Annotated in this window: 56 protein-coding genes, 1 pseudogene and 1 other annotated feature (1 of these 58 only partly in view); of the genes and pseudogenes, 28 read left to right on the forward strand and 29 right to left on the reverse strand. The window is 70.6% G+C overall.

The window, feature by feature from the left end:
• Window positions 1-110: 110 nt before the first annotated feature.
• Window positions 111-2,702, reverse strand: coding sequence for an MMPL family transporter (locus SJY06_RS00005; RefSeq protein ID WP_380163348.1), 2,592 nt, complete (start codon window positions 2,700-2,702; stop codon window positions 111-113).
• A 75-nt stretch (window positions 2,703-2,777) separates the two neighbouring features.
• Between SJY06_RS00005 and SJY06_RS00010 the strand changes: the two genes are divergently transcribed.
• The gene (locus SJY06_RS00010) at window positions 2,778-3,383 is read left to right on the forward strand and encodes a TetR/AcrR family transcriptional regulator (RefSeq protein WP_380163349.1); all 606 of its coding nucleotides are present in this window, start codon (window positions 2,778-2,780) and stop codon (window positions 3,381-3,383) included.
• 319 nt (window positions 3,384-3,702) lie between these two features.
• Here SJY06_RS00010 and SJY06_RS00015 read toward each other — a convergent pair whose 3' ends face one another.
• Entirely contained in the window at window positions 3,703-5,049 is a 1,347-nt protein-coding gene (locus tag SJY06_RS00015; protein WP_380163350.1) for a diguanylate cyclase, read from the reverse strand.
• 58 nt (window positions 5,050-5,107) lie between these two features.
• On the opposite strand from SJY06_RS00015, the gene SJY06_RS00020 reads away from it, so the two are divergent.
• Window positions 5,108-6,417, forward strand: a protein-coding gene (locus SJY06_RS00020) for an IS3 family transposase (protein ID WP_380163351.1) whose coding sequence is annotated in 2 segments (ribosomal slippage) — window positions 5,108-5,387 and window positions 5,387-6,417 — 1,311 coding nt in all. Because the reading frame shifts where the segments join, the coding sequence is not laid out codon by codon here.
• Window positions 5,386-5,514: a sequence feature (AL1L pseudoknot), on the forward strand. It overlaps the preceding gene by 129 nt.
• Before the next feature lie 93 nt (window positions 6,418-6,510).
• On the forward strand, window positions 6,511-7,746 hold the full coding sequence (locus SJY06_RS00025; RefSeq protein ID WP_380163352.1) for an MFS transporter: 1,236 nt from the start codon (window positions 6,511-6,513) through the stop codon (window positions 7,744-7,746).
• A 245-nt stretch (window positions 7,747-7,991) separates the two neighbouring features.
• On the opposite strand, the gene SJY06_RS00030 is transcribed toward SJY06_RS00025, so the two are convergent.
• From SJY06_RS00030 to SJY06_RS00040, 3 genes are all read right to left on the reverse strand, one after another.
• Window positions 7,992-8,678, reverse strand: a complete 687-nt coding sequence (locus SJY06_RS00030; RefSeq protein ID WP_380163354.1) for a hypothetical protein — start codon at window positions 8,676-8,678, stop codon at window positions 7,992-7,994.
• 94 nt (window positions 8,679-8,772) lie between these two features.
• Window positions 8,773-10,443: a relaxase/mobilization nuclease domain-containing protein gene (locus SJY06_RS00035; RefSeq protein ID WP_380163356.1), complete on the reverse strand. Its 1,671-nt coding sequence runs from the start codon at window positions 10,441-10,443 to the stop codon at window positions 8,773-8,775.
• Window positions 10,443-10,841: a MobC family plasmid mobilization relaxosome protein gene (locus SJY06_RS00040; protein WP_380163358.1), complete on the reverse strand. Its 399-nt coding sequence runs from the start codon at window positions 10,839-10,841 to the stop codon at window positions 10,443-10,445. The genes SJY06_RS00035 and SJY06_RS00040 overlap by 1 nt, the downstream gene beginning before the upstream one ends.
• A gap of 234 nt (window positions 10,842-11,075) precedes the next feature.
• On the opposite strand from SJY06_RS00040, the gene SJY06_RS00045 reads away from it, so the two are divergent.
• The 5 genes from SJY06_RS00045 (at window position 11,076) to SJY06_RS00065 (ending at window position 17,409) form a co-directional block, all read left to right on the forward strand.
• A complete protein-coding gene (locus tag SJY06_RS00045; RefSeq protein WP_380163360.1) occupies window positions 11,076-11,399 on the forward strand; it encodes a hypothetical protein in 324 nt (107 codons plus the stop codon).
• 408 nt (window positions 11,400-11,807) lie between these two features.
• Window positions 11,808-12,179 (forward strand): hypothetical protein, encoded by a 372-nt coding sequence (locus tag SJY06_RS00050; RefSeq protein WP_380163362.1) that lies wholly within the window; start codon window positions 11,808-11,810, stop codon window positions 12,177-12,179.
• Entirely contained in the window at window positions 12,176-13,588 is a 1,413-nt protein-coding gene (locus tag SJY06_RS00055; RefSeq protein WP_380163364.1) for a hypothetical protein, read from the forward strand. The genes SJY06_RS00050 and SJY06_RS00055 overlap by 4 nt, the downstream gene beginning before the upstream one ends.
• A gap of 719 nt (window positions 13,589-14,307) precedes the next feature.
• A complete protein-coding gene (locus tag SJY06_RS00060; protein WP_380163366.1) occupies window positions 14,308-15,126 on the forward strand; it encodes a SigB/SigF/SigG family RNA polymerase sigma factor in 819 nt (272 codons plus the stop codon).
• Between the two features lie 288 nt (window positions 15,127-15,414).
• Window positions 15,415-17,409, forward strand: a complete 1,995-nt coding sequence (locus SJY06_RS00065; RefSeq protein WP_380163368.1) for a putative bifunctional diguanylate cyclase/phosphodiesterase — start codon at window positions 15,415-15,417, stop codon at window positions 17,407-17,409.
• Between the two features lie 238 nt (window positions 17,410-17,647).
• Here SJY06_RS00065 and SJY06_RS00070 read toward each other — a convergent pair whose 3' ends face one another.
• Entirely contained in the window at window positions 17,648-17,950 is a 303-nt protein-coding gene (locus tag SJY06_RS00070) for an STAS domain-containing protein (RefSeq protein WP_380163370.1), read from the reverse strand.
• A gap of 429 nt (window positions 17,951-18,379) precedes the next feature.
• Here SJY06_RS00070 and SJY06_RS00075 point away from each other — a divergent pair, with 429 nt between their 5' ends.
• Window positions 18,380-19,174 carry a GAF and ANTAR domain-containing protein gene (locus tag SJY06_RS00075; RefSeq protein ID WP_380163372.1) on the forward strand — a complete coding sequence of 265 codons (795 nt, stop codon included), beginning with the start codon at window positions 18,380-18,382 and terminating at the stop codon, window positions 19,172-19,174.
• 174 nt (window positions 19,175-19,348) lie between these two features.
• Here SJY06_RS00075 and SJY06_RS00080 read toward each other — a convergent pair whose 3' ends face one another.
• A complete protein-coding gene (locus SJY06_RS00080) occupies window positions 19,349-19,612 on the reverse strand; it encodes a SpoIIE family protein phosphatase (protein WP_380169655.1) in 264 nt (87 codons plus the stop codon).
• Between the two features lie 495 nt (window positions 19,613-20,107).
• Between SJY06_RS00080 and SJY06_RS00085 the strand changes: the two genes are divergently transcribed.
• Window positions 20,108-20,548, forward strand: a complete 441-nt coding sequence (locus tag SJY06_RS00085) for an ATP-binding protein (protein WP_380163374.1) — start codon at window positions 20,108-20,110, stop codon at window positions 20,546-20,548.
• Window positions 20,549-20,782: 234 nt separating this feature from the next.
• Here the strand turns inward: SJY06_RS00085 and SJY06_RS00090 are convergent, their stop codons facing one another.
• From SJY06_RS00090 to SJY06_RS00110, 5 genes are all read right to left on the reverse strand, one after another.
• Window positions 20,783-21,940 (reverse strand): PP2C family protein-serine/threonine phosphatase, encoded by a 1,158-nt coding sequence (locus SJY06_RS00090; protein ID WP_380163376.1) that lies wholly within the window; start codon window positions 21,938-21,940, stop codon window positions 20,783-20,785.
• A 379-nt stretch (window positions 21,941-22,319) separates the two neighbouring features.
• Window positions 22,320-22,802 (reverse strand): SRPBCC family protein, encoded by a 483-nt coding sequence (locus tag SJY06_RS00095; RefSeq protein WP_380163378.1) that lies wholly within the window; start codon window positions 22,800-22,802, stop codon window positions 22,320-22,322.
• Entirely contained in the window at window positions 22,799-23,863 is a 1,065-nt protein-coding gene (locus SJY06_RS00100) for a maleylacetate reductase (protein WP_380163380.1), read from the reverse strand. The genes SJY06_RS00095 and SJY06_RS00100 overlap by 4 nt, the downstream gene beginning before the upstream one ends.
• A gap of 13 nt (window positions 23,864-23,876) precedes the next feature.
• Window positions 23,877-24,830 carry a dioxygenase gene (locus tag SJY06_RS00105; protein ID WP_380163382.1) on the reverse strand — a complete coding sequence of 318 codons (954 nt, stop codon included), beginning with the start codon at window positions 24,828-24,830 and terminating at the stop codon, window positions 23,877-23,879.
• The gene (locus SJY06_RS00110; RefSeq protein ID WP_380163384.1) at window positions 24,827-25,180 is read right to left on the reverse strand and encodes a DUF1330 domain-containing protein; all 354 of its coding nucleotides are present in this window, start codon (window positions 25,178-25,180) and stop codon (window positions 24,827-24,829) included. The genes SJY06_RS00105 and SJY06_RS00110 overlap by 4 nt, the downstream gene beginning before the upstream one ends.
• A gap of 340 nt (window positions 25,181-25,520) precedes the next feature.
• Between SJY06_RS00110 and SJY06_RS00115 the strand changes: the two genes are divergently transcribed.
• The 7 genes from SJY06_RS00115 (at window position 25,521) to SJY06_RS00145 (ending at window position 30,848) form a co-directional block, all read left to right on the forward strand.
• On the forward strand, window positions 25,521-26,123 hold the full coding sequence (locus tag SJY06_RS00115) for an NADPH-dependent FMN reductase (RefSeq protein WP_380163386.1): 603 nt from the start codon (window positions 25,521-25,523) through the stop codon (window positions 26,121-26,123).
• Complete coding sequence (locus SJY06_RS00120; protein WP_380163388.1) at window positions 26,120-26,890, forward strand: oxidoreductase; 771 nt, start codon at window positions 26,120-26,122, stop codon at window positions 26,888-26,890. Before SJY06_RS00115 ends, SJY06_RS00120 begins: the two co-directional genes overlap by 4 nt.
• Window positions 26,891-26,892: 2 nt before the next feature.
• Window positions 26,893-27,321, forward strand: coding sequence for a nuclear transport factor 2 family protein (locus SJY06_RS00125; RefSeq protein WP_380163390.1), 429 nt, complete (start codon window positions 26,893-26,895; stop codon window positions 27,319-27,321).
• A gap of 131 nt (window positions 27,322-27,452) precedes the next feature.
• Window positions 27,453-28,661 carry a thiolase family protein gene (locus SJY06_RS00130; RefSeq protein ID WP_380163392.1) on the forward strand — a complete coding sequence of 403 codons (1,209 nt, stop codon included), beginning with the start codon at window positions 27,453-27,455 and terminating at the stop codon, window positions 28,659-28,661.
• Between the two features lies 1 nt (window position 28,662).
• Window positions 28,663-29,469: a CoA transferase subunit A gene (locus SJY06_RS00135; RefSeq protein WP_380163394.1), complete on the forward strand. Its 807-nt coding sequence runs from the start codon at window positions 28,663-28,665 to the stop codon at window positions 29,467-29,469.
• A complete protein-coding gene (locus tag SJY06_RS00140) occupies window positions 29,466-30,227 on the forward strand; it encodes a CoA-transferase subunit beta (protein ID WP_380163396.1) in 762 nt (253 codons plus the stop codon). The genes SJY06_RS00135 and SJY06_RS00140 overlap by 4 nt, the downstream gene beginning before the upstream one ends.
• 39 nt (window positions 30,228-30,266) lie before the next feature.
• Window positions 30,267-30,848 carry a TetR/AcrR family transcriptional regulator gene (locus tag SJY06_RS00145; RefSeq protein WP_380163398.1) on the forward strand — a complete coding sequence of 194 codons (582 nt, stop codon included), beginning with the start codon at window positions 30,267-30,269 and terminating at the stop codon, window positions 30,846-30,848.
• Window positions 30,849-31,228: 380 nt separating this feature from the next.
• On the opposite strand, the gene SJY06_RS00150 is transcribed toward SJY06_RS00145, so the two are convergent.
• Both SJY06_RS00150 and SJY06_RS00155 read right to left on the reverse strand, forming a co-directional pair.
• Window positions 31,229-32,326: an alpha/beta fold hydrolase gene (locus SJY06_RS00150; protein WP_380163400.1), complete on the reverse strand. Its 1,098-nt coding sequence runs from the start codon at window positions 32,324-32,326 to the stop codon at window positions 31,229-31,231.
• 201 nt (window positions 32,327-32,527) lie between these two features.
• On the reverse strand, window positions 32,528-33,103 hold the full coding sequence (locus tag SJY06_RS00155; protein WP_380163402.1) for a TetR/AcrR family transcriptional regulator: 576 nt from the start codon (window positions 33,101-33,103) through the stop codon (window positions 32,528-32,530).
• Between the two features lie 612 nt (window positions 33,104-33,715).
• Between SJY06_RS00155 and SJY06_RS00160 the strand changes: the two genes are divergently transcribed.
• Window positions 33,716-33,994 (forward strand): HU family DNA-binding protein, encoded by a 279-nt coding sequence (locus SJY06_RS00160; protein ID WP_380163404.1) that lies wholly within the window; start codon window positions 33,716-33,718, stop codon window positions 33,992-33,994.
• A gap of 85 nt (window positions 33,995-34,079) precedes the next feature.
• Window positions 34,080-35,486, forward strand: a complete 1,407-nt coding sequence (locus tag SJY06_RS00165; protein WP_380163406.1) for a DUF2254 domain-containing protein — start codon at window positions 34,080-34,082, stop codon at window positions 35,484-35,486.
• 77 nt (window positions 35,487-35,563) lie between these two features.
• Here the strand turns inward: SJY06_RS00165 and SJY06_RS00170 are convergent, their stop codons facing one another.
• Entirely contained in the window at window positions 35,564-36,475 is a 912-nt protein-coding gene (locus tag SJY06_RS00170; RefSeq protein ID WP_380163408.1) for a mechanosensitive ion channel family protein, read from the reverse strand.
• Window positions 36,476-36,731: 256 nt separating this feature from the next.
• Between SJY06_RS00170 and SJY06_RS00175 the strand changes: the two genes are divergently transcribed.
• The gene (locus SJY06_RS00175; protein ID WP_380163410.1) at window positions 36,732-37,157 is read left to right on the forward strand and encodes a YkvA family protein; all 426 of its coding nucleotides are present in this window, start codon (window positions 36,732-36,734) and stop codon (window positions 37,155-37,157) included.
• Between the two features lie 94 nt (window positions 37,158-37,251).
• On the opposite strand, the gene SJY06_RS00180 is transcribed toward SJY06_RS00175, so the two are convergent.
• The 5 genes and pseudogenes from SJY06_RS00180 to SJY06_RS00200 form a co-directional block, all read right to left on the reverse strand.
• Window positions 37,252-38,316 carry a YhcG family protein gene (locus SJY06_RS00180; protein ID WP_380163412.1) on the reverse strand — a complete coding sequence of 355 codons (1,065 nt, stop codon included), beginning with the start codon at window positions 38,314-38,316 and terminating at the stop codon, window positions 37,252-37,254.
• Between the two features lie 158 nt (window positions 38,317-38,474).
• Window positions 38,475-39,014: pseudogene (locus SJY06_RS00185) on the reverse strand (recombinase family protein); the annotation flags it as partial.
• A 384-nt stretch (window positions 39,015-39,398) separates the two neighbouring features.
• Window positions 39,399-39,635: a hypothetical protein gene (locus SJY06_RS00190; protein ID WP_380163414.1), complete on the reverse strand. Its 237-nt coding sequence runs from the start codon at window positions 39,633-39,635 to the stop codon at window positions 39,399-39,401.
• Between the two features lie 462 nt (window positions 39,636-40,097).
• Complete coding sequence (locus SJY06_RS00195) at window positions 40,098-40,775, reverse strand: DNA alkylation repair protein (protein ID WP_380163416.1); 678 nt, start codon at window positions 40,773-40,775, stop codon at window positions 40,098-40,100.
• A 38-nt stretch (window positions 40,776-40,813) separates the two neighbouring features.
• Window positions 40,814-41,185 carry a VOC family protein gene (locus SJY06_RS00200; protein ID WP_380163418.1) on the reverse strand — a complete coding sequence of 124 codons (372 nt, stop codon included), beginning with the start codon at window positions 41,183-41,185 and terminating at the stop codon, window positions 40,814-40,816.
• Between the two features lie 220 nt (window positions 41,186-41,405).
• Here SJY06_RS00200 and SJY06_RS00205 point away from each other — a divergent pair, with 220 nt between their 5' ends.
• Entirely contained in the window at window positions 41,406-42,671 is a 1,266-nt protein-coding gene (locus SJY06_RS00205; RefSeq protein WP_380163420.1) for an IS256 family transposase, read from the forward strand.
• A 179-nt stretch (window positions 42,672-42,850) separates the two neighbouring features.
• Here SJY06_RS00205 and SJY06_RS00210 read toward each other — a convergent pair whose 3' ends face one another.
• Entirely contained in the window at window positions 42,851-43,294 is a 444-nt protein-coding gene (locus SJY06_RS00210) for a cytidine deaminase family protein (protein ID WP_380163422.1), read from the reverse strand.
• Window positions 43,295-43,451: 157 nt separating this feature from the next.
• Entirely contained in the window at window positions 43,452-44,342 is an 891-nt protein-coding gene (locus SJY06_RS00215; protein WP_380163424.1) for a phosphotransferase, read from the reverse strand.
• An 82-nt stretch (window positions 44,343-44,424) separates the two neighbouring features.
• Between SJY06_RS00215 and SJY06_RS00220 the strand changes: the two genes are divergently transcribed.
• A complete protein-coding gene (locus SJY06_RS00220) occupies window positions 44,425-44,994 on the forward strand; it encodes a hypothetical protein (RefSeq protein WP_380163426.1) in 570 nt (189 codons plus the stop codon).
• Between the two features lie 76 nt (window positions 44,995-45,070).
• Here SJY06_RS00220 and SJY06_RS00225 read toward each other — a convergent pair whose 3' ends face one another.
• Complete coding sequence (locus SJY06_RS00225; protein ID WP_380163428.1) at window positions 45,071-45,643, reverse strand: NAD-dependent epimerase/dehydratase family protein; 573 nt, start codon at window positions 45,641-45,643, stop codon at window positions 45,071-45,073.
• Window positions 45,644-45,743: 100 nt separating this feature from the next.
• On the opposite strand from SJY06_RS00225, the gene SJY06_RS00230 reads away from it, so the two are divergent.
• From SJY06_RS00230 to SJY06_RS00245, 4 genes are all read left to right on the forward strand, one after another.
• Window positions 45,744-46,499, forward strand: a complete 756-nt coding sequence (locus tag SJY06_RS00230; RefSeq protein WP_380163430.1) for a TIGR02569 family protein — start codon at window positions 45,744-45,746, stop codon at window positions 46,497-46,499.
• Window positions 46,500-46,565: 66 nt separating this feature from the next.
• Window positions 46,566-47,090 carry a hypothetical protein gene (locus tag SJY06_RS00235; RefSeq protein WP_380163432.1) on the forward strand — a complete coding sequence of 175 codons (525 nt, stop codon included), beginning with the start codon at window positions 46,566-46,568 and terminating at the stop codon, window positions 47,088-47,090.
• Between the two features lie 243 nt (window positions 47,091-47,333).
• Entirely contained in the window at window positions 47,334-48,740 is a 1,407-nt protein-coding gene (locus tag SJY06_RS00240; protein WP_380163434.1) for a diguanylate cyclase, read from the forward strand.
• A 26-nt stretch (window positions 48,741-48,766) separates the two neighbouring features.
• Complete coding sequence (locus SJY06_RS00245) at window positions 48,767-49,192, forward strand: diguanylate cyclase domain-containing protein (protein ID WP_380163436.1); 426 nt, start codon at window positions 48,767-48,769, stop codon at window positions 49,190-49,192.
• Between the two features lie 87 nt (window positions 49,193-49,279).
• Here the strand turns inward: SJY06_RS00245 and SJY06_RS00250 are convergent, their stop codons facing one another.
• Window positions 49,280-49,696 (reverse strand): ATP-binding protein, encoded by a 417-nt coding sequence (locus SJY06_RS00250; protein WP_380163438.1) that lies wholly within the window; start codon window positions 49,694-49,696, stop codon window positions 49,280-49,282.
• A gap of 347 nt (window positions 49,697-50,043) precedes the next feature.
• Window positions 50,044-50,364, reverse strand: coding sequence for an STAS domain-containing protein (locus tag SJY06_RS00255; RefSeq protein WP_380163440.1), 321 nt, complete (start codon window positions 50,362-50,364; stop codon window positions 50,044-50,046).
• A 263-nt stretch (window positions 50,365-50,627) separates the two neighbouring features.
• On the opposite strand from SJY06_RS00255, the gene SJY06_RS00260 reads away from it, so the two are divergent.
• Entirely contained in the window at window positions 50,628-51,320 is a 693-nt protein-coding gene (locus SJY06_RS00260) for a hypothetical protein (RefSeq protein WP_380163442.1), read from the forward strand.
• 915 nt (window positions 51,321-52,235) lie between these two features.
• Here the strand turns inward: SJY06_RS00260 and SJY06_RS00265 are convergent.
• The 4 genes from SJY06_RS00265 to SJY06_RS00280 all read right to left on the reverse strand — a co-directional run bounded on the left by SJY06_RS00265 (window position 52,236) and on the right by SJY06_RS00280 (window position 56,520).
• Window positions 52,236-52,976, reverse strand: a complete 741-nt coding sequence (locus SJY06_RS00265; protein WP_380163444.1) for an SDR family NAD(P)-dependent oxidoreductase — start codon at window positions 52,974-52,976, stop codon at window positions 52,236-52,238.
• 39 nt (window positions 52,977-53,015) lie between these two features.
• Window positions 53,016-54,161 (reverse strand): epoxide hydrolase family protein, encoded by a 1,146-nt coding sequence (locus SJY06_RS00270; RefSeq protein ID WP_380163446.1) that lies wholly within the window; start codon window positions 54,159-54,161, stop codon window positions 53,016-53,018.
• A gap of 57 nt (window positions 54,162-54,218) precedes the next feature.
• A complete protein-coding gene (locus tag SJY06_RS00275) occupies window positions 54,219-55,688 on the reverse strand; it encodes an MFS transporter (protein WP_380163448.1) in 1,470 nt (489 codons plus the stop codon).
• A 91-nt stretch (window positions 55,689-55,779) separates the two neighbouring features.
• Window positions 55,780-56,520 carry a type 1 glutamine amidotransferase domain-containing protein gene (locus SJY06_RS00280; RefSeq protein WP_380163450.1) on the reverse strand — a complete coding sequence of 247 codons (741 nt, stop codon included), beginning with the start codon at window positions 56,518-56,520 and terminating at the stop codon, window positions 55,780-55,782.
• 136 nt (window positions 56,521-56,656) lie between these two features.
• Here SJY06_RS00280 and SJY06_RS00285 point away from each other — a divergent pair, with 136 nt between their 5' ends.
• Window positions 56,657-57,303: the 5' portion of a LysR substrate-binding domain-containing protein gene (locus SJY06_RS00285; RefSeq protein ID WP_380163452.1), read on the forward strand. The gene runs 340 nt beyond the window's last position; only the first 647 of its 987 coding nucleotides appear in the window; it begins with the start codon at window positions 56,657-56,659; the stop codon falls past the right edge of the window.

A 57,303-nucleotide genomic window follows, 5' to 3' on the forward strand; every position in this document is an offset into this window, starting at 1 on the left:
GAGGATCGTCTGTGGGACGGTCGGCGCCGTGGCGGGCCTTGAGGCTACGGGCCGCTCACGGCCTCAGCAGGGGTTTCCTGCGCGACCCGTGCCTCTCACGTGCTCGGGGATCAGGTCGTGCCAGTCTTGCCGATCGTGGCGTCCTGGGCCCGGGTAGCAGCTGGCGAGGAGTGGGGTGGGGTGGCGTCGTCACTGAGGGCCTGCTGGTAGCCCTTCTCGTAGCCGGCGCGGTGTCGTTGGTCACCGTCCAGCCTGGCCGCGGTCTCGTAGCCGGTCTTGTATCCGTCGTCGTGACGCTGCTGCATCGCATCGGCGTAGCCCTCCGTGTAGCCGTCGTCCCATCGACTGCGCCCGCGCGGCGCGTTGACGCCGTTGTCGGGGGTGGCGCCGGCGACGTGTTTGCCGGGGGCCTCGATCTCTGCTGTTGGTGCGGGCGCGGTGGCGTCGGCCTCGGCCTCAGGTTGGTGAGTGCCTTCGATGGACAGTTGGGGCAGGATCCGGTCGAGCCAGCGGGGCAGCCACCAGTTGCTGCGTCCGAGCAGGTGCATGAGGGCCGGGACGACCGTGAGGCGGATGACGAGCGCGTCAAGCAGGACCGCGGCGGCGAGCCCGAGTCCGATGAGCTTGATGGTCCGTGAGTCACCGAAGATGAATGCGCCGAAGACGAACACCATGATCGAGGCGGCGGCGAGGATGACCTTGCTCACCTCGCCGTGGCCGATGCGGACTGCCTGTCGGTTGTCTCTCCGGGCTTGCCACTCCTCGGCGATCCGGCTGACGAGGAAGACCTGGTAGTCCATGGACAGCCCGAACAGCAGCGCGAACAGCACGATGGGGATGAACGGCTCGATCGGTCCGCCTTCTCCGACGCCGACGATGTCGGCGAGGTAGCCCCACTGGAAGACCGCGACGATCACCCCGAACGCTGCTGCGGCCGAGACCAGGTTCATCACCGCGCCCAGGAGCGGGATCATGAGGCTTCGGAAGGCGATGACGAGCAGCAGGACGGAGGCTCCGATGACGAGGCCGAAGAAGAGCGGCAGGTCGTCGGTGATCTCCTGGGCGAAGTCGTCGAAGGTCGCGGTGGCGCCGCCGACGTGGACCTCGACGCCTTGCGTCGACGCCTCCTCCGCGTAGGGGCCCCGGATCCGGTCGATGAGCTCGGACGTCGCCTCGTCCTGGGGGCTGGACTCGGGCACGACCTGCAGCAGGACCACGGGGGAGTCTGGGGCGGGCAAGGGCCCGATGACCTGCTGCACGGACTCGTCGGCCTGGAGGTCGCTGATCAGCCCGGCCACCGAAGGCGGCATCGGCGCGCTGCCAGGACCGCCTTCTGGAGGCTGGGTCGAGGCGTCACCGTCTCCGTCGGCCGTCGTGGTGGCCCCGGAGTAGTCGGCGGTGACGATGAGGGGGCCGTTGAAACCGGGTCCGAAGCCATCGGCGAGCAGGTCGTAAGCAACCTTCGTCGTCGTCCCGTCGGGATCGTTGCCCTGGTCGGCCACACCCAGACGAAGGTCCGCGACCGGGACGGCGAGGACTCCGAGGAACAGCACGCCCGCCGCGGCGGCCAGGACCGGCCGCCGGGCGACCCCTCTGGCCCAAGCCGCGAACCCCGCAGATGCGTGCTGGTCGATGCGATGTCCCTCGGCGAGCTTCCGACGCGCCCCGCGAGACAGCGTCCTCGCCCCCAGCAGACCAAGCAGCGCAGGCAGGAGGGTCACCGCGGCGAGCATGGTCGCCAGGACCGCGATACCTGCGCCGATCGCCAGTCCGTTGAGGAAGGTGATACCCGGCACGAGCACGCCGGCCAGGGCGATGACCACGGTCACGCCCGCGAAGACGACCGCCCGTCCCGAGGTCGTCATGGCGCGCATCACCGCATCCTGGACCGTGCTGCCGCTCAGCAGCTGTCCACGGAACCGGTTGACGATGAACAGTGCGTAGTCGATCCCGACCCCGAGCCCGAGCAGGACCCCCAGCACGGGCGCGACATCCGACACGGTCCACACGTTGCTCACCAGCGCGATGACGCCGAGCGCGAGGCCCAGGGCGGCGATCGCGGACGCGATGGGCAGCGACACCGCCACGAGGGACCCGAACGCGACGAACAGGACGACCGCGGCGAAGGCGATCCCCACGATCTCCGTGGCGCCGATCTCCGGGGCGCTCAGGCGTGCCACGCCTTGGCCGCCTATGGCCACGCTGACGTCCTCACCGACCGCCTCGTCGGCCTCGGCGACGAGGTCGGCGACCTCTTGGAGGTCTTCGCGCGGCAGCTCGGCGGCGATCCCGTCGTACTGAACGGTCGCGTAGGCGATGGTGCCGTCCTCGCTGATCTGCGTCTGAAGCTGAGCCGGCGGCAGCTGGTCGCTGCCGGGGGCCAGCGGGCCCCTCACGCCGCCGACTGTCTCGACCTCGCTGACCGCCGACAGCAGGGTCCGGATCTGCGCCGCAGTAGCGTCGTCAGCGAGGGCACCGTCCGGGACCTGCCACACGATGCGGTCGCTGTCTCCCGCGGCGTCGGGGAACTGCGACTCCAGTACGTCCAGCGCCGCCTGGGAGTCCGTGCCCTCCAGGGTGAACTCGTTGCGGTAGTCGCTGCCGACCTGCAGCGCCGCAACCTGTGCCCCCAAGATGCCCAGCACCCACACGACGATCACGAACCATGGTCGAGCGACGGCGAAGCGAGCCAGTACGGACATGCGAGACCATCCCAAGGAGAGAACCAGCGGTAGAGTCACCATGACTCACTTACTTGTCGGTCGTCAAGGAGGTAGATGATGGCCAGTCCGTCCCAGGACCACGATCAGGGCGGGACCCGCGGTCGGATCCTCGAGATCGCTCTGCGCAGGTTCACCGACCATGGCTACTCGGCCACCTCGATCCGGGACATCGCGGTGGAGCTCGGCGTGAGCAAGGCGGCCGTGTACTACCACTTCAAGGAGAAGGGGGAAATCCTCGAGAGCCTCGTCCAACCGGTGCTCAGCGGGGCCGACAGCCTGCTTTCCGCTGAACCGGAGCTGAGCACCCCCGCGGGCCGGCGCGACTTCGTGACCCAGCTGGTCGCACTCCTGTCGACGGTCGCTCCTCGAGTGGGAGTGATCAACGATCCCAGCGTGCTGGAGCATCTGTCCGAGCACGTTCAAGGATCCGGACTACCCGCCACCCTGGCTCACCGTTTCGCCGAGGGCCTGATCGCCGGTGGACAGTACAGCGATCCTTCCCATGCCCTGGTCCGGGCCGCCTGCGCCGTTGGGTGCCTGCCCACGGGAATGCGGACCTGGGTAGTGGCCCACGCACCCGTTGACACCATCGATGCCGACGGCCAACGCCTGCTCGTCGCCTGCGTGCTCGGTGCCCTGGGCGACCCCATCAGCAACTGAGCAGCCCCTACCAACCACGGGTCTGAGCAGTCGACCCCTCACTGACACCGCTGCCCTCCCGGCGGTCCGCCGACGCAAACACCCGGCTATGGAAGCCCCGAGCGCGCCGCCCGGTGGGGGATCGCTGACCGGCGACGCACGACCGTGGAGCTCGCGACGGAACGCCGGGACCGGATGCTGCGTCTCACGTGCACGCGTGTGCCGACGGCTACAAGCGGTTGTTGACCCCCAACTGAAGGGCGAGAGACCCACGCCAAGCGCTGGCACTGGGTGCCGACGGGGGCGCAGCTGGTCGGTCGATCAGCGGTGGCTGACTTGATCAGCTGGGAGAGCCCGATGCTGTTGTTGATAGCAGGGGTGTTGTGGCCATGGTGAGCCGGTCTCGTCCGGAGCGTTTGGACACGTACAGCGCGTCGTCGGAGCGGGCGAGGAGGGTATCCGAGCTGTCGATGCTGGTGTCGGTGGTCGACGCGCCGCCGAGGCTGGCCGTGACGGTGATGCAGGTGTCGGCGTGGGGGATGCGGATTGCTGCAACGGACTGTCTCATCCGCTCGCCGATGCGGTGGACGTCGTCGGTGCCGGCGCCGGGCATGAGGACGAGGAACTCCTCGCCGCCGGTCCTGATCAGGACGTCCCCTTCGCGCAGGACGGCTCGGACGGCTGTCGCGGTCTCGTGCAGCACGCGGTCGCCGGCAAGGTGGCCGTAGTCGTCGTTGATCGCCTTGAAGTGGTCGAGGTCGAGGGACAGCACTCCGACGTGGCTGTCGCCCCGTGCGGCGCGCGCCCATTCCTCGGCGAGGCGTTCGGAGCCGAAGCGCCGGTTGTATGCACCAGTGAGAGGGTCGACAACGGCGAGACGCTGGAACCGTTCGTGCGTCAGCACGTTGTTCAGGGCGACTGCGACGGGCGTGGCGAACGATCGCAGCAGTCGCGTCGCTTCAGCGGACGGCGGGACCTGGAAGGCCAGGACGATCACCCCGACCGGGTTGTTGTGGAAACGCAACGGCTGGACGACGACTCGAGCGGGTCGGAAGTCCACCAGCGTGGCCGTGATCTGGACGTCGGCAGCGATGTCCAGGAATACCAACTCCTCGGTCGCCATCGCCGCCATGACGGCCATGTCCTGGTTGAGCGCGAGCCCCGCAAGACAGTGGGTGGCGGCGAGGTCGAGCTGGCCGTCGCGGACGACGCCGAAGACGCCGGCCGCAGCCTTCACGTGAGTGAGCACGGCCTTTAGGGTCGAGGGAGCGAACTCCTCGAGCTCCAAGTGCCGGGACAAGGTCTGGCCCATGTCGGTGCTCGCCTGCTGGATCTGGCGAGATGCGGCCAGCGAGGACACCAGCTCGTTGAACGACCTGGCTGCGGTCCCCAGCTCGTCGTCGGAGTCCACGGGAAGGTTGCACTCCTCGGGGGTGCAACGGCCCCAGTCCCCGCTCCACGCGGCGTCGCGGATCACGGCGCTGACGTACTGCATCTGTTGGGAGAGGCCCGTCAGGCGACGGCCAACCACACGTCGGGCGAGAACATGATTCAACAAGGCCAGCAGCACCCCGGCGATCACGCAGGCCAGCACGAACGCTGGGCGAAGCGTCAACGGGGCAGGGACCCCGATCAGGATCAGGACCAGCGGGAATGCCGAACCGACCACGAGGCCCAGTCCGAGCATCCACAAGTGTCTCGCCCCGGGATTGATGGAGGCTCTCAATCCACGGAGGATGAGAGCCATGGCAGCACCACGGAAGTACCCCGACGAGCTGCGGGAGCGGGCCATCAGGCTGACCGTCGACGCCCGGAAGGACCCGGCGAGCAGGCCGGGTGCGTGCAGGCGGATCGGCGAGCAGCTGGGCATCAACCCGGAGACGCTGCGGGGCTGGGTCACCCAGGTCGAGGTCGACGAGGGCGCCCGCGCGGGCACGACGACGACCGACGCGCAACGGCTGAGCGAGCTGGAGCGTGAGGTCAAGGAGCTGCGCCGGACGAACGCGATCCTGCGCAGCGCGTCGGCTTTCTTCGCGGCGGAGCTCGACCGCCCACAGCGGTGATCGTCGACTACATCGACGCCCACAAGACCGAGCACGGGGTCGAGCCGATCTGCACCGCCCTGACCGAGGCCGGCGTCACGATCGCCCCGAGCACCTACTACGCCGCCAAGGTCCGGCCACCCTCGCAGCGCAGCCGTCAGGACGCGGTCACGACCGAGGCCATCCGCACGCTGCACGCGCTCAACTACGGCGTCTACGGAGCGAAGAAGGTGCATGCGGAGCTGCGTCGGGAAGGTCACGTCGTCGACCGCGGCGACGGGCCCCGACCGGTCGCCCGCTGCACCGTCGAACGGCTCATGCGCGCCGCTGGGCTGCGCGGGATCACGCGCGCCAAGGGTCCGCGCACGACCGTCCCCGGCGACGGCCCGGACACCCGACCAGACCTCGTGCAGCGGGCGTTCACCGCGACGGCCCCGAACCAGCTCTGGGTCGCCGACATCACGTACTGCCGCACCTTCACCGGCTGGGTCTACGCAGCGTTCGTCATCGATGTCTTCAGTCGCCGGGTCGTGGGCTGGCAGCTGTCGAAGAACCTTCGCACCGACCTCGCCCTGGACGCCTTGGAGATGGGGATCTGGACACGCCAGCACGCCGGCCAGGACGTCACCGGCCTGACCCACCACAGCGACAAGGGCGTCCAGTACGTCGCTGTTCGCTACACCCAGCGCCTCGCCGAGGCCGGCGCCGTCGCCTCGGTCGGGTCCACTGGGGACTCGTATGACAATGCCCTGGCCGAGGCGTTCAACTCCCTCTTCAAGGCCGAGCTGGTCCGGAACAAGGGCCCCTGGAAGTCCATCGACGACCTCGAGATCGCCGTCGCGGAGTACATCGACTGGTTCAACCACCGGCGCCTGCACGGCGAGATCGGCCTCGTCCCACCCGCCGAGCTCGAGGCACAGCACGAGGCCGCCCATGGGTCTCAGATCGACACGCAGGACCGTCCCAACCTCGCCCCGACTACCGTCGAGGCGTCAGTTCCGAGCCTCCACTGAACCCGGGGCGAGACAGTAGACCGTTCAAGCTCCAAGTGACCTCGGCGTCCCGCTACACCATGTTCGACCGGCTTGGTCTGATTCACTGACGCCGTGTCGAACCGGGGGGTGCTGGCCTATCCGTCGTTCGTACGCTTGTGGCTCGCTGGCACCGTGTCCTGGCTGGGCACCTTCAGTTTCGGCCTGACCCTGCAGCTGCTTCTGATCCAGACCCTGTCTGCCAACCAGGCGGAGATCGGGTTCGTACGCTCGGCGCAGTGGGCGCCGGCCCTGGCGATGGGTCTACTGGCGGGGGTGCTGACAGACCGGATGCGCCGTCGACCGGTGCTGATCGCGTCCGACACCGTCACGGCACTGGCGACCGGGGCGATCGGGGCCTTGGCAGTGACCGGGTTGCTGACGGTTCCCGTGCTGGGCGTTCTGGTGGCCCTCGTCGGGGCCGCATCGATGTTCTTCCATGCCGCCCACCAGTCCTACTTGCCGCGACTCGTGCCTATGGAGTCGCTCCCGTTAGCCAACTCGCGCATCGAGCAGAGCATGACGGCGGCCGAGGCGGTCGGCCCTCTGTTGGGTGGTGCCCTCGTCAGGTTCTTCTCCGCCCCCGTGGCCATCCTGTTCAACGCGGGCAGCAAGGCCGTCTCGGCTGTCCTCATGGCCACGATCCGGGTGGAGGAGCCTGTTCCGCGGCGGCAGCCCGACCGTCACCTCTGGCGTGAGATGAGAGAGGGCGGGTCGTGGGTGTACCGCCATCGGGTGCTCGCCCCGTACGCGGTGTCGCTGCACCTGTGGTTCTTCTTCAACTCAGCGATCATGACGATCTTCGTCTTCCACGCGACGGAGGAGCTCGGCCTGGACGCGCTCACGGTCGGCCTCGTCCTCTCCTGCGCCGGGGTGAGCGGCGTGGTCGGTGCTGGGCTCGCGCCACGAGCGGCCGAGCGCTTCGGCCTCGGCCGCGTGTGCGTGCTCGCGGACTGGCTGCATCCTCTGGCGTTCCTGTTCCTGCTGACTGCCCCGCCGGGCCCCATCGGCGCCGTCCTGCTGGTGATCGGACAGCTGATCTATGGGCTGGGGGCCGGGCTCGAGGGTCCTCTCGACATGAGCTACCGCAACGCAGTCACCCCCGACCGGCTGCGGGCCCGGATGAACGGCACCATCCGTTCCCTCAACTGGGGCTCCATCGCCGTGGCCGCGCCTCTGGCCGGCCTGTTGGCGACCGCGTACGGCAACCGCCCCGTCATCGCCGTCGGCATCCTCGGGCTCGTGGCCGCGGCCCTGATCCTCACCTTCTCGCCCTTCCGGACCGCCGCCATGCCGAGCGCCTACGCATAGCTCCTGCGACCTGCCCAGGCGGGTCGAACGACACAGCCATCACGCCGCTGACGAACCCGACCAGGCTCATCGAACGAGTCGTGCCGATAGACGACCCTCTACCGGACGCCCCCGGGCTGGCCTCCGAGGTGCCGTCGCCTCGTCAAAGGCCGTCCCGATAGGCCCGTCCGGTCTGCAGTTCCGCTCAACCGCGTCATCCGGAGCCCGGCCAGCAGCACAGCCGGAGAACGCGCATCGCTCTGGACCTAGCGGCCGAGCTCCACCTGCTGCTCACGGACGGCTGGCGCGGCGGCGGTGGTGGTGGACGCTCTCGTGGACGGGACTGTGACGGCGCCCCTAGCCGGCCGCGCCTGTGACACGTCGGCGGACATGACGGCGGCGACCGACTCGGGGTCCTGTCCCTGCTCGGTCAAGCGAGCGGCCCGCTCCTGGCGCCGGGCGGGGCTGTCGTACTCGAGCCCGTCGCCTTGCGCGCCGTCCGCGAGGATGCGCCCGGCCTCGGTCCTCTCCGCAGCACCTTCCGACCCTGCTGCGTCTCGACCTGCCTCGCTGCGTAGCTCACCGGAACGATCGGGCCGGCTGTTCAGCTGGTCGACGTTGACGCCGTACCGCTGCTGAACCTGGCGCTGGATGACGGCGGCCGCGGCGGCGGCCTGGGGGTCAACCCCCTGCCACGTCACGGCGACCTGGAGCGCGTCGCTGATCTGCTTCGTGGTGGCCGTCTCCCACCAGGCGTCGCGCTCGACCAGCGCGAGCTGCGCCCGCGCGGCGGCACGCTCCGCCGCCAGGCGAGCCTGCACCTCCCGCGCCTCGTCGTCGGCCAGAGCGCGTGCCTCGCCGGCGGCCTGCTCCCTTGCACGGGCCAGCCTCTCCCCCACCTGACCGGCAAGCGTCAGCGCCACCCGCGCACCGCCGTCCATGACGTCGTTCACCCCATCGCTGTCCTGAGACATCGTCCGTTCCCCTCCCTGAGTCCGTCGCCGGCGCGGTCGCGCCGACTCCCCTGCTGGCCCGTCCGGCGGGCCCTTACCGCTCGACCTCGCTCGTCGACGCCGCCGGCGACACGACCGGCCGCCGCGGCCGCGTGCTGTCCGGTGCGGTCGGTGCCTTGGTCGGTACGGGCGAACCCGGCGCGCGTGCCGGCGCGGTCTCCACCGGAGCCATCCCGGCCCGGGCCAACCGCACCAGCTCGGCGTCCGCCGCCACCGCTTCCGGGACATCCCTGACCCGAGAGACCTCGGTGCCGGGGCGTGGTGCGGGCAGGCCGGCCTGGACCAGGCGCAGCTGTTCCCGGGCCACCGCGGCGATCTGCGCCGCGCGCTGCGCCTCGCCCGTCGCCCGGTGCGCGTCGTGGATCGCCTTGGCCAGGTTCATCAGATGCCGCAGCAGGATTGCTTGGGCGACGGTCCCCTGTCCCCCGCGCGCGAGAGACGCCAGCAGGAGGGTCGTGCCCTTCACCGCGGACACCGACGTCGCGCGTCGTGCGTGCACCTCACCGGCTCGCAGGTGCGCCGACCGGGCAATCGTCTGCGCGGCCTCGGCCAACGGACCGGGGGTGTCCTCGACCCGCACAGACCACGCCGCGAACGCGCCGGCGGTCTCGTGCGCGACGTGCGCCCACGTCGCCCGGTCCGACACCGGCACCTGCCGCAGCTGCTCCCGCAGCGCGGCGATGCCCTGCCCGTACTCCTGCCACAGCTCCGGCGCCGGCTCCTGCGTCTCCCGACCCGGCATGACCGGCCGCGCGCCACGGCGGCCGGCGTTCCACTCCGCCACCGCCTCGCTCGCACCGCTCGGGGTGTCCGGCCACTCCCGCCGCAACCGCGGCAGGCTCAAGTCCTTGTCCAGGTGCCCGCCGCCGTACCAAACCGGCCGCTCCCCCACCGCGCCCCGCGCACCACTGGCGCTCACCCGCAGCGCGACCGAGTAGCCCGCCACGACGTCGTCGCGGCCAGCCGCGAACCGAGGCCGCACCAGCAGCCCAGCGCGCCGCAGCCGACGCACGAACTCCGCCTCGTCCGCCGCAGCCCCCGCGTGCGCACGGACCGCCCGCGCCAACGCCACCCGCGCCGGCTCCACGTCACCGCGGCGCTGGGCCGTGGCGACCTCCGCCGGCTTCACCCCCCGCGCGCCTCGCGCCGCCGTGCGGGACTCCAGCACCTCCAGGCCGTGCTTGCGCTCGAGCTCCCCGGCGACGCGCTGCGCGGTGCGTCGGTCGTTCCACACCGACGCCTTGGTGCCGTCCTCCCGAACCAGGGACACGGCGATGTGCACGTGGTCGTTGCCGTTGGTCGACACCCCGTGCCGCACCGCCACCCACCGGCACCCCGCCCGACCGACCATCTCGCCGTGCTCGTCCTGACGGGTGTCGTCGGAGAACCCCATCCCGTCGACGAACTCGTGGGCGATGGCCGCCCACTTCTCATCGCTCAGCAGCCCCTCCTCCGCCCGCAAGCTCAGCGAGCAGTGCCACACCGACCCACCCGCCACCTCCACCCCGAACAGCCGCCGCGGATGGTCCAGCTCCGCCGCGATCGCCAACGCCGTCGACCGGTCCAGGACCGCGTCGTCGTGCCACGCCATCACCGCCGGATCACCGGCGACCAGGTGCGGCTCCGTGTGCTCGTTCGCACGGCCCGGGCCCTGCAGGTAGGCCATCAGGCCACCCATCCGCTCCCCCCGGGTGATGTTCGGCATCACGGGCGGGCCAACGCATCCGCGGCCGCGTCAATGCGAGGCACCAGCCGCCGCACCGCCCGCAACGTCGCCGCCGCTTCCTCCGGGAACTCCTCACCGGAGTTGGCGTGCTTCGCCAGCTGGTTGACGTTGTTCGACACCGCCGCCAGCAACCGACGTACAGCCAGCAGCTCCGCGATGACCGCCCGCCGCTCCGTGGACGACTCCCCCGACCTGCTCGTGGCGGCCTCGACGAGCAGACGCGGCACCGTGACGCCCTGGGCCAGGGCGAGCTGCACCAAGACCGCCTCTTCTTCCGGCGTCACCTTCACCCGGTGGGAGTGCTGCCGGCCCCCGGGCTCGTTGGCCCGTCGACGTCGGAACCTCGACGTCGACGCGCTCCTCGGCGTCTCGCTCATCGTCGTCCTCCCGGCCCAGCGCAGCGCCCCCCGTTCGCGGGGGTGCACACCAGTGTGCTCACTCAGTCGCGTGGCGTCCACCGCCAACGCCCGTTTAGGGCACCTAAACTTATAGCTTGCTCCGCTCAAAAGCGTTCGGGGGTTCTGTCCCCACCCGCTCGTGCTCCCGGGTATCCACAACACGGCCCTTCGGCGTCTGGCGCGGGGCGGCCATCACTTCGTACGGTGACACCCATGACCACATCCCTCGACACCGACCGCATCGCAGCTGCCGCCCGCGCCCTGCTCGACGACAAGGTCACTGCCGTGCGCACCCTCGCTGAGGCCCGCCAGAAGCGCGAGGACGCCCGCTCTGCCCTGTCAGACGCCGAGCGTGGCGACACCACCGCCTACACGGCCGCCCTCAAGGCCGGCTGGACCACAGACGAGCTCAAGCGGGTCGGCCTCGACGCACCGAGCAAGCGAGCCCCCGGCCGCCCTCGAAGCAACCGCCGCGGCGCCGCGGCATCCACCTCTACTGCGCCGACATCGACGTCGGACGACACCGCTGCCGGCTGAACCTTCCGCGGTCCCGACCACGGCTGGGCACGTGTGGTGGTGTCTCACCGTCGCCCGGTCGACCGGAGGTCACCACGGCCGGCGGCGGCACCGCTGCGCTCTACGGAGGCACCCCAAGATCCTTCGAAACCGTACTCCGCTTCGCTCCGCTCGAAGCATCTTGAGGCCCCACCTCCTCCGGCCACCACCACCCGTGGTCAGGCTGCGCCTCGCCCGAACGACGGTGAGACCAGCACCCCCCTCAAGATCGCCACCCTGCCGGGCCCCCTCAGCACGTGAACCCGACGCCTGACGGCGTCGGAACAGCCGGGGCTCCGCCCCCCACCCCCGGCCCTCACTCCGGTGAGGCAGAAGGACCGCACGAACGACAGGCGCCGACACGACAGGTACCGACGACGAGGAGACGCCATGAGCACCGCCGAGCCGACACCGATCCCGACCCAGACACCGCCGCCCGCACTGTCGCGCGCGCTGAATCTGCTCGACGGGCTGATCCTGCGCACCGACGTGCCGACAGCTGTCCGTATCCGGCTGGGTGAGGTGTTCGAGGACCTGGTCGACGTCCGCCCGCTTTACCCCCCGACGACAGCCACCGACTCCGAGGGACGGCCGTGGCCTGCCGTGGCCCACGAGGTCGTGGAGGCGCTGCGCGAGCTCGTCACCCAGCCCGGCCCCGACACACCCCCCGCGGTCGTCCTCCGCCATGCCCTGGCAGTGCGCGCTCTGCGCGACGCGGTCCGTGCCGACGGCTCCCCGGACTCCCCGAGCGCGACCCCGTGAGTAGTCCGACGGCCGCGAACCGGCCCGACGTCTGGACCCAGGCCTGGCACGCCGTCGGGCATCGCGTCGCCGGCCTGCTCGACCACCACGAACCCGTCACCCCGGACGCCCTTCCGCTGGTCGTGGCCAGTCACGCCGCGACCGTGCGGCTGCTCGTCGCTGTGCACCGCGACCTCACCCACCGCCAGGGGAAGGTCAAGGAGGAATGGCTGACGCTGCGCCAGCTCGAGGCCAACCCCGTCCAAGCTCTCGGCGCCGCCCTGGAACGACACCCCTCCACCCCCGGCGTCGCGCTTTCCGACGTCCTCACCACCAACCCGGCACCCGGGCCCACCCGGCTCTGGCACGACCTCGCCCGCGCCGCAATGGTCGCTCACCAGCAGTGGGCCAACGCCGCACCCGAGTCGCGACCTCGTCACCACCAGGCGTGGTCCGTCATGGCCGACGTCGCGGCCATCGGCCAGGGCCTCGCCGTGCTCGACGCCGACATCTCCGCCGCAGCCACCCGCATGCCCGCCGCGGTCCAGGCCCAGCTCAACGTCGCCCCCGGTGTGCTGTCCGACCGTTACGCCGGCGCCGCCACCCAGGGACTGCGCGCGGCCGGTGAACGGACCCGCCACCTCGCCGAACAAGGACCCCTGCCCGATGTCGCTCCCCTGCGTCATCCCCGGACCCGGCCCGAGGCCGTCCGTGCTCCGGTGCACGTCCCCCTCGCCCAGGAGGCGGTCGTCGAGCTGCTCGGCCGGGCCGGCGTCATTGCCCCCCGCGACGTTGTCCTGCTCGCTCAGGCCCAAGCCACCCTCAGCGAGCACGCCGCCCGCCTCACCACCAACCCCGACGTCGCGGCCGCCGCCCGGCGGCACGCCGCGGTGCTGGCCGGCGCCGCCAGCCGCCAGCTGGCCACCATCGAACCCACCAGCGACTCCCGCGCCATCGAACAGACCCGCGCCTTGCTGCACTACGTCGCGAAGATCCCACCCACACACCCCGACGCCGGACGGATCGCCGCGGCCATCGCCCGCAGCCAACCCCACGTCGTCGACGCGCTCCACCGCACCGGCCGCCAGCAGCTCGGCACCGGCGCGTGGCTGGTCCCCAACCCCAACGAGCGCGCCACCACCGCCATCTGGGTCCGGCAGACCTCCGGCCCCAGCACGCAACCAGGTACGCCGCCCGCGGTGCAGCCCGAACTCATGAACCGCCTCGTCGACGCCCGCCCCCACGCCCACACCCTCGCCCAGACCGCCGGCGTCAACCCGTTCCCTGACACCGCGGCCGCCGTCGCGCTGGCCACCGCCCGCCAGGGACTGCCACCGCGCTACGCCGTCCACCCACCGGCGTTTCCCCGGGCCACCGAACGCCCGGCCGCTCCCTCACGAACTCCCCGCTCCACCGACCTGGAACGGTGACCCTCGACCTCTCCTCCGCGAAGCACTCAGGTGCGAGGATTGGGATCGCGGTGCGGGCACGAAGCGTCCGCCCGGGCCCCCTACCCCCCAGGTGTGGCTAGGCGGGCAGGCACGGCCCGCACCGCCACCATGAGCGTCAGGGTTCCCCTTCGAGCTCCGCCGACGACCTCACCACCGGCGGCATCATCGCCGCCCTCGCCGTGGCGGCGGTCACCCTTGGCGGCGCCATCCTCGGCGGGCTCGCCGGGACCCAGCCGGGCGTTCAGTGTCAACTGACTCGGCCTCGGGCCGACTGGTCTGATCCGGGCCCACCCGATGGGGCGACACGCGTTCGTGGCGGCCTGAGTTGGTCCCACCGCCGTGGCTTTGTCGATCCGGACCGTACGGCCCGTAACGGGAACACGGTGCGCAGCGAGGCGGGCGTTGGACCGCCCGACCGTGCCGGCGTGAGGAGCCACAGCCAGCGTCAAAGCGGAGCGGGTGACACCGGTCATCCGCCGACTCTCGGATCAGGTCCGTCCACACTGGATCGGACACGCTCTGGCGCCCGGGCGCGCAGCACGACGGCGTGCGGTCGGACGCCAGGGCGTAACGACTCGTGGGCCACGACTCGACAGCGGTCCGCGACGCGGCTAGACATATCGGGCGGGTCCTTTCTGGGCCTGGGCCATTACCGCGCTTCAGCATTGAGGCGCTCCCGCCCGCGACGAGGGCTGCCCATGACCGTGCCGATCACTGCGTGCTCACCTACCCGCACCCCACCCGACGAGCAGGGTGCGGTGCGCGTGCACCGGGGTGACCCGGACGCCGGTGACTTGTTCCTACGTCTGTCGCTGGCGCGTGATCCGCGTGCCCGTGAAGAACTGGTGGAGGAGCTCGTGCGGCTCCATCTGCCCGCCGCGCGGTCGATGGCGGCCCGCTACCGGGACCGCGGCGTTCCTACCGAAGACCTGATGCAGATCGCTGCCCTGGGGCTGGTGAAGGCGGTGCGGGGCTACGACTGCGGCCATGGGACCTCGTTCATGGGCTACGCCATCCCCACCATCACCGGGGAGATCAAGCGCTACTTCCGTGACAGCGGGTGGGTTGTGCGACCGACCCGCCGCCTGCAGGAGCTACGCCCTCGCATCGCGCGGGCCACCGACGAGCTCTCCCAGGACCTTTACCGGGCCCCGACGATCAACGAGCTGGCGGGGCACCTGGGCGCCGCGGTGGACGACGTGATCGAGGCGGTGACATCGGGCAGCGGGTACAGCGCGGTCTCCCTGGACGCTCCGCCCAACGGGGAGCACAGCACGTGGGCCAATCTGGTTCCCGACACCGACACCGACCTCAGTAGCGCTCCGGACCGCCTGACACTGCAGGCGCTGCTCGTGGAACTGCCGCCCAGGGAGCGCCGGATCCTGGCGCTGCGGTTCTTCGCGAACAAGACACAGACCGAGATTGGCGTCGAGATCGGCCTCTCGCAGATGCAGGTCTCGCGGCTGCTGAGCGGGGCGTTGAAGCGGCTGAGGGAGGGCATGACGGCCGACGTGTGAGCTGCCCTAGCTGTAGCCCGTCGCGAGCCGCAGCACGGTGGAGTCGCTGGACACCGGGGTCCTTGTGTGCGAGAAGCAGACCGGACACGTGTCCCACGTGCGAGCAGTAGGTTGCGCAGCCGTTTCGTGACAACGTGCAATCGTAATCTCTGACCGGGTCCGGCCAAGAACCGGTTCAGATCGTCGTCATCTTTGCCGTGGTCATTGCTGTAGTGATCGCTGTCGTGATTGCTGCGATCATGGCTGTGGTCACCGCCAGGGCGCCGTTGTCGTCGCAGGAGGGGCTGCGTGGTCGTGAACCGGGACCTCACCGAGGTGCTGACAGGCTTCTCCGAGGCTGTGGCGGGTGACTTCTCCCTCGAGGACGTGCTGCAGCGGCTCGCCCGCGACGCCGTACGTGTCCTGGGGATCGACGGGGCCGGGGTGATGGTGCCCGCCCAGGGGGACCTGCTGGGGTTCTCCTTCGTGACGGGCCCGTCGGAACAGGCCGTGACGGTCTTGGAGCGGATGCAGGAGGAGCTGCAGGACGGCCCCTGCCACCTCAGTCATGTCACGCGGGAGCTGGTCAACATCGCTGACCTGACCGTCGAAGGTGACTGGCCGCTGTTCCAGGCCCAGGCGGTCCGCTCAGGACTGCGCGCGGTCACGGCCATCCCGCTGCTGGCTCGCGGCCAGCGGTGGGGGGTGCTGGATCTGTACCGGGCCGAACCGCGCCGCCTCGATGCCGACGAGCTGGCCCTGGCGCGGACGTTGGCCCAGGTCGCCACGTCGTTCATGATCGTGACCGCCGACCGGGACCTCGCGCGGCAGGCTCAGAAGGACCTGGCGTTCCGGGCGATGCACGACCCGCTGACCGGGCTGCCGGTGCGGTGGGTGTTCCTGGAGCAGCTGAGCCACGCCATCGCCGCTCTGGCCCGGCACCCGGGGCAGGTCGGCGTGCTGTTCGCCGACATCGACGGGCTGAAGTACGTCAACGACACCTACGGTCACGACGCCGGGGACCGGCTGCTGCTGACCTGCGTGGAACGGATCCGGTCGGCGGTGCGACCCACCGACGTCGTGGCCCGCCTTGGCGGCGATGAGTTTGTCGTCCTCCTCGAAGGCCTCAGCGGGGCGGAGGACGCCGAGACCATCATCCGGCGGATACTCACCGAGCTCGCCCCCCTGCACCAGGTCAACGGTGCCGTCGTGCACCCCTCCGCGAGCTTAGGACTGGCCCTGACCAATGACCCCACCATGGCTCCGGCCGCGCTCATCGCCCACGCCGACAGCGCGATGTACCGCGCCAAACGAGCCGGGCCCGGCGGGTACGCGCTCTTCGAGGCCGACAGCTACAACGCCGACCGGACCGAAGCCATCACCCAACGCCAGACCGCGACCGACCTGCGCATCGCGCTTCGCGAGGGACAGCTCCACCTGCACTACCAGCCCATCCTCCACCTCACCGACCCCACTGACCCCACCGACCCCACCGACCCCACTGACCCCACTGACCCCACTGGCCCCACTGACCCCGCTGGAAAGGTCGAGCCTGGGCCTTGGGTCCCGGTGATCCCAGGTCCGGGTGTCGATGGAGCAGGCGCCGGGGCGGTTCTCGGGCGGGTGCATGCGGTGGAGGCACTGATCCGGTGGCAGCACCCCGAGCGTGGTCTGCTGGCCGCGCAGGACTTCGTCCCGCAGGCCGAGCGGGCCGGGTTGATGCCCGACATCGGGGCGTGGGTGCTGGAGGCGGCGTGCGAGCAGCTGGCGAGCTGGGACCGGTCCCTGGGCGAGCGGGCACCGCCCCGGCTGTTCGTGAACGTCTCGGCCGAGGAGCTCACCGGGGCCAAGTTCCTCGGCCACCTCAGCGCCGTGCTCCGCCGCAGCGGGGTCGCTCCCGCCCGCCTGACGCTGGAGCTGACGGAGACCGGCCTGATCTGTGAAACCTCCGCGGCGCGTGCGGTCACCGGTCTGCGGGGGCTGGGCTGCGAGCTGGCCATCGACGACTTCGGCACCGGGTACTCCTCACTGCGCCGACTCGTCGACCTGCCCGCCAGCACTTGGAAGATCGACCGTTCCTTCACCGCCGACCTCATCCAGCGACCGGCCGCCACGGCGGTCGTGTCAGCAGTCCTGCAGCTCGGGAGCCAGCTCGACCGCACGGTCATCGTCGAAGGCATCGAGGACGCCGCGACCCTTCACCAGCTACGCCAGCTGCACTGCACGCATGCCCAGGGCTACCACCTAGGCCGGCCCCAGCCCGCCGACCACATCACCAGACTCCTTACCACCTCGCCCCCCTGAACCGATCTGGATCGGAGCCGCGAGGAGCTGGCACAGCACCCCCCAAGCGACCACCCGCACCGTCGCCGCCCGCACCGTCACCACCCGCACCGTCGCCGCCCTGGCCGCTGACGTCCACGCGCTGGCCGCGATCAGGGCGGCCCGAGACGCGGCCCGCGGGGTGGACGGGGGCTGATTGTTCTCCACGCCGGAGGCGGACCACGTGCTGCAGGATCAGGCGACGGGTGACGGCAGCACGTCAGTCCTGCGGGTGGGCGGCATCAGTACTGTCTTGGCGAACTCGAGGTTCGAGGGCGAGGGTGAGCTCGAAGATGTCGAGCAGCGTCCGCAGCGACCAGCACGGGTCGTGCACGAGGACCCTGCCACCGCGTCGAGCGAACTCACGTTGACCCTTGAGCAAGGCCGTCAGACCGGTCCCGTCGCAGAAAGTCACATCGCGCAGGTAGAGGTCGACGTGGCAGTACCCGGCCCTCGCCAACCCGGTGAGCTCAGACAGCAGAGACGGTGCCGTCAGCAGGTCCAGCTCACCCTCGATATGCACCGTGAGGTTGTCGATTCCCCTGCCAGGAACACCAACGACGCTCAGTCGTCTAGCAGGTCCAGAGCGCATCGCTGGGACACCCGATGGGTTGGCGGTCACAAGAGGCCTCCGTGGCCGAACAGGCACAACCCGGGATGGACGCAACATAAGCCCCGGTCGTGCACGATGCCCGGTGGGCTGTGACCTCAACCCGGTCGTACGTTAGTCATCTTCACCGGCGATCATCAAGGGTTCTCGAACTATTACCGAGGTCATCAGCCGGCGGTCGACCCGCGGTCGAGCTATGCGGGGGGGAGCTCAGCTCGGTGGGGCGCGCGCGCACAGCCCGGGCATCCACGCCAGACTCGGGGCAGGTCGCCCAGTCGGTGCGGTTCCCGAGCACCCGGCTGCACCGGAGAATTCGTTGAACGCACAAGAGCTGAGGCCATAGTGACCAGCGACGGACAGGACCATCAGCAGGGCCTCGGTGGGCGGGGTGACCGGGGCGAGGCCTCGGCGCAGGACACAGGCGGGTACCGCGGCGAGGACGTGCTGGCTACGAAGCTCACCCGGGTGGCGCGACAGCTGCAGGAGTCGGGGAGCCCTGCAGAGACGCTGGAGGGCATCGTCCGCGGCGCCGTCGACCTGATCCCCGGGGCCGACGAAGGGTCGATCAGCCTGGTGATGGGTCGGCGAAGGGTGACGTCCGAGGCGGCCACGGGTCGGCTGACGCAGGTCATCGACGACCTGCAGCAGCAGACCGGTCAAGGCCCGTGCGTCGACGCCGCGTACCACCAGGAGACGGTCCGCGTCCCCGACATGGCCGTGGAACAGCGGTGGCCGCTGTTCGCCCCCCGGGCCGCCGCCGCCGGGGCCCGCGGGATGTTGTCGCTCCAGCTCTTCGTCACCGGTGACGACCTCGGGGCGCTCAACCTCTACTCGTACAAGGCGAACGCCTTCGACGACGAGTCCGAGCACGTCGGCCTCATGTTCGCCTCGCACGCCGCGATCGCCTACGCGTCTATCCGACGGCAGACCCAGCTGGCAGAGGCCGTGTCGTCCCGGCTCCTGATCGGGCAGGCCCAGGGCATGCTCATGCTGCGCTACGACCTGGACGAAGGGCAGTCCTTCGCCCTCCTGGTCCGTGCCAGCCAGACGACGAACGTCAAGCTCCGCGAGATCGCCCGCCAGGTCGTGGACACCCGTCAGCTCCCGACCGCAGTGGCACCGCCCGAGCCCGGGTAGAAGCCGTTGCCCCTAGGCCGAGCGGCGGCCCCGCCACCGCTGGGCTTGAGTGACGGGACCTGACCCGTTTCCCGCGACCGGCCGCATCGACAGGGTGTTACGTGTCTACCCAGACCACTGCGCCGTACGCGCCGCCGGCAGAACCCGTCGCGGACGTCCGGGCTAGATGTCCTGCTAGAGGTCGGGGATGCGCAACCCGAGCAGGCAGGCGTCATTGCCGGAGCGGGCGGCGAGCTGGGAGATCAGGCTGTCGCAAAGCTGCTCCAACGGTTTCGCGGCCAGGGTGGCGCCGATCTGACGGAGGCGGTCTAGCCCGTCGCTGACGCTGCGGCCGCGGTGCTCGACGAGGCCGTCGGTGTACAGCAGCAGCGTGGAGCCGGCGGGCAGGTGCACCGTTGTGCTGGAACGGTGCTGGTCTCCTCTTATCCCGAGCAGCAGGTGCTTCTGGGGTCTCCAGGTAGCGGGCTGCGCCGTCGGCGGTGATCAGCAGCGGCGGGGTGCCCGGCGCTGGCGAAGGTCATCCGCGCCGGGCCCTGGCCGGGCGGCTCGAGAAGCGCGAACGCGCACGTCGCGATGTCGGTGACCTGTAGGTGGAAGTGACGCCGGCGCCGCGGCAGGTCTCCGGCCGGTTCACCCCGGTCCACGCCCAACCGCAGCAGGTTGCGCAACTGGCTCATGCGCAGGGTCGCCGGCAGCGGGAGTCTCCACGCATGGCCCCCTCACCATCGAGACTCCGGGGTGGTCGCACCCTTCGATCAGCGGTGGAGCGAGGTCGAAGATCTTCTGCAACGTCAGCTGCGCGGTCTGCTCCGACTGCAGCGTCCGGGCGACCTGGGCGAAGGCCTGCCCAAGATCGCGCTGCGCACGAGGCTCCGTCACCACGACCCCACGGTGCCTACTTATTGACCCACCTGAACGTGAGCGGGGAACACGGTGCGTGACGTGGCCGGATGGGAGACCATGACTGGCATGACGGGCCGGGAGGTAAGCGCCCGACCCGCGGCGGTGCTGAGGTTGGCACCGGACCCCGCCTCGGTCCGCCTCGCCCGGGACTTCGTGGCCACCACCTGCACCACCGCAGGCACCGACATCGACGTGCGCGACGCAGCCGTCCTACTCACGAGCGAGATCGTCACCAACGCCTTCACCCACGGTCTCAGCGAGGCCAGACTCAGTGTGCACGCCCAACCGCAGCAAGTCCGCGTCGAGGTCGCCGACGACAACTCCCAGCACCCGCGAACCCCAGAGCCGGACACCGCCGCCCTGGACGGGCGCGGCATCGCCATCGTCGAGTTCGTCGCCGCCCGCTGGGGCGTCCGCGACGATCCCTACGGCAAGACCGTCTGGTTCGAAGTCGACGCGAACAGCTACTGACCTGAGAGCGCCTCGGCACAAGCGTGAGTTCCGCAGCTGATCAGGGTCCTGGGGCATGGTGGGGAATGAACGTGCTGGTCGGCGGCCTGTGGGGTGGTGACACGTACGGGGATCCCTAGTGACACGACTGGGTGTGTTTTGCGTGTCTGAGGGTGGACGGGGCGAGCGGCGGGTGTGCGCTGGGCTCGGTTCGCGTGCCGCACGCGGTCCAAGACCGGCTGCGGTTGTTGACGGCTAGGGTCGCGCGCTTCGTGGCGAGGGGACGCGGATGACCAAGATCGCCGTGTCGTCGGACTGATGGCCCTGGCTGTAGTCCATGACCTCGGCCTCGATCCGCGCCGCGACGCTGGCAGCGGAGCCGTCCAGGCCGGCCACGAGGCTCCGCAGGCGGTCCTCGCCGTACAGCTCACCGCCCCGCCGGGCCTCGGTCACCCCGTCGGTGTAGAGGATGAGCGCGTCCCCGGCCGACATGACCACGTCGACGTCGGTCAGCGTGACCTCGTCCAAGACCCCGAGCACGGTGCCGACCTCGCCCACGAGCTCGACGGTCCCGTCCCCGCGTCGCAGCAGGGCGGGGGGATGACCGGCCAGGCCAAGCCGCAGGTGGACCTCGCTCTGCCGTTGGACGACGGTCACGTAGGTCGCGGTGACGAACCGCTCCGAGTCGGGGTGCTGTCGGCGCATGGCTTCGTTCAGCAGGAGCAGGACGTCGGCGGGCGAGGACCTCGTCACGGCCGCCGCGCGGATGGTGTAGCGGGCCAGGGCCGTCACGGTCGCTGCCTCGACGCCCTTGCCGCAGACGTCGCCAATCGTCAGTGCCCACCCCCCGTCGGTGGTCTGGAAGACGTCGTAGAAGTCGCCCACGACCTCCACGACGCTGGAGCCGGGGAGGTACCGGGCCGCGAGCTCCAGTCCGGGCACCTCGGGCAGGTGGGGTGGCAGGAGGCTCTCCTGCAGCGTGCGCGCCAGCTTGCGGAAACGTTCACCCGCCTGGAGGGCCTGGTCTGCGGCGACACGCTCCGCGGTGACGTCACGGAAGTACCAGGCCCACCCCAGGTAGGTCCCCGTCGGCGAGCGGAGCGGGGTGCCGTATCGATCGAAGACCCGGCCGTCACGCAGGTGCAGCTCGTCGCGGACCGGACCCGACGGGTCCTCGTACACCTCGTGGACCCTGGTCAGGAAGGCCTCCGGGTCGACCAGCTGCTGCATCGCGACCGCCAGGGCGGCCTCGTCGTCGCCGGAGGCCACGACGTAGGCCGGGATCGGCCACATCTCGACGAACTGGTGGTTCATCGACAGCATCCGACCCTGCGAGGAGACCACCACCAGACCGTCTAGACCTGCCTCCACCGCTGCACGCAGCAGGTCACGGTCGTCGGTCGGCTCGATCATCGCCACACCCTCACGGCGCATGCCCACGATCCAGGGCGCCCTCGCACCTCCGGACGCTATCGCCTTGTCAGCCCTGCAACCAACCCCGTCGTGCTCCGGTAGATCCACCCCTCTGCCGCAGTCGCCGCAGGTGAGAAGCGCGTCCGAGGAGCGACGAACGGCCCAGCAACGCAGGCGTCGACGTCGCGAGTAGAAAGTGTCCTGGTCTGAGCCGTCCGTCTTGCCGGGAAGGATGTGTCTGGCTGGCAGACCTTTATTCCTGGTCTGCAAACTGCCGCCGTCGTCTCACTACCAAGGATATGAGACGCCTTGGGGGTTAGGAGTGCCCCGGTCCGAGGCAGTCGAGCCCAGGCCCTTACGCGTCGCACCTTCCCCCTAGTCAGGGTGTTACCGGCTCCAGGGGTGGGGCGGCCTCGACGAGGGCGGCCAGACGAGCGAGTGACCTCTGGAGGTTGTCAGCTGTCGTGGCGCGGGCGCGTGGGAAGCGCTTGACGTCGGTCAGCCCGCTCCAGTCGTAGGTGTGCGTGACGCGGGTGCGCGATTCGCTGAGTGGCTCGAGCTCCCACCGCCAGCAGTGCCCTGGGGGCTGTTGGTCGCGCTCCGAGGGCCTCCATGCGATTCGGCGACCTTCCTCGAAGTCGCAGACATGGTTTTCGCGGCCACTTCCCGTGGTGAGCCTCATGGTGAACACGTCGCCGACACCTCGGACGCGTTGGTCCGGCGGTGCCTCGGCGAGGTTGTCGTTGCCGTCCCAACGTGGCTGCTCGGCAGGGTCGGCTATGAGTTGGAAGATGCGCTCAGCTGGTGCGGCGAGTTCACGGGTGGCGCTGATGACGCGTCGGGCGTCTCCGGGAGCGCTCACCTGGACTTGTCCGGGCGGGTGCCGCCGACCGCGGCGTGCAGTAGTCGTCTGGCCGTGGCGGGTGTCAATGGTGTCGGGTCCCCGGCGGTTGCCGCGAGGACCCGCGGCACCGCGATGTCGATGTCTGCGTCCTGCATCCCGATCGCGGCCAGCGCGGTGGGCAGGCCGAGTCGAGCGGTGAGGTCGAACAGCCGCGCGGGGACGTCGGCCCCGAGCACCCGCTCGAGGGCTCGCAACGCCTCAGGGTCTGCGGCGGCCACGGCCCAGGTGGCGTGCGGGAGAACGATCGCGTGCATCTGCGCGTGGGGCAGGTCGAACAGGCCACCCAGGACGTGGCAGACGTGGTGGTGGACAGAAATGCCGGCGGTGGCGAGAACCGAACCGGCGAGGAAGGCGCCGTACAGCGCGTCGCTACGCGCATCGAGGTCGTCGGGGTGATCGACTGCCCGGGGTAGCGCATCAGTGAGTACTTCGACGGCCGTCATTGCCTGTGCTGTGGTCACCGGGGACGCACCGGGTGCGTAGGCGGCCTCGACGCAGTGGGCGAGTGCGTTCATGCCGCTGGCTGCGGTGACCGCGGTTGGTAGGCCGGTGGTCAGCTCGGGGTCGTACACCACCACCCGCGGAAGCACGGCGGTGTCGCGGCCGGTGGTCTTCGTGCCCTTGTCGGTCTGTCCCCAGATGGGGGTCATCTCTGACCCGGCGTAGGTGGTGGGCACGGCCAGGACCGGCAGCCCGGTGCGCAGCGCGACGGCCTTGGCCAGCCCCGTCGTGGACCCGCCCCCGACGCTGAGCAGCAAGTTGGCCGCGGCAGCCGCGGCCGCCGCGGCGGCGTCGTCCGCCAGGTCGGTGGGCACGTGCTGGCGCACCGTGCGCCACACCGCGACGACCCGATCACCCAGCAGCGTCTCGACGCGTGCGGCCAGGTGCCGTTCGGCCTCGGCGGCGATGAGGAGCACCCGCGGCTGCGTGAACCGGTCGACCTCTGCGGGCAAGCTGTTCACGGCACCGGCAGCGAACACGACGCGGCCGGGCAGGGACTCGTGGACGAAGGGGTGCATGGTCGCCTCGGCCTCAGCGGTCGGGAGTGTCGTCGGGAGTGTCGTCGGGTGTGTCGTCGAGGGTGCCGGTGCTGAAGCCGACGCGGGTGGCCTCGCCCGCCGCGAGGACGAAGTCGTGACGCAGCGACCAGAACGGGCCGGTCCGACTCGAGTCGGCGGTGGGGTCCGGGGTGACGCGGTCGTAGTGGACGACGAGCGACGGCTTGACCCCGAAGACGGCGTCGCTGTCGAGGTAGGGGTCGTCGTCGGTGAACAGCTCGGACACGACCGTGCGGTGGCCGTCGGCGGACACGATGACGTGCAGGTGCCCGGGACGCATGTTGTGCCGGTGGAGCCCGTGCAGCAGAGCGCCGGCGGGTCCGTCGTCGGGGATCGGGTAGCTGACGGGCTTGACGGTCCAGAAGTCGACGCGGCCGTCGTCGTCGGCGCGGAAGCGGCCGCGCAGGTTCATGTCGGGCTGGGTGGGGTCGAGGTTCTCGTACAGCCCGGCCGCGTTGGTGCCCCAGACGTCGAGCACCGCACCTGGCAGCGCCCGGCCGTTCGCGTCGGTGACCAACGCCGCGACGTGCAGCGGCTCCCCGTCGATCTCGCCCCGGGACAGGTCGGCGCCGTGCTCGTGGAACGGCGCCTCGGCCCGGTAGAACGGCCCCAGCACGCTGGACTCGAAGGTCCCCGCCGGCGCGGTCGCGGCGAGGGTGTCGACGACCATCGTGAGCCCGAGGGTGTCGGACAGCAGCAGGAACTCGTGTCGCGACGCCGAGGAGATCTGCCCGCAGGCGGTGAGGAACTCGGCGGCCGCGAACAGCTCACCGGGGCTCAGCTGGACCTCCCGCGCGAGGTCGTGCAGATGACGGACCAGAGCCCGGGTCACGAAGGCGAGCCTGGTGTCTCCTGCCGCGGCGAGGGTGTCGAGCACCTGCGCGGTGACGTCCTGGCTGGTTGTCGGTGACTGCGTGCTGTCGCTCACCAAGGGGGGTTCCATCCTTCGACCAGGAGCACGCGTCCTGTCGCTGACACCTGCCGCAGCGCGGCTGCGTGGCGGTACTCGGGTGAGGCGTACCAGGCGTGGGCGACGGTGAGGCTCGGGAACTCGACGATGACCAGGCGTCGGGTGGGCCAGTCCCCCTCCAGCACCTCGACGACGCTGTGAGGTGCGGGCTCACCTGAGAGGACACGACCGCCCCACCGGCGCACGGTCGCCTGGCCGTGCACCCGGTAGGTCTCGTAGGCGTCGGGATCGGTGACGGTCAGGTCGAAGACGACATATGCGCGGGGCACCAGGGCCGCGGCCCGGTCGCGCAGCGTCGGAGACGTCACGTCGGTAGATGCGGGAGCGGTCATAGACAGGCGTGTCCTCCAAGGCGGCCCCAGGGCCAACGACGGCAGCGTCGCCGGTTTCGGAGCGGTCGTTCCACTTCTCGAACGTACTTCCTTAGCGCTCGTTCCACAACTGAACGCCTGCCGCCTCCGTGCGCCTCATCGGGTGTCTCTGCTCGTTGGGGCCGACTCGACGTGGATGCCGGTGTTTCGTAGCGACCGTTCCAGATCGGTGCTAGCGTCCTGGTTTCCGGAGCGTATGCTCCAAAACGAGGAGGAACTCTGTGGCCGTCATCCGTACAAGCGACGAGGACGAGGACGACTACGACGGGACTCCGGCATGCTCCGTGCTGCCGCCGTCGTCAAGTCTGGTTGCGGCGTGATGCGGATCCTCGGCCTGAGCGGGAGCCTGCGCCGGGACTCTTACAACACTCGCCTCCTCCACTACGCGGCCGCCCTCCTCGGGCCTGACGAGCTCGTCGTGTTCGACGGCCTGCGCGACCTGCCTCCTTACGACCAGGACGACGATGTCGCAGCGGCGCCGGCATCGGTCGCGCGGCTGCGCGCCGCGGTCGGTGAGGCGGACGCGTTGCTCGTCGCGACCCCCGAGTACAACGGCTCGCTGCCCGGGGTGCTGAAGAACGCGCTGGACTGGGCGTCCCGACCCCGCGGCTCGGCCGCGCTGCTCGGCAAGCCGGCCGGCGTCATCGGCGCCAGCCCCGGCAGCTTCGGCGCCGTCTGGGCCCAGGCCGACGCCCGCAAGGTCCTCGCTACGGCCGGGGCCCGGGTCAGCGACATCGAGGTCGCCGTGCCGCAGGCCGCCCAACGGCTGCCGCAGGACGGTGTGCTCCTGGACCGCGACAACCGCGGATCCTTAGCCCGGCTGCTCGATGACCTACGAACTGCACACGCTCACAGCCAACTAACCAGGAGGATCTCATGACAGAACAGCTTGTCGCCGTGGTCAGCGGCGGCACGAAGGGCATCGGAGAGGCCGTCGTGGCGCGGCTGCTGAAGGACGGCTACGCCGTCGTCACCGGCTCGCGCAGCGCGTCGGCGAGCGATTCCGACGGGCTGACCGTCGTGCCCGTCGACCTCGCCACGGCCGAGGGGGCCCAAGCCCTGGCAGACGCCGCGCTGCGGCGGCACGGTCACGTCGACGCACTGGTCAACAACGTCGGTGCGTTCACGCCGCGGAGTTCGTTCCTCGACGTCACCGACGTGCAGTGGCAGGAGGGGTTCGACGTCAACGTGCTCTCCGCCGTCCGCCTGACCCGTGCCCTGCTGCCCTCGATGCTCCAGCAGGGTGCCGGCGCGATCGTCACCGTGTCCTCGGTCAACGCGCGCCTGCCGTTGCCTTTCGTCGTGGACTACTCCGCGATGAAGGCGGCGGTGGGCAACCTGACGAAGGCGCTGTCGGAGGAGTTCGCACCCCGCGGGATCCGGGTCAACGCCGTGTCGCCGGGCCCCGTCAAGACGCCGAGCTGGACCGCCGACGACGGGATCGCTGCCGGGATGGCCGCGCAGTCCGAGGCCACGCGTCAGCAGGTGCTCGACGAGCACGTCCCGGCGAACATGGCCATCAGCCTGGGGCGGATGGGCGAGCCGGAAGAAGTTGCGTCCCTGGTCGCGTTCCTGCTCGGCGGGGAGGCGTCCTGGATCACCGGAGCCGACCTGGTCATCGACGGCGGCATGATCAAGACGCTATGAGCGTGTCGCCCTCACAGGTGTTACGGCGGTTCTACGAGGCGGAGCTGGCCTACCTCACCGCCGGTGGGCCCGGCCGGGCGAGTTTCGCCGGCATCGCCTCGCTGCTGGACCCGCAGGTGGTGATGCACCAGGCCGCTGGTCTTCCCTACGGCGGGGACTGGGTGGGCCCGGACGGCGTGGAGCGGTTCTTCGCCGCGATGAACGACACCTGGGAGTACCTGGAGGTCCGCGAGCCGCGGTTTCTCGAGGACGGCGACACGCTCGTGGTGCTGTGCGACCTGGTGACCCGCTCACGTGCCCGCGGCGTCGACATGCACGCACCGATGGTGCAGGTCATCCAGGTGCGCGACGGGTTGATCGTCGACTTCCGGCCCTTCTACTGGGACACCGCCGCTGTGGCCGCCGCCTGCGCCCACCACGACGAGACCTGAGCGCCGTTACCTGGTCCGCCGCCCTGCCCGCGCACCGGTGCTTGTCCTGGCCGACGCGAGCTCGGGCGCGACGTGGTGGACGGTCCCGCACCCCGCGCTCCCCGACTCGGACATGAGGAGGCACGACGGCGATGAATGGTCGCGAGGTGTTCCTGGTGGGAGGGGTGCGGACCCCGGTGGGCAAGCACCGCGGCGCGCTCTCGTCGGTTCGCGCCGACGAGCTGGCTGCCCTCGTGGTGCGCGAGGTCATCGACCGAGCCGGGCTGACACGGGCGAGCCAGGACGGTGTGGTCGAGGAGGTGATACTCGGTGCGGCCAACCAGGCCGGGGAGGACAACCGCAACCTCGCCCGGATGGCGGTGTTGCTCGCGGGGCTGCCCGTGTCGACGCCCGGATATACCGTCAACCGGTTGTGCGCCTCCGGACTGACGGCCGTCGCGGCGGCGGCGCAAGCGGTGGCCGCGGGCGAGAACGACCTGGTGGTCGCCGGCGGCGCCGAGAGCATGACGCGCGCCCCGTGGGCGCTGGCGAAACCCGGCACGCCCTGGGCCGAGCCGGGCGAGATCGTCGACACGGCGCTCGGCTGGCGCTTCGTCAACCCACGGATGCCGGCCCTCGACGAGGGCCGGGCCACCCTCAGCCTCGGCGAGACCGCCGAGGAGGTCGCAGCCCTGGACGGGATCACCCGCGAAGAGTCGGACTCCTTCGCCGAGCGGAGCCACCGCCTCGCTACGGCGGCCAGGGACGCAGGTCGCTTCGACGCCGAGATCACGGCGGTCCACACGTCCGACGGACGGGTCGCGCAGGACGAGACGGTTCGTCCAGGCACCACCCTGGACAGGCTGGGGCAGCTGCGTCCGGTGTTCCGAGCCGACGGTGTGGTCACCGCCGGGAGCTCCAGCCCGCTGGCCGACGGCGCCTCCGCCGTCATCGTCGCGTCTCAGGAGGCGATCGAACGGCACGGGCTGACCCCGCGCGCCCGGATCCTCGGCTGCGCGTCGGCAGGTGTGCGCCCGTCCCTGATGGGGCTCGGGCCGGTCCCAGCGACCCAGAAGCTGCTGGCCCGGCTAGGGCTGGTCGTCGGCGACCTCGACGCGGTCGAGATCAACGAGGCATTCGCCCCGCAGGTGCTGGCCTGTATCCGCCGCCTGGATCTGGACCCCGAGCCAGTGAACGCCGACGGCGGCGCGATCGCCCTGGGGCACCCGCTCGGCTCCTCCGGGTGCCGGCTGCTGGTCACCCTGCTCGGTCGCCTGGAGCGGGAGGGCGCACGGCGCGGGCTGGCCACCCTCTGCGTGGGGGTCGGGCAGGGCGTCGCGCTCGCGGTCGAGCGGGTCTGACGTGACCGAGATCCTCTCCATGTCACGAGCCGTCGCGGCACTGGTGCACGACGGCGACACCGTCGCCCTCGAGGGCTTCACGCACCTGATCCCGTTCGCCGCCGGGCACGAGATCATCCGACAGGGTCGCCGCGACCTCACCCTCGTCCGGATGACCCCCGACCTGGTCTATGACCAGCTCGTCGGCGCCGGATGCGCCCGCAAGCTCGTCTTCTCTTGGGGAGGCAACCCCGGCGTCGGCTCGCTGCACCGTGTGCGCGACGCACTGGCCACCGGCTGGCCCGTGACCCTGGACATCGAGGAGCACAGCCACGCGGGCATGGCCAACCGGTACGTCGCCGGCGCCTCGGGGCTGCCGTTCGCGGTGCTGCGTGGCTACGCCGGCACCGACCTGCCGGCGCACACCGACACGATCTCCAAGGTCACCTGCCCCTTCACCGGCGAGGAGCTCGCGGCCGTGCGGGCGGTCAACCCGGACGTGGCGGTCGTGCACGCCCAACGCGCGGACCGTGCCGGGAACGTGCAGCTGTGGGGCATCCTCGGCGTGCAGAAGGAGGCGGTGCTCGCGTCGTCCCGCGCACTGGTGACGGTCGAGGAAGTCGTCGAGGAACTGACGCCCGTGCCTGGCTCGGTGGTGCTGCCGAGCTGGGTCGTCGACGCGGTGGTGGTCGCGCCGGGTGGGGCCGCCCCGTCCTACGCCCACGGCTACTACGACCGCGACAACGCCGCCTACCGGGCCTGGGACGCCGTCAGCCGCGACCGGGACGCCTTCACGGCGTGGCTGACGCAGCTGCGGGAGGACGGATGACGACCGAGGCCACCTGGACCGCGGACGAGATGATGACGGTCGCCGCGGCACGCGCGCTGCGCGACGGGCAGACCTGCTTCGTCGGGATCGGGCTTCCCTCCACCGCCGCGAACCTCGCCCGCCGGCTGCACGCACCAGGCCTGGTGCTGATCTACGAGTCGGGCACCATCGACACCAAGCCGACCGAGCTGCCGCTATCCATCGGCGACGAGGTCCTCGTCGACGCCGCGCTGTCGGTGGTCCCCGTGCCCGAGCTGTTCAACTACTGGCTTCAGCCAGGCCGGATCGACGTCGGCTTCCTCTCCGGCGCGCAGCTCGACCGATTCGGCAACCTCAACACCACGGTCATCGGCCCCTACGACCACCCCACGGTCCGCCTGCCCGGATCGGGCGGCGCCCCGGAGATCGCAGCGCACTGCCGCGAGGTGATGATCGTGACGCGGCACCGCCTGCGCACGTTCGTCCCGCAGGTCGACTTCGTGACGACTGTCGGTCACGGACGCGGCCCGAGCGACCGGCGGCGTCTGGGTCTGCGTGGTGCCGGCCCCACCCGCGTGATCACCGACCTGGGCGTGCTGGAACCCGACGCGGCCAGCGCCGAACTCGTGCTCACCGCGCTGCACACCGGGGTGAGCGTCGAGCAGGTGCACGCCGAGACCGGCTGGGAGCTCAAGGTGTCACCAGACCTGACCACCACCGCAGCGCCGGACGACGTGGAGCTGACGACGCTACGGGCAATGCGAACGGTCGGCCTCTGATCCGGAGCACCCGCTCCACAAGGGCGTACAGTGGGAACTGTGGGACGACGGCGCGAGTTCGACGAGCAGGTCGTCCTCGACCGAGCCATGCATCTCTTCTGGCGGCAGGGCTACGCGGCCACCTCCGTCCGTGACCTCGGGGAGGCGCTCGACCTTCGCCCCAGCAGCCTGTACGCGGCCTTCGGCGACAAGCACCGGCTGTTCCTGCGGGCCCTAGACGAGTATGCCCGCACCGAGTCGGTGACCGCCCTGCGGCACCTCAGCACGGACGGCCCCGTCCGGTCCGTGATTCGGGCCTGGCTGATGGACAGCGTCGAGTGCCTCCAGACCGATCCCGAGGCCCGCGGCTGTTTCATGGTCAACACCGCGACCGAGCTCGGCGCGAGCGACCCAGAGGCCGCTGCCCGGGTGCGCACCGCCTTCGACGGCATCCGCGCCGCCGTACACGATCTCCTCCTCCGGGGCCGCCGGGACGGCGAACTGGCTCCAGACCTCGACGTGCCAGGCGTGAGCTCGCTGCTCACCACCACCATGATCGGACTTCGAGCCCAAGGCCGTGGCGGAGCCACTCACGACGACCTCACCGGCGCAGTCGAGGCGGCCCTCACCGCCGTGCGATGACCGCTCCGTGCCATCGAAGGTGCTCCTACCTGCGGTCACAGTTCTCGACCCGCGCGTAGGGCTGCAATCCCCTCCACGGCCTCTGACCTGCAGCTGCGCACACGAGAGTTCACCCAGCAGCTTCAAGCGCCCCGTGATAATTCCGACGGCGGGCTTCATGGGGCTCCGCCTGGCTCCGCTCCTCTGACGGGCAGCGCGGCGGGGGCGACGCGCGGGCGCCGGCTCATGCCTTGGGCGGCGACGCGACGGCGCTGGGTCTGGTGCGAGAACAGCAAGCGCCGCGACCACGAATCCGCCGCCGCCGGACGTCGTCCGCAGCGACGCTCACAGCAGGGGTGGAGCGCCCGTGGTCACAGGCGGTCCACCCCTGGTGGTGCCAGTCAGTCGAGGAAAGCCAGCAGGATCTGGGTGGTGCGCTGGGGCTGCTCCTCGAACACCCAGTGCCCGGAGTCGGCGACGACGACGGCGGTGACGTCGCTGGCGTACCGGCTGACCTGGTCCGGTACCGACTGGCCGAGGCTGCCTTCGGCGCCCAGGGCGAGCACGGGCATGGTGAGCGCTGTCCGCCCGAATTCCTCGTTGTCGCTGACGTCCTGGGGAAGGGCGCGGAAGTACTCGAAGCTGGCCCGGAGGTGGGCGTCGTCTCGCAGCCAGCGGGCGTACTCCCGCGCGTCGCGGCTGTCCACGCCGTCCTGGACCTCGAGCCAGTCGGTGAACTGCTCCACCCAGACGTGCTCGCGACCGTCGATGATGTCTTCCGGCAGACCGTTCTGCAGGCTGAAGAACCCGAAGTTCCAGAAGCCCGGGCCCTGCGGGGTGAGGGACGGGAAGGCGTAGAGGCTCTCGTCGGGGATGGGAGCCTCGGTGAGGGCGAGCCGGCGCACCTGGTCGGGGTGGGCGGCGGCGTAGGCGTAGGCGACCATGGTGCCGATGTCGTGCCCGACGAGGCTGACGTCCGTTTCCAGCCGGAGTCGCACGAGCAGCTGGTGGACGTCGGCGGCCATGGTCGCCTTGTCGTAGCCGGTGGGCGGGGCGGAAGACTGGCCCGCTCCGCGCAGGTCGGGGGCGATGACGGTGTAGTGCCGGGCCAGCTCGGGCAGGAGGTCACGCCACATGTACCAGGTCTGCGGGTAGCCGTGGAGCAGGACCAGCGTGGGCCCGGACCCGCCGCGGACGTAGTTCAGGCGCACGCCCTCCAGCTGGATCGACTGCTCGGTGAAGCCGGACGGGACGCGCGCTCCGCGGTCCCTCGAGGCCTTCTGGCTCTCGACAGCGCCCGCACCGCGACCCGTCGTGGCGACAAGGGCCGCACCGCCGGGGGGCGGTACTGCGGCCGTACCCGAGGTCCTGGCGACCGCAGGGCTGGACGCACCGGCGGACGCGAGGGCTGCGGTGGTAGACGGAGCAGCTATCGAGCCGACCGCCAGGGCGGCCGGGACGACGAGGGCGAGCAGGGCGAGCAGGGTGGATCGCGTCATTCTGGTGTCCTCTCAGGACGGGGTGGGGACGTGAGGCAGTCGCTGCGCCGGCGCGCCGCCAGAGATCCGGCGGGCCGGGCGGGGTGGTCAGGTGGTCACGACCTGGCCGCCCTTGATGACGGCGTCGGTGCCGGCGCGTTCCAGGTCCACATACATCTCCTTGTTATGTAACGATAAGTACAGAATCGAGGGACGAAAAAATCAGTCGAGTGCGCGCAGGGCCACCTCCACGGCGTCAGCGACGAACGCGGCGCCGACCCGCGCGCCGCCCATGACCCGCAGGCCCTGGACGAAGGTGGTGAGGAAGCGGGCCATCTCGACCGGGTTCTTGTCCGCAGCGAGCTCCCCACGGGCCTGCGCCCGCTCCAGGGCGCCGGCGAGGACGGACTCGATCAGGGTCATCGTCGCCCGCACCCGGTTCGCCGTGGCGACGTCTCCCGGTCGCTCGGTCGCAGCGTTGACCAGCATGCAGCCTCGCTCCGGATCGTCGAGGTCGGTTGTCGCCATCGAACCCAGCACCCCTCGCACTGCGGATCGGACGTCGGTATCCGCGCTCAGCAGCTCGATCAGTCCGCCGGCATGGCGAGAGCAGTACAGCTCGAGCGCGCGGGCGTAGAGCTCCTCCTTGGAGGTGAACGCCGCGTACAGACTGCCTTTTCCAATCCCGAGCTCTCGGGTCAGGTCGTGGATCGACGTCGCCTCGAAACCCTGACGCCAGAACAGGTCCATCGCCGCCCCGACGGCGACGTCGGTCTCGAACTCCCTCGGCCGGGCCATAGCAACCTCCTCCGGTTCTGGACTGAACGGTACACCATAGGGAGGCCCGGCCGTCATAGCCCTCAGAGTCCAACGCGGACCCACCCCTGACCCATGAGCGCTCGACGGTGAAGGCGCGGCCCCCGAAGCCTGACGGAGTCGATGTCGGCTACGCCAGCGGGCCCGCCGTCGGCCTCGGTGTACTGCACGTCCCCGCGAATCCGAAGCCCAACGACTACCTCTGCGCACGATCCACGCAGACCTCTTCGATCGCACCGATCACAACTTCGCCGCGACGTGCGCTTGGCGCCAAGCCGTCGACCGGCCCGGCCGTCGTCACAACACGACCCACCTGCGGGGGCGCGTCGACGCACTGAACCCAGTCCCTTAACCAAGGTTCTGAGACGCCTACCTTGAGACACACCCAGACCTCGTTGCTGCCTGACCACCCGATGTTGCCGGCGCTCGACAGCTTGGGGCTCGTCGCGTCCGTCCCCAACCGGTTCTCCTCTTCAGATCCCGCGGGGGGACTCACGGGGCCTTGCCCTCTCGACCATCCGCCAGCCTGGACATGACAACCCCTACCGTGCCGGGGATGCTGTCTGCTCCGGACGGCCGCGAGCAGGAGGAACCATGAACCGCAAGGAACTCATCAGCGCCATCGCCGCCCAGGCCGGCGTTACACAGACCGACGCCGACGCCGTGCTCAACGCGTTCCAGGACGTCGTCTTCGACGTCGTCGCCAAGGGCGACGAGAAGCTGACCCTTCCGGGCTTCCTGTCCTTCGAGCAGGGCTCCCGCTCGGCTCGCGAGGGCCGCAACCCGGCCACAGGCGAGACCATCCAGATCGCCGCGGCGAAGACCGCCAAGATCACCGCGGGCAGCAAGCTCAAGGCCGCCGCCGCCGGCTGAGCTGAGCCGACCCGTTTGGCGGATCAGGGCTGACAGGACAGGCACTGCCAGATGAGGCGGGTCCGGGGCTGGGAGAGTCGACGTCGTGAACCTGCTTCGGAGTCTGGGTCAGCGTTTCTGGTTCCTGCCGGCCGTGTTGTCGGTCCTCGCCTCGGCGGCCGCTGTCGCTCTGGTAGCGCTGGACCGGCTCTCGCAGGAGCGGGTGACGCCCGGTTGGACCGACTTCCTGCTGTACCGGGTCGGGGCGGCCGGCAGCCGCGACCTGCTCGGGGCGATCGCGACGTCCAGCCTCGCAGTCGCCGGCACGACCTTCTCCATCACCATGGCCGTCCTGGCGCTCACCTCCTCCAGCTACGGCCCTCGCCTCGTCCGCAACTTCATGGCCGACAAGGGCAACCAGACGGTCCTCGGGGTCTACGTCGCCACGTTCTTGTACTGCCTGCTCGTCCTACGCTCAGTGCGGGTGGTGGGCGACCCTGCCGTCCAGGACGCCGACGTCTTCGTGCCGCACCTCGCGGTCAACGGTGCCGTCGTCCTGGCGGTGGCCAACGTCGGGGTCCTCATCTACTTCATCCACCACATCAGCGACTCGGTACAGGTGAGCACCCTGGCCAGCGGCGTACGCGCGCAGCTGCTCAGCACCGTGGACCGGCTCTACCCCGACGACGTCGGAACCGCACAACCGCCGGCACAACCGCCTTCACAACCACCGGCGCAACCGCCGGGGCAGCTTCTGCCGGATCTGTCCCAGGACGGTCACCCGGTCGTGACGGAACGGGTGGGCTACGTGGAGTCGGTGTCCGCGGACGGCCTGCTGAAGCTGGCCCAGCGCCATGACGTCGTGGTCGACCTCAGGGTCGCCCCGGGCGACTACGTCCTCCATGACGACGTCATCCTCCTCGTGTCCCCCCGGGATGGCGTCGACGAGCGGCTCGCTGCGAGGCTGCGCCGAACCGTCGTGATCTCCAACGCGCGCACCCCTCACCAGGATGTGGCGTTCGCGTTGCAGCAGCTGACCGAGATGGCCGTCCGAGCCCTGTCGCCGGGGACCAACGACCCCTACACGGCGCAGAACGCCATCGACGACCTGTCCGCGGGCCTCACGATGCTGGTCTCACGTCCCGCGCCGTCACCCTGGCGGCGAGACCCCCACGGTGTCGTGCGGGTGCACGCACCCGCACCGGACATGACGCGGCTCGTGGCCACGGTCCTGGACCAGCTGCGCTGGTACGCCGCTGACGCCCCCGCCGTCATGCACGCCTGCGTGACACTGGTGGGCCGCGTCGGATCCCACGCAGCGGTCGAACACGCCACCCGGCTACGCCTGGAACTGCTCCATCAGCTCCGACTGCTCACCGACGCCTTCGAAGCAGCAGGGCACCACCCCGACGACCAGGCCCACTTCGCCGAGAAGATCCACGCCACCCGCCACGCACTGGTGCACGGCACCACGGACCGCCCCGCCGCCGGGACGGCCGCGAGCCCGGGCTGACGCGTAGGGCTGACGCGTAGGGCTGACGCGTAGGGCTGACGCACAGGGCTGAGCGCGGCCCGCCGCAGCGGCCCCGGTCAGCTGGCGCCGTCCGCCGGGTCCGGCTTCGCGATCTGCAACCGGGTGCCGCCGGGGCCGAACCAGAGCGTGCGCTGCGGGAACGGGATGGTCATGCCCTGATCGTCCAGCTCACGCTTGACGGCGATGGCCACCGCGTTGCGCACCCTCCAACGGCTGGCGATGTCCGCCGCGTGCCAGTACCTCACGACCACGTCAACGCTGGACTCGCCGAACGTCGTCACCCAGGCCTGCGGCCCGGGGTCTCGCACCACCCCATCCGCCACCCGACAGGCAGCGAGCATGGCCTCCCGCGCCCGCTCCAGGTCGGTGTCGTACGCCACACCCACGGTGATCTCGGTCCGGTTCAGCGGGGTGCGGGTGTAGTTCACGATCGGCTCGGACAGCACGTCCGCGTTCGGCAGATACACCGTCAGCCCGTCGTAGGTGACGAGGACCACGGTCCGCAGGTTGATGTCCTGCACCACACCCTCGTAGTCGCCGCTGCCGATCTCCTCGCCGAGGCGGAACGGGCGCCGGACCTGCAGGAGGATGCCCGCCACGAAGTTCCGCAGGATGTCCTGAGCGGCGAACGCCAAGGCGATCCCGCCGATCCCGAGCGCCCCCAGCAGCGGGCCCACCCGGACCCCGGCCAGGTCCAGCGCGTAGATGGCACCAACCACCACCACCACGACACTGAGGAACCGTCCCACCAGCAGGCCGGTGTGACGGTCCGCGTCCCCACGGTCGATCACACGAACCAGCACGACGCGAACCACCACGGCCAGCACCACCGACACCACGACAACACCCGCACCGCGTCCCACATCAAGAACGCTGACATCCTCCGGCAGCACGTCCTCCGACGGCCCCGGAACCGTGGCACCCAACCAACGCCTCGCCCCGAATACCGTCATGGGCACAACACTCACGTACCTTCGCGAACTTCACCCATCGACCTGCCGCGAGTGGGCCCCAACGCCCCCGCTAGACCTGACCACCCCGCGTCTCACATGTCGGTCCGAAACGCGGCCCGGCTGGCCTGTCACGGGTCCGACTTCTGCAACGGAATGGGGCCTCACCCGCAGCGGCACGGCCCGAGCGGTCAGAGGGCACACGACACGCTCCTGGCCCACGGTCCCTGCTCGGCTGACTGTGCGCCGCTCCGGGTGGGTGCGATGGTGTGCTGTGCCGTCGTGGTGGGACTCGACCTGGCCCCTGCTGACAGCCGTATCGAGCGCCGCGCTGGGGGGCCTGCTGCTGCTGTGGCTGGTGCTGCTCGTCGTGCTGTGGAAGGCGACACCGGATCAGTCCCGGCTCCGTGATGCCCTGCGGCTGCTGCCGGACGTCATCCGCCTCATCAGACGCCTGGCCGGGGACCGCTCGCTTCCTCGCGGCGTGCGCGTGAGGCTGCTGCTCCTGCTGGCCTACCTTGCGTCCCCCATCGATCTGGTCCCGGATTTCGTCCCGGTCCTGGGGTACGCCGACGACGCGATCGCCGTCGTTCTCGTCCTGCGTTCCGTGGTGCGCTCAGCGGGGCCTGAGGCGCTGGAACGCCACTGGCCGGGGACCCCGGACGGCTTGGCCGCGGTGCGACATCTGGTGGGGATCTGAGGGGACCCGAACGACCGAATGCTGCCCGCCGGAGCGCAGGACGGACAGTCACGGCACGACAGCCTCGATGGCGGAGGCCCCCAACTCGCGCGCCTCAGGGCTCGAGCTGGCCGTCCCGAGCGGTGGGTCCAGAGGCAGGGTCTGGTGCGTCGGCCAGGGCGTCGGCCAGCTCGTCGGTGCTGGGCACGACGTCGCGGACCGCGGGGGGAAGGGCGTCGTAGCCGGCCACGGCCATCGGGGCGGTGGCCCCGGCCAGGGAGTAGCGCACGACCCGGTCGTTGCGGTCCCCACACAGCAGGATGCCGACCGTCTCCGCGTGCTGGTCGGCCCGCCGCAGGTTGTCCTCGACCCAGGCGACGTAGAAGCCGAGCTGTCCGGCGTACTCGGGGGCGAACTTCCCGGTCTTGAGTTCGACGACGACGAAGCGGGACTGGACCCAGTTGAAGAACAGCAGGTCGATGTAGAAGTCGTCGCCGTCGACCTCGAAGTGCCACTGCCGGCCCACGAACGCGAACCCGTGGCCGAGCTCGAGCAGGAACGCCTGCAACCGGTCCATCAGGGCGGCCTCGAGCTCACGCTCCCCCACCCGCTCGCTCAGGTCCAGGAAGTCGAACACGTAGGGGTCGCGCAGCATCTGCTGCGCCAGGTCGCTGTCCACCGCGGGCAACCGGCCAGTGAAGTTCGACGGTGCCGCGCCGCTGCGCTGCTGCAACCCCGAGGCGATCTGGTGGGCCAAGACAGCACGGGACCACCCGTGCTCGACCGCCGCCGCGGCGTACCAGTCCCGTTCAGCGTCGTCGTCGAGCTTGTCCAGCAGCACCGTCACGTGACCCCACGGCAATCGTCCAACAGCCTGTTGGACGATTGCCTCCTGCGCCCAGGCGCCGGCGAAGGAGCGCATGTAGAACAGGTTGCTGCGCGACAGGCCCCGCATGCCGGGGAACTCCGCCCGCAGGTCCGACGCCAGGCGCTCGATGACCTTGCTGCCCCAGCCGTCGACCTGCTGCCGGTCCAGGATCAGCCGACCCAGACGCCAGTACAGGCCCACCAGCTCGGTGTTCGCGGCCCTGACCGCCCGCACCCGTGAGGTGCGGACCTCCGCCTTGACCTGCTCCAGCAGATCGCCGTACCCGGCCGGCAGCAAATCTCTCCCACTCACGCCCGCTCCCCCGCTCACGCCGTAGCCCCCCGCCGGCGAGACGCCGGCACGGCCGTTTCCTTCGTGGTCGGCGCCGCTACCTTCTTGGGCGTCTTCTTGGGCGTCTTCCTGGTCGAGCTGTTCGGGCTGGTCGAAGTGGCGGGTGCCACATCGTCTCGCTGCAGCGCCCGATAGATCGACGTCCGGCTGACCCCGAGGACCCCACCGATCTGCTCCACCGTCAGCTCCCGCGCGTCATACATCCGCCGCGCCTGCCGGCGCTGCTCCTCCGACAGCTTGCTCGGCCGGCCCCCCACCCAACCACGAGCCCGCGACGCTGCCAGCCCCGCGACGGTGCGATCGCGGATGATCTCCCGCTCGAACTGGGCCAGGCTGCCGAACAGGTGGAACACCAGGCGCCCGCCCGCGGTGGTGGTGTCGATGTTCTCCCGCAGGGACCGGAACCCGACCTGCCGCTCGTCCAGGCCGTTCACCGTGTCGATCAGGTGCCGCAAGGAGCGGCCAAGGCGGTCCAGGCGCCACACCACCAGAGTGTCGCCCGGCCGCAGCCGATCCAGGACCTCGTCCAGCTGCGGGCGCCGCTCGAGCGTCCCCGAGGCATGATCGGTCCACACGCGGTAGCAGCCCGCCGCGGTCAGCTCATCGACCTACAGGTCGGCGTTCTGCTCGGTCGTCGATACCCTCGCGTACCCCAGCAGCTCACCCACCACCGCAACGTAACGAAACCGTCCCGGCGCCTCCCCTGCGACACGTTGATTTCGGACGGCAGTTCTGGGAACGGCCGACCTGGCCGTTTACCGCCGCTGGCCGCTAGCGGGGGCGTGTGCCGGAAACGAACGGTGGCGGGACACGAGACGCCGTTGTCGACAACCTCCAAGATCCCCAGCCGGCGTTCCCGCTTGACGCCCACGTCCCGGTGAGTAGCTCCGGGCGGGTCTGCCGGGACGGCTCTCCGAGGGCCGGCCTCGGTCGCACCGCCGACCAGCACGTTCCCGATGGCGGGTGGGCTATCGGGACAAGGTCGACACGGGACCACAGGTCAGGCGTATCCATGAGGGCACCAGTCCAAGTGAGGTCGCGCATCACCCCGGGCCGCGAGCCGCCGGGCTGCCGCCGTGCTCCATCAGACGCCAGATCGAAGTCCAACTGCAGGCCGACCCTGCCACTAGCACCACCAGCAGGTAGATGAACTCGTCGGTCGCCTTCACCACGACCGCGGCGCCCACGATGGTCGCTGCCCAGATCAGCGCATTGACGATCTGGAACCGCGCGGGGGACGCGGCCGTCAGGAAGGACGGGGTCGTTCGGGTGGTCGGCATACCTGCACACTGCCCCCTCCACAGGCCTTGTCGTGTGACAAAGGTCCTGGTCTGGGCCCCCGACCGGTCCAGACCAGGAGGCAGCGTCGGACGTACTACTAACGAGTTCGATGACCTGGTCGCCCGGCTGGCGCGCGAGCGGGGCGCGGCGGGGGGAGGCCGAGCCGCCGGCGACAGGGGAACCTCCCGGAGGGAGTGACAGCATGCACTCGAGGCGAGCTGCGCGTGTACCGGTCAGCCCCGTTCCACCGCCTCATGTTCGAGATCCTCCGACAGACCTGAGCTGGAAGGCACGTGATCCCCGTTCGGCCGCGCGCCGCCAGCTCTGCAGGGTCGCCGTCCACCCCGAGATGTCGGCGACCGGCGCCGCTCGCCCCAGGCACCTCCACCAACCCGAACTGGTTGTGCGTCGGTGCGGGGGGCCGAACGGCTGAGCCCGTTGCCGGCTCGTGGACAGTGCCATCAACGGGTCCGTCGCTTGCGCGTGGCGAGCCGGGCGGCGGGACGTGGCATCGATGGCTCGTGAGCGGTCAGGAAGTCGTCCAGGGCGGTCGGATCTCGTTCGCCGGCGTGCGCGAGGTAGATGCCGACGGCGTTGGTCACGACTGGTGCGGGGTCGGCGGCGAGGCGGGCCGCGACCGTGAACCCCCCTGCAAGGTCAGAGTCAGTGCCTCGGCGCACGAACCACAACGGGGCGGTGATCGCCGTGCGACGCCGGAGAGGGTCGGACGAGTCGGCGAGGTTGTGTAGAACGTCGTAGGGCCCTGTCGAGATGGCCGCGCCGACGACCCACGGAGCGGCGCGATCGACCATGTCCCAGGTGATGATGCGGTCGTGGTGGCGCAGGTAGGCCGCGAGCAGATCAGGGTTCCCCGGCGTACGTCGAGCCTGGAAGTCCAGGACGCAGTAGGCCGCCAGTCGGGCCTCGTAGCAGTCTTGTGCGACGAGTGCTTCGATCTCGGTGGGCGGGAGGTCGCGCGCCTGCTTGGCAATGGCGAACAGCGTGCCCATGCGCACCCCCAGCACTGGTACCTCGCCAGGGACCCGCGTGCGCGTCGACGCCGCGCCTTCAGGTGAGGCGTGCTCGCCCAATCGGGCCAGGACCGTGGCCGCGGTGAGGTCGGTCGTGGACCCATTCACTGGACTCCTCCTCGATGGCGCTTGTCGCGGATGGGCCGTCAGGTGTCCCCGGTCCGACCCGGCAGCTCCTGCAGGGTCCAGGTGTTGCCGTCGGGGTCGCTGAAGGAGGCGTACTTCACGCCTCCTCCGACGTCGACGACCGCGTCGACGTCCGCACCCCGGTCGATGAGCTCGGTGCGGATCTCCTCGATGTCGTCAACCACCAGGTGGAGGCCTTTGACGGTTCCGGGCGCCATGCCCTCGTAGGCAGGTAGGCCGGTCCCAATGCCGATCGAACAGCCCGAGCCCGGCGGCGTCAGTTGCACCACCCGCACCCCCGGCGCTGGTCGGACGTCATGGTCGGTGACGAAGCCGAGCACCCCCTCGTAAAAGCCCAGGGCCCGATCCACGTCGACCACGGGTACCGGCACGAGCTCAAGCCTCATGTCCATCTCGGTTCCTCTTCGTCTTCATACGTTTGAAGACGTGGCAGAGGACTCAAACTCATCGGTAGACCGCCCCTTCAGGAGTGGAGTCCAGCAGGGTGGTGTACGAGGCCAGCACGGTGACCGCGTCGTCGTAGACGAGGGCGCGGCCACCGCGTGATCCTTCGAGTGATCTCTCACAACCGACTCGAAGAGGAACCCCGCGATGACCGCTCCGTCGATTATTGACCCTGCCCGCTTCCTGCACGAGCACCTCCAGCAAGCCTCCCCGGACCTGCTCCGCGACATGCTCACCACCTTCGTCAACACCCTCCTCAGCGCCGACGCGGACGCGGTCTGCGGCGCCGAGTACGGCCAGCTCAGCGACGACCGGACCAACCGGCGCAACGGCTACCGGCACCGGGACTTCGACACCCGCGCCGGCACGATCGACGTCGCCATCCCCAAGCTGCGCGAGGGCTCCTACTTCCCGGACTGGCTGCTCGAGCGCCGACGGCGCGCGGAGCGGGCCCTGACCTCGGTGGTCGCGACCTGCTACCTCCTCGGCGTCTCGACGAGGCGGATGGAGAAGCTCGTGGAGACCCTCGGCATCACCCGGCTGTCCAAGTCGCAGGTCTCGGTGATGGCGGCTGAGCTGGACGAGCAGGTCGCCTCGTTCCGGAGCCGCCCGTTGGACGCCGGCCCTTACACGTTCGTCGCCGCCGACGCCCTGGTGATGAAGGTCCGCGAGGGCGGCCGGGTCGTCAACGTCCACGCCCTGCTCGCCACCGGCGTCAACGCCGACGGGCACCGGGAGATCCTCGGCCTGCAGGTCACCTCCGCCGAAGACGGCGCCGGCTGGCTGGCGTTCTTCCGGGACCTCGTCGCCCGCGGCCTCGCCGGCGTCCGCCTCGTCACCAGCGACGCCCACGCCGGCCTCGTCGCCGCGATCGGCGCGACCCTGCCCGGCGCGACCTGGCAACGCTGCCGCACCCACTACGCCGCGAACCTCATGGCCGCCACACCCAAGAGCTCGTGGGGCTGGGTCAAGGCCCTGCTGCACTCCGTCTACGACCAGCCCGACGCAGAGTCCGTCCACGCCCAGTTCGACCGGGTCCTGGACACCCTGCACGAGAAGCTGCCGCACGTCGCGGAGCACCTCGAGGGAGCCCGCGCCGACGTCCTCGCCTTCACCAGCTTCCCGAAGGAGATCTGGCGGCAGATCTGGTCGAACAACCCCGCCGAACGCCTCAACCGCGAGATCCGCCGCCGCACCGACGTCGTCGGCATCTTCCCCGACCGCAACAGCCTGATCCGTCTCGTCGGGGCCGTCCTGGCCGAGCAGCACGACGAGTGGACCGAGGGCCGCCGTTACCTCGGCCTGGACGTCCTGGCCCGCTCCCGCGTCACCCTCGTCGACGGCGCCGCTGACGCGTCCCCGCCGACCCCGGCCAAGGAGGTGGGCACCGAACTGACCGCACTCACCGCCTGACTCGAAGAAGGATCACGCAGCCCTGCTACACCACTCCCCGAGACTTGACCCCTTCAGGGCGGAGCCCGGGCGGGTGACGCGGCAGACCGGGACCACCAGCTGGCCATCGGTCACTGGCACGCTCAGCATGCCGATCGGTCACTGGCACGCTCCGCATGCCGATGGTCCACCGGAGACGGTCAGGTCTCAGACGTCGGACCCGAGCTTGCAGCGTGAGGTGACCACCGTTCTGCGTGCCATCCATAGCTGGGCAGCAGGTCCCTCAAAGGCACCACGTGGTCCGGTCCGAGGACGACGGCCGTGTCGAGGTTGCGCTGAGACATCGTGTGAAGGAACTCTCGGCACCGACCGCACGGCGGCAGGACGAACAGGTCGCCATGCTCGTCGCGCCATACCGCCACGATGGTGCGCACGATTGGCGGCCCGGCGCTGACCATCGCGCTGACGGCACTCTGCTCGGCACACAGCCCCAGGTGCCCACCGACGCAGGCACCTGTCCAGATCTTGCCTTCCTCATCCTGCAAGGCGCACGCGACGTCACCGACGAAGAAGCTGCCAAGGTCCTGTGAGTTGAGCGCTTCCGCCGCTATCGCGGACAGCCGTTCCGGCGACGCCGTTTCCATCCCCCTCACGGTAGCCGTGACCGCGCGGAGCCCACTCCGACCGACGTACGGCGGTCGCCCGGTCCGTCCCTAGCCCACCGACCGCAGCCCGCGACAACGATCGTGAAGGTGGCCGAAGGACGCTGCCGGCCGTCCCGCGAAGAATCGGCCCTCCGATTCACGAGGTGGCGATGAGCCGTCGCAGGGTGCGTCGAGCCATCCGGAAGAAAATCGGGTTGGTGTGCTCGTAGTAGTGCAGGCCACCGATCGCCATCTCGAAGGCCCAGCCCCGGCCACGCTGCCAAGCGGCCTCGTCCGGTCCCATCGCGTCCCTGAACTCGGTCCGCTGCGGCTCCTCGAAGATTACCCAGGCTGGCTGTAGGTCCGCGGCCGGGTCGCCGACCACCGGCTCGGCGACGTCGATCATGCCGCTGAGCCGGCCGTCGGTGACGAGGAAGTTTCCCGGTACCGCGTCCCCATTGATGCTCACCGGAGGCCCCTGGTGCGCTCGTGCTGCGAGGGCGTTCTCCCACACCCGCGTCGCCTCGACCCGGTCGATCAGGTGCGCGCTGCGTTGGATCGAGGTGCGGACCCACTCGGTGTCCGCCAACGGACGACCGCCCCTCCCAGTGCCGCTCCACGACGCGCCATCGGTCGGCAGCGACTGCTGCGCCCGAAGCACCCGGGCCAGGTCGACCGCCAGGGCGTCGACGTCGAACGCGGCGACCTCCTCGTCCAGGACGCGGTCGAGGGATCGACCGTCCAGCCAGGTCCACAGCGACCAGACCCCGTCGTAGCCGTCGAAGGGTCCTCCGACGCCGACGAGGCGCGGCACCTGGATCGGGAGCAGCCCGCTGAGGACTCGGGCGTAGCGGCCCTCCGCTTTCACGCCGGCGGCTGCTTCCGGGCCTGCGACGGGCACGAGCGGAACCCGGGCCAGCAGGGTGGGGCCGACGCGGAAGGGGGCGATGACGGTGCCCGCGGACGGGACCGCGACGACGTCAGCCACCGCCACATGAGGGAACTGCACGGCGACCGCCTCGGCCAGACCGGCGGCGGTGACCGTCACCTGCCCGTCATGCATCACACCCTCCGTTCCTCCAACCCCGCGAACGGGCCAGGTCTGAGTCCAGCGCTCTACCCTGCCTCCCGTGGGGGCGTCTGCACGACTGCATTCCGGTCGAATCGAGCTGGTGCTGCTGGGTGGACGCGCAGGGGTCGGAAAGACCTCCATCGCCTACGTAATGTCAGCGCTGCTGCGCGCGGCCGGGGTCGCCCACTGCCACATCGAGGGAGACGTCCTCGACGCCGTCTACCCCAAGCCGACGGACGACCCGTACGGGTCAGGCCTGACCGAGCGCAACCTGGGCCATCTGGCCGGGGAGTACCGCCGACTCGGCCACACGCGGTTCATCTACGTCAACACCGTGAGCGTGATCGAACCCGACCTCGTCTGCCGCGCCATCGGTGACGTCGGCCACCTCATTCCGGTCCTGCTCGAGGCGGACGACACCGCCGTCACAGACCGTCTCGCATCGCGTGAACGCGGCACCGAGCTCGCCCGGCACCTCACCCGCGGCCCACAGATGGCGACACTCCTGGCCGAGAAGGCGTCCCCGGACGTGCACCGCCTCGACGTCACGGACACCACCGTCGCGGATGCCGCCGCGCGCGTGCTCCACCTGACTGGCTGGCTGCAGCCGAGTCCCGCCCAGGCCTGACGGCATGCTGGCAACCGGTCGTGAATCGGCGATTGGCTATCGGGCGGTAGGCGGGCCTCAGGTCGGCGTGGACCGGTCAGTGCGAAGGCGGTGCGTCGCGGGCACTGAGCCACGCGGACAGCTCGCGCTTCGGCGTGACGGCGGGGTCGGGGCGCTCGGGCGGGAAGTAGCCGAGTCGCAGGGCCACCACAGAGGTCGACGAGCTCGCGGCCACCCAGGAGCCGATCGCCTCCGCCCATGCTTTCGTCGCGCCGTAGAGGTTCGCGGGCCTCGCCTGATCTGTGCTGCGTCGCTGCGTCCCCTCCGGCGCTGCGGCGACGGCCTGCAGGCTGCTGGCCAGCACCAGGCGTCGCACCCCGGTATCGACCGCGGCCTGCGCCACGGTGTAGGCGCCGATCACGTTGGCAGGCAGCAGTTCGTCCCAGGAGGACTCCGGGTCCGCCACGGCCGCCAGGTGCACGACCGCGTCAGCACCGGCGAATGCTTCTCGGCATGCCTCGAGGTCGGTGACGTCGAGGTGCTCCACGCCGTCGGCGGCTACCTTGTCCGTCTCTCGCAGCTGCCAGCGAGTGCGCAGCGGTGCGCTCACGTTGCGTCCGATGGAGCCCGCAGCGCCGGTGATGACGACCCGCCGTCGACTGTCAGACACGAGACCAGGCTAAGCGGACAGCGGTGATTACCCCGCTGACCATCGATGGAGTCGATCGTCCGCTGGGGCTGGCCCTCAGCGCTGCGAGCAGGATGGGCGAGTGGACGATGACCCGGGCGCCTTGCCACCGCCGTCGGTTCTGCTGGCGTGGGACGTGTCTGACCCGGTGCGGCTAAGCGGGGGTCAGGGGCTGACCTTCGCAGCCGGAGGACTCGTGCTCAAGCGGGCGGGCGACATGGCCCAGGCCGTCTGGATCGCTGAGGTGCTCGACACGGTGCGCGCGGACGACGGCCGGGTCATCCGACCGGTGAGGTCACGGTTGGGCACTTGGGTCGTCGACGGCTGGTCGGCGTGGCACTGGCTGGACGGTGAGCACTGGTCGGACGCTTGGGACGACGTCCTCGAGGTGTCCGCCCGCTTCCACCGGGCCGTTGCCGACGTCTCCTGGTCTCCAGCTCTCGCGGCCTCCCACCGGTGGGCGGTCGCCGATCGGGTCGCCTGGGGTGAAGCCGGTGGTGACCTCCCACAATCCGTCACGCCGTTACTTGCCCTCCGGCGCCCAGTCGACCTGCCCTGCCAGCTGGTCCACGGCGACCTCGGCGGCAACGTCCTCTTCTCCGACGGCCAACCGCCTGCCGTCATTGACGTCAGCCCGTACTGGCGCCCGGCCGGCTACGCCGACGCGATCGTCGTCGCCGACGCTGTCGCCTGGTTCGGCGCTGGCCACGACCTCGTCGAGCGCCTGCTGCGCGCGCAAGGGATACAGCTCCTGCTCAGGGCCGTCCTCTTCCGAGTGGCCACCGACCCCGAGTTCGCGCCTGCCTACGCAAGCCTCGGACCCCTCATCACTGCTTGAGCGATAGCGGTACAGACGCAGTCCCGGCAGCCGATCGCCGGCTGACGATCGGTATGCGAAGTCGCGGTGGCGAGCAAGACTGTTGCCATGAGCAGTAGGCGGCGGGGCGCCGGGGACGACGAAGTCTTGCGTGTCGACCTGGAGGGCTTTCCAACCACGTGGCCGGTACGGCAAGGCCGCTTCGCGCGGTGCCTCTGGATCGGGCTCGTGGTGCTCGGTCTTGTGCAGCTCGTCCGACAGGTCACCGGGGACATGGATGTCTTCTTGCTGGTGCTGACATCTGCTCAGGTGCTCCTAGGAACACTGATGCTGGTCGTGCTTCGGACCACGGGTGTGCGGCTGGAGGCGGCGGGCTACCGGGTCGGTGACGTTCTCTACAAAGGTCGCCTCTGGTCGTGGGCCCAGGTGCGTGAGATCCGTCCGGGCTCCACCCGCTGGGGTACCCAGGTCGAGATCCGAGGACGAACGGCCTCATCGAGGCCGGTTGCGTTGCACGGCATGAGTGACGAGCAGGCGACGGACCTGTGGCAGCGCCTGGCGGCCGCCAGAGCCGGGGCCGACAGCGCTCTGGCCCAGGAGCAAGAGCAGTGAGGGACGACATGCCGGCTGTTCGCTAGCCGATCGGCTGCCGGACAGCGCGCCGACCGGCGCTCGGCGCCGCATCTCGCCTCGATCTCCCACCGCGAGGGCCAGCGGTGTCATGGAGGGCGCGGCTGCCGGACGCCCACCTCAGGTGTCGCCTGTTCGTACGGCAGACCCTAGGGAGTATCTCAGTCGTGAATCATCGGTGGTCAAGGACGCTCCGTGGCCGCCGATACACAGGATGTCCGCATCGTGTCGTGGAAGGACTGCGTAGTGCCCCGGATGACCGGCAAGGTCTTCACCGACCTTGCCCTGTGGATGTTCGGGCTGGGCCTCATGGTCGGTCTGGCGTTCCCGCTGGTCCTGATCCTGTTCGGGGTCCCGGCCGCGTTGACGCTTCGACCACCGTTCGTGCTGGCCTGCGTGGTCGCGGGAGTGCTGCTGGCCCTGTTGAACCACGTCCTCGCCCGGCGTGTGGTCGGCCGTCGCCTGACCGGCCTGTCTCAGCAGATGCAGTACGTCAGCGGAGTCATCCAGGACGCTGCATGGACCGGTGAGTGGGGCCGTTGCACCCCGGAGGAGTGCAGCCTTCCCGTGGACTCCGATGACGAGCTCGGGACCGCCGCGGGCTCCTTCAACGAGCTGGTGTCCTCTCTGGCCATGTCTCGCCAGATCCAGCAGGCGAGCACCGACATGGCCCAGACCTTGTCCCGGCACCTGGAGCTGGAGGAGTTCGCACCCACGACCTTGAAGGCCGTGCTCGCCCACGTGGGGGCGGCGGCCGGGGTTCTCGCCGTGGTCCGCGACGGTCAGCTCGACGTCGTCGCCGCTCACCGCCTGACGGGGCTCTCGCTGGTGGCGGACGACGCCGTCCTGACCGCGATGGCCTCTGAGGACACCGTGGTTCTGGACATCGGAGCCGACGTCCAGATCTCGGCCACCGTGGTGGACTTCCGGCCTTCACGAGTTGTCCTCCAGCCTCTGCGGTTCCACCACTCCCCGGTCGGCGTGATCGTCCTGGCCTTCGACCTCACCCCGACCTCGGAGGCGACGCGGTTGCTGCGCTCGTTCGCCACGCCCGTCGCAGTCGCCCTCAACAACGTGCTCACGCACGAACGCTTCCAGCGTCTGGCTGCTGTTGACCCTCTGACTGGTGCCTACAACCGGCGCTTCGGCACCGAACGCCTCGCCGAGGAGTGGGCGCGCGCCGCACGAGGTGACAGTCACGTCGGGGTGCTCTCCCTCGACCTGGACCACTTCAAAGCGATCAACGACAGCTACGGACACCTCGCCGGTGACCGGGTGCTGCGCGAGACCGCTATCGCCGCCCGCGCCGTCCTGCGCGAGGGCGACGTCCTGATCAGGACCGGCGGCGAGGAGTTCCTGACTCTGCTGCCCGGTGCGAGCACCGACGACGTCCGCCGCATCGGGGAACGCATGCGGCAGTCCGTGGCCGACATCCGCATCCCGCACGCGGACACCTACCTCACCGTCACCGCCAGTCTCGGCGGCGCCTCCACCACCGACACCACCATCGACAGCTGCGACACGCTGATCGCCCGCTCCGACGACGCCCTCTACGTCTCCAAACGCTCAGGACGCGACCGACTCACCATCTCCACCACGGCCCTGGCAACGACACCCGGACCGCTCAAGTGACCACACGGGGGGCTGTTTCGCTAACGGTGTTTCCGGCGACGCTCGGGAAGACGCCCAGGAAGCCTGACGGCGGCGCTGGCGACAACGGAGAGAGGGCTCGCGCGCTGGCGGGCGGGGTCCGGGAGACCGACAGCGTCGCGCGTCTGGGTGGGGACGAGTTCGCTGTCCTCATCGCTCCTGCCTCACCGGCGTGCGCGGCGGCTATCGGCGAGCGGGTCCGGTTGGCGGTGGCGGTCGCGGGACGTGCGCATCAGGTCACGGGCAGCGTCGGCGTCAGCGTCGTCCGGGCCGGGGAAGACGTGCAGGCGCTGTTGGGGCGTACCGATTCCGCGATGTACCGGGCCAAGCAGGCCGGCGGCGACCGGTCCGAGATCGCCCACGGCGACCGCGTCGAGGAGCAGGCGGCAGGGCAGTGCGGTGGCATCGACGCCGGGTGGGCGGTCCGTTCCTGAACGATCGGGCGGCGCCAGCGACGACGACGGGCCAGGCGGCGGTGACGCGATCCGGGGCCGCCCGCTCGGCCCTATCTCCTGTAGAGGTTAGGCGGCGCCGTCGGTCAGCTCGGGCAGCTGCTGCCCGGTGGCGGGCGCGAGGGGAAGGCGGAACCAGACCACTTTGCCGGCCCCCGCCCGGTGCCAGCCCCACTCCTGGGACAACGCCGCCACCAGGTGCAGGCCCCGCCCGGCGGTGGTGGACCACACGTCGCCCGCGCGCGGCTGGCGCGTGGCGGGAAGGGCCCGAGCCGGCGTCGGGTGAGGAGTGGGGGCCGAGCGGGACCAGTCCTTCACGACCACCCACACCGAACCGTCTGCGACATCCACCGTCAGGATCATCTCCGTGCCCGCATGCAGCACAGCGTTGGTCACGACCTCGGTCACCAACAGCTCGGCGACGTCCGTGAGCTCTGCCACGTCCGTCACGTCCGTCGCGTCCGTCGCGTCCGTCGCGTCCGTCACATCTGTCAGGTCCGTCGGCTCCGGCAGCGGCGCTACTCCTGGCAGCCGCGCGGGGGCGGGGGGCCGTGCCCCGCCGTCAGGGGTGTCTGACCACGGCGGCGGTTCAGCTCGTCCTCGCGTGAACCGACCATCGACACGGGCATGGTCGTCGAGGGCGCGCACAGGCGCGCTGCGGGCGAGCAGCTGCTGACGCAACCAGGTGCGGGCCGTCCGGGGCGCCTGGGCCGTGCAGGTCAGGAACAGCCGGCGGTCACCGAGCAGCACGGTCCGCGGTGACGGAGGAGCCATCAGACGATGCTGCCACGACGTGACTGACCGTGTCGGGGAACTGACGGAATGCAGGCGGTTCAGGTGCGGGTGGTGAGGGTGGTGTCGAGGTGGCAGATCCGCAGTAGCACGCGTAATGCCGGGCAGGGGTCGTGCACGACGACAGTGCCCCTGTGGGGGGCGAGGCGGTCGCGGGCCTCGACCATGACACGCAGCCCGGTGCTGTCGCAGAACGTCAGATCGGCGAGGTCCAGGTCCAGGTGGAGGTACCCCTGCGCCAGCAGCTCCGTCAGCGTCTGCTCAAGGACGGGCGAGGACGCCATGTCGAGCTCACCGTCGACCTGAACCACCGCGCACGGGAACGCCACCGTCGGGCTGTGCCGAATTCTCAGCCCGGTCACCGACCCGGCGGTACGCAACGGACACGGTGACCCATCGGTGCTCATACAACCCTCCCCACTCTTGTGAGCAGAATGGACAGCCTGAGCAGTCTGGACAGCCTGTGCAGACTATGCAGACTGGTCGGACCATGAAGACTAGGCGGACTGTCCTGGTGGCCGACACTGTCCTCGAACGTCACCGGGGCCGCCACCTGGCTCGACCCGTAGCCCGTCACCTGGCTCACCCCGGGGCCCGTCGTGAATGGTTGGATCGAGGTCGACACGTGCTGCTGGTCATCTACGGGGACACCGGCACCGGAAAGACGACGCTGGCCATGGACGTGGCCAGCACGGTCGGGGCGTGCTGCGTCGAGCTGAACGCGCTCACCGACGCCATGACCCGTGCCGCCACACTCGACCCTTCGCTCGACCCGTCGCTCGACCCGTCGCTCGACCCGTCGCTCGACCCGTCGCTCGACCCGTCGCCCGACGAGTCGCCGACCATCCCGACGACTCCAAGGTCGGCGCGGGCCCCGCGACCGGCGGCCGTGCCGGTCGCCGTGCCGGTGGCGGCGGCACTGTGGATGGTCGAGGCGCAGCTCGTGATCGGGCACCGTGTCATCTTCACCTGTCCCTCGGCTGACATCGACGCCCAGCGACTGGTGCGCAGGTTCGGCCAGGAGCACGACATCCCGGTTCGTTGGGTCCAGACGGTGTGCTCGGACCCAGTGGAGCTTCGCCGCCGCCGGCTCACCGGCTACGCCTCGCCGGCCACGGCCGACCTACCCGAACCGGATGGCCCATGGGACCGGCCGCTGGAGTCCGTCGATGGCGGGGCGGCCCCCGCGCCGCGGGGGCGGCCCCGCCGCCACGCGCCCTTACGGGTGGACACGCTCCTACCGCGAGAGACGAACGCGGCCACGGTCGTGCAGTACCTCGATCCGCCCCCGGTAGTGGACCTCACCCGCCCGCTGTAGGTGTCCCAGCCGGACGGGTCTGCAGCTGTGGGGCGCCTGGCGCGGTGCGGGCCGTCCCTACCCGCCTGGCCACACCCTGGGGGGAGGGGGCCCGGGCGAGCGCTTCGTGCCCGCACCGCAGGTCCAATCCTCTCACCCTGGACGCTGGTGAGGGAGAGGTCGAGGTCACTGAGCGGCCAGGGGCCCTTGACGCCGGATCTCGTGTCGATCTCCCGCCGCGGGGGCTCGCGGTGTCGGTGAGGGGTCGATGGCTACCGGGACCCGCGGCGCCTGGCGAAGAACGGGGGCGTCGACACTGCCCACCGCTGCTGCAAGCACCACGAAGGGATGACTGACCGGGGCCATCTCGTCTTACCTCGAGCGGTAAGGCTGGGACCCGCTTTCTTCGGGCGGGGAGGGCCCTGTGCTGAGTGTGGCGACCGGGCGTCCGATAACCCTCAGCCGGCCGCACGAGGAGCCGCGACCTCCTCCACGAGGCCCTGCACCACCCTCAGGTAGGGCTCCGGGACGGCGAGCCGGCGGGGTGGGAGCGGCGAGAGGCTGGAAGACGACCGTCGTCGCCCACCGACCCCCGGTGCGTCGGGCGATCGGACATGTCTCAGCACCCGGCCGACCTCGGCAGCCAGCGCCGTCGAGAGCGACCGCAGGACCGAAACGGGCCAGGAGCGCTCGGACCACGGCCGGAACCTCCCGGGCCAGCTCCGTCTCGAGCATCAGGCCGGGGTCGACGGCGAAGACGTCTACGTGGGCTCCGCCGCCGTGCAGCCGCTGCTGCAGCGCGCGAGCCAGCAAGACGCTTCCTAGCTTCAACGTCGAGTAGCGCTGCGGACCTGACCGAAGGTGGTCGACTGAGTCGTCACGCTTCGCCTTGGCCCGGAGCCAGGGGTCGCTGTGCCAGTCGACGATGCGGGACGACTACCAGGGCAACGGCTCCCCGTCGCGGAAGAACCCGCCGGTGGGCCCGTCAGCCGGCAGGGTGGCGGCCCAGACGACACCGGGAGCGCTCTCCTGCACGGGCCGGGCGCCCATGTTCTCTGCTCCCGGGTAGGTGGCGGTCAGTCCGGGGCAGACGGCGTTGACCAGCACGGGCGTCTGGGCCAGCTCGGTGGCGAGGGTGCTGGTGAGCGCGTTGAGCGCGGCCTTGCTGATGCCGTACGTGGCTGCGGCCCCTCCTCTCGATCGCAGCCCGAACGCCGGGTCCTCGTGCGAACCGGCGCCGCTGCTGATGTTCACGACGCGGCCGGCGGCACTCTGCTGCAGTAGCGGCAGGAAAGCCTGGGTGACGCGCCAGGCGCCGTACAGGTTGGTTTCCATCACGTGATGGGCGGCGGCCAGGTCCGCGGTGCTGGCCATCTCGGTCCAGTCGACGTAGCCGGCGGCGTTGTTGATCAGGACGTCGAGGCGGCCGGTTTGCTCGTGCAGAGCCTTCACGGCGGAGGTGACGCTCGCGTCGTCGGTGATGTCGAGGTCCACGGGTAGGGCGGCCACCGGCTCACCCAGCTGGTCGGCGGTGGCCTTTGCCGCGGTTTGATCGCGCGCGCTGATAACGACCTGGTGTCCGGCGTCGCCGAGCTGGCGGGCGACCTCGGCGCCGAGGCCGTGGGCGGCGCCGGTGATCAGGATGGTGAGGGGCTGCGTGCTGGTCTGCTCGGTCATCGTGAGTCCTCTCGGGTTGGGCTGGTGGGTCAGCGGCAGTCAGCGGTGGCCGCGGAAGAAGGTGCGGATGTCGTCGACGACGAGGTCGGGGACCTCCCACTCCAGGAAGTGGCCGCCGCGGGGCAGGTCGGTCCAGGAGGTGACGTTGTAGGAGCGTTCGACCCACTCCCGGGGCGTCGGGAACATGTCGGCGCCGGACATGGCCATGCCGGTGGGGACCTCGACGCGGCCGTAGGCAGCGCGGCTGCTGTGGGCGGTCTCGTAGTACAGGCGCATGGAGGAGCCGATGGTCTGGGTCGCCCAATAGATCGTGAGGTTGGTTAGCAGGTCGTCTCGGGAGTAGACCGAGTCCAGATCCCCGCCGCAGTCGCTCCAGGTGCGGAACTTCTCCAGGATCCAGGAGGCGAGCCCCGCCGGCGAGTCGTTGAGGGCGTGAGCGAGGGTCTGCGGCTTGCTGGAGTGCTCCATCGCGTACGCCATCTCGGTCGCGTTCCACGCCTGAGCGCGCTGCACGAACTCCTCCTCAGCGGGCGCGAGGTCCTGCGGTACGTAGCCGAGGTACGGGTTCGTGCCAGACAGGTGCAGCCCGATCAGCCGGTCGGGGTGCTGCAGGCCGAGCTGCTGCAGCACCCCGGCGCCGAGGTCGCTGCCCCGGGCCGCGAACCTCGGGTAGCCGAGCTGCTCCATCACCTGCACGCAGACGTCTGCGATGCGGGCGACGTCCGTCCCGGGCTGGGTGGGGCGGTCGCTGAACCCGTAGCCGGGCAGGGACAGGGCGACCACGTCGAAGGCGTCGTGAGCCTGCCCGCCGTGCTCACCGGGACGGGCCAGCGGGCCCAGGACCGGGAGCATCTGCACCACTGAGCTGGGCCAGCCGTGCAGCAGCAGCAGCGGCAGCGGTTCCGCCGCTCCCTCCGCTCGAGGTGCCCGCTCGTGGACGGCGTGGACCCCGTGACCGTCCACGTCGACGCGGACGTGGGAGAAGCCGGCGAGGCGTTCCTCCTGCTCGGCCCAGCTGAAGTCCTCCAGCCAGGACCGGACGAAGGACCGCAGCACCGCGCTGCTCGTCCCCTGGTCCCAGCCCACGCCGTGGAGCTCGTCGGGCCAGCGGGTCCCGCGCAGTCGGTCGCGCAGGTCCTCCAGGACGTCAGGGGCGATGGTGGGGGTGAAGGGGGTGACGGACATCGGGGGCTCCGATCAGGAAGGGGTCGAGGACAGCGGACGTACGACTTCTGAAGGGGGTCATGGGCTCGCGCTCGTCGGGGCACGGGACGACGCGGCCTCCGCGCAGCCGGGGAGGCCGCCCGCCGCGTGCGCCGGGACGATGAGCGGAGCCGCCACGGCGGGCGTGCTGGGGTGGCGGTGGGGGAGGGCGCTGGCTGCGGCCAGCGCCAGTGCGGCCGCTCCCGCCATGCCCAGGAACGCGAGTCGCGTCCCTCCCGCCTCGTCGCCGCCGGCGGCTGCCAGCGCTGCCAGCGCGGCCAGGCCCACCGCCGCTCCGGCCTGCGTGGACGTGGACAGCAGGGCCGCGGCTGCACCCTGCTGACGGCCGGGGACCCCGGCGGTGGCTGCGATCGCGCCGACGGCGAACGCCGGCCCCATCCCGGCGGCGACCAGCACCATCCCGGGCAGGACGTCCAGCAGGTAGCCGCCGTCCCCGGGGAGGCGGGCCAGCCACAGGCACCCCAGGACCATGACGGCCATCCCGCCCTGCAGCAGCCGCCGAGTGCCCAGGCGGCCTGTGAGACGTGCCGCGGTGACCGCCGTGACGGCGCTGACGGCGGTGATGGGCAGGAACGCCAGGCCGGTCATGAGCGGCCCGAGCCCCAACCGGCTCTGGAGGTGCACGGCGAGGAAGAAGTTGGTCCCCAGCACGACGGCGCTCATCGCCGCGGTCGCGACGTTGGCAGCAGCGACGGACCTGCGGCGCACCAAGGAGGCGGGCACCAGGGGGTGCGCCGCGCGCCGGTCCAGCAGCACGAAGGCCAGTGCGGCGGCGATCGTGGCGGCGACCAGCGCCACGACGGGGCCCACGCGGGCGCCCGCCTCCGCGGCGCCGAGGGCCACGACGAGGAGGACGACAGCCCCGGCGGCGGCCAGCCCGGCCGCGGCCGGCAGCTCCGGGCGGTCCCGCTCGGCCGGGCCCGTGGGCAGCAGGCGTCGAGCGGCGACGACGACCACCGCGATGATCGGGACGTTCACGAGGAAGACGCTCCGCCAGCCAACGGTGGCCGCCAGCGCCCCACCCACCACGAGGCCGGCGGCTCCACCCGCCGCCGCCACGGACGCCCACGTCCCCAGCGCCCGGTCCCGGGAAGGCCCCTCGGGGAACGTCGTCGTCAGCAGGGACAGCGCCGCCGGGGACGCCAAGGCCGCGCCGAGCCCCTGGACGGCGCGCCCCAGGACCACGGCGGGCACCGACCACGCCACCCCGCACAGCACCGACGCCAAGAGGAACAGGACCAGTCCCACCAGGAAGACGCGACGTCGGTGGCCGCGGTCCGCCAGCCGGCCGCCGATCAGCAGCGCCCCGCCGAACGTGGCCGCGTACACCGACGCCACCAGCTGCAGGTCCTCGGGCGCTGCCCGCAGGTCCCGCGCCAACGGCACCAGCGCCACGTTCACCACCGCCACGTCCAAGATCAGCACGAACTGCGCCGCGCAGAGCACGGCGAGCACGGCCCCGCCGGCCGGGGCCCGCCCTGTCGGCACCTCACGTTCCCCTCGTCGTCCTGCGCGTAGTCGTGCCAACCTGACGTCGCCCGCGACGCCCCCGCGGTCAGCGGGCAGCCGGGTGGGTGCCTCAGCCACCGAGGGCCTCGATCATGAGGGTGGCGGCGGCCCGGCCGGCGTACTGCTGCTGGCCGGTGATGAGGTTCCCGTCGCGCACCGCGTGCGGCTTGAACATGGAGTCCACGATGAAATTGGTGTTCGGCAGCGCCTTCGCCCGGTCCTCGATGCGGAACGGCTGGATCGCCTGGCCCACGAACCCGTCGGCGTAGTCCTCCTCGGAGTTCGCAAACCCCGTCCAGGTCAGCCCGTCGACGAGGAGGCTGCCGTCGCTTTTCGTCGCCGTCAGCAGCAGGCACGTGGCGTGGCAGATGACCGCGGTGACCTTGCCGGCCTCGTAGAAGCTGCGGAGCAGGTCGTGCACGGCCTGGTGGTCCATGAAGGTGTACATGGGTCCCTGACCGCCGACGAACAGCACCGCGTCGAAGTCCGCCACCGCGAGGTCTGCGACGGCGGTGGTCTTCTCCAGCAGCTCAGCGGTCGCCGGGCTTTTCTTGAACCCCAGGCTGATGAGGTCGTCGGCGGAGTAGCCGGACTCGTCCTCGGGGTCGCTGAACCCGTCCCCGACGACCCGGCCGCCCTCCGGGCTCGCGATCGTCACCTCGTAGCCATGCTCGGTGAGCTCCCAGTACGGGTGGGTCAGCTCCCCCCACCAGAACCCGATGGGCCAGCCGGTCTGCTCCGACACCCCCGCGTTCGACGCGACGATGACGACCTTCTTCGACGCGCCCAGGACGTCGTGCGCCATGGCCATGACAGCTGCTCCTCACGGTGGGACGCCGCCCGCGCCCGGTGCGCCCGGCGGCTCGTCCAACGATGCAAGCACCGGGACGCGAGAAGATCCAGGACCGGCTCCCTCATGATCGTGAGGCAGGGCCTACCGTCACCCCATGGAACTCCGCCAGCTCCGGTACTTCGTCGCCGTCGCGGAGGAGCTGCACTTCGGGCGGGCCGCCGCGCGGCTCCTCGTCGCCCGCCCGTCGCTGTCCCAGCAGATCCAGGTCCTCGAACGCGACCTGAAGGTCCGCCTCTTCGACCGGAGCTCCAGGCACGTCGCCCTCACCCCCGCCGGCGAGGTCCTGCTCGAGCACGCCCGGCGCAGCCTCGCCGCCGAGACCACCCTGCTCGCCGCCATGGCCGACGCCCGCGACGGCGACGGCGGGGTCCTGCGGCTGGGCATCCTCGCCGGCGGCGCCGACCACCGCATACCCGCGATCATGAGCGCGTTCTGGGCCCGCTGCCCCGGCGTCCGGGTCATCGTCCGCAATCTAGACACCACTGAGCTGGTCGAGCCGCTCGTGCAGGGCGAGGTAGACGCAGCGATCGTCTGGGGACCGCTCACCGACGAACGGCTCATCCTGACGCCGTTGTTCGATGAGCCACGGATGATCCTCGTGTCGGAGCGCAACGAGCTGGCGGCCGCCGCCTCGCTCGCAGTGAGCGACCTCCTGGACCTGGCGCACGGCCCGGTCGTGCCCGGCGAGCCGCCGGACTGGGAGGGCTACTGGAACCTGCTGGAGGAACGCAACGGCGAGCA

The sequence above is a fragment of the Jannaschia sp. R86511 genome (genome assembly GCF_042466345.1).
GTDB lineage: Bacteria > Actinomycetota > Actinomycetes > Actinomycetales > JBBAYJ01 > Aquipuribacter.

Bases quoted from the DNA above. Each gene is read 5' to 3' on its own strand.
- SJY06_RS00160 (WP_380163404.1), top strand. From the start codon at position 33,716: ATGAACCGCAAGGAACTCATCAGCGCCATCGCCGCCCAGGCCGGCGTT.
- SJY06_RS00150 (WP_380163400.1), bottom strand. From the start codon at position 32,326: ATGACGCGATCCACCCTGCTCGCCCTGCTCGCCCTCGTCGTCCCGGCC.
- SJY06_RS00005 (WP_380163348.1), bottom strand. From the start codon at position 2,702: ATGTCCGTACTGGCTCGCTTCGCCGTCGCTCGACCATGGTTCGTGATC.
- SJY06_RS00100 (WP_380163380.1), bottom strand. From the start codon at position 23,863: ATGCACCCCTTCGTCCACGAGTCCCTGCCCGGCCGCGTCGTGTTCGCT.
- SJY06_RS00120 (WP_380163388.1), top strand. From the start codon at position 26,120: ATGACAGAACAGCTTGTCGCCGTGGTCAGCGGCGGCACGAAGGGCATC.
- SJY06_RS00265 (WP_380163444.1), bottom strand. From the start codon at position 52,976: ATGACCGAGCAGACCAGCACGCAGCCCCTCACCATCCTGATCACCGGC.
- SJY06_RS00090 (WP_380163376.1), bottom strand. From the start codon at position 21,940: ATGATCGAGCCGACCGACGACCGTGACCTGCTGCGTGCAGCGGTGGAG.
- SJY06_RS00040 (WP_380163358.1), bottom strand. From the start codon at position 10,841: ATGAGCGAGACGCCGAGGAGCGCGTCGACGTCGAGGTTCCGACGTCGA.
- SJY06_RS00205 (WP_380163420.1), top strand. From the start codon at position 41,406: ATGACCGCTCCGTCGATTATTGACCCTGCCCGCTTCCTGCACGAGCAC.
- SJY06_RS00270 (WP_380163446.1), bottom strand. From the start codon at position 54,161: ATGTCCGTCACCCCCTTCACCCCCACCATCGCCCCTGACGTCCTGGAG.
- SJY06_RS00190 (WP_380163414.1), bottom strand. From the start codon at position 39,635: ATGCCGACCACCCGAACGACCCCGTCCTTCCTGACGGCCGCGTCCCCC.
- SJY06_RS00050 (WP_380163362.1), top strand. From the start codon at position 11,808: ATGAGCACCGCCGAGCCGACACCGATCCCGACCCAGACACCGCCGCCC.
- SJY06_RS00060 (WP_380163366.1), top strand. From the start codon at position 14,308: ATGACCGTGCCGATCACTGCGTGCTCACCTACCCGCACCCCACCCGAC.
- SJY06_RS00010 (WP_380163349.1), top strand. From the start codon at position 2,778: ATGATGGCCAGTCCGTCCCAGGACCACGATCAGGGCGGGACCCGCGGT.
- SJY06_RS00280 (WP_380163450.1), bottom strand. From the start codon at position 56,520: ATGGCCATGGCGCACGACGTCCTGGGCGCGTCGAAGAAGGTCGTCATC.
- SJY06_RS00035 (WP_380163356.1), bottom strand. From the start codon at position 10,443: ATGCCGAACATCACCCGGGGGGAGCGGATGGGTGGCCTGATGGCCTAC.
- SJY06_RS00155 (WP_380163402.1), bottom strand. From the start codon at position 33,103: ATGGCCCGGCCGAGGGAGTTCGAGACCGACGTCGCCGTCGGGGCGGCG.
- SJY06_RS00130 (WP_380163392.1), top strand. From the start codon at position 27,453: ATGAATGGTCGCGAGGTGTTCCTGGTGGGAGGGGTGCGGACCCCGGTG.
- SJY06_RS00140 (WP_380163396.1), top strand. From the start codon at position 29,466: ATGACGACCGAGGCCACCTGGACCGCGGACGAGATGATGACGGTCGCC.
- SJY06_RS00210 (WP_380163422.1), bottom strand. From the start codon at position 43,294: ATGGAAACGGCGTCGCCGGAACGGCTGTCCGCGATAGCGGCGGAAGCG.
- SJY06_RS00115 (WP_380163386.1), top strand. From the start codon at position 25,521: ATGCTCCGTGCTGCCGCCGTCGTCAAGTCTGGTTGCGGCGTGATGCGG.
- SJY06_RS00045 (WP_380163360.1), top strand. From the start codon at position 11,076: ATGACCACATCCCTCGACACCGACCGCATCGCAGCTGCCGCCCGCGCC.
- SJY06_RS00015 (WP_380163350.1), bottom strand. From the start codon at position 5,049: ATGCTCGGACTGGGCCTCGTGGTCGGTTCGGCATTCCCGCTGGTCCTG.